The sequence below is a fragment of the Bradyrhizobium iriomotense genome, from assembly GCF_018129405.1.
Taxonomy (GTDB): Bacteria; Pseudomonadota; Alphaproteobacteria; order Rhizobiales; family Xanthobacteraceae; genus Bradyrhizobium; species Bradyrhizobium iriomotense_B.
In genome coordinates this window covers 54670-108918 of sequence record NZ_JAFCLP010000009.1, presented here as the reverse complement: position 1 = coordinate 108918, position 54249 = coordinate 54670, and the positions used below count along the sequence as shown (strand labels likewise).

The window sequence follows — 54249 nt, the reverse complement described above, 5'->3', positions numbered from 1 at the left end:
CTGCACCCGGCTGGACCAGCACGGCCAGGGCGACCCCGGCGATTGCAGCAAGAACGGACTTCCCAGAGTGAAACGCCGGCATCGATCCCCCCAATGTGTGACCGGGGCGGAGTGTGGGTGAACCGCGGTTCGTTGGCAACGAGGGCCAAGGCGAAAGCTCGGACGTGTGCGGTCTCGGCAACAGGCGGGGCGGCCTGCCCTCTCCTCCGCTGTCGTCACCCGACTTGACCGGGTGACCCAGTATTCCAGAGGCGCCGGACGTTCCCCGAGGGGCCGCGGCGTACTGGATCCCCCGCCTGCGCGAGGGATGACAGCGGTGGGCGGAGAAGGACTCCGGCTAACCCTCTGGCGGGACTAGCGAGATCGGCTCCCTTCGCAGGCCCCAGCGCCCTCAAAACAAAAACTGCGAAAACAACCCCATGCACAGTAGCCGGGCCTTGATCCATTTACGGATTTTTCGAAACCGTTTTGACACGTCGGGCAAAACAGGGGCATAATGCCAGCATCGAAAGTTGCGTGGGTGGTCGGCCGATCCCCGTGAGGTTGAGGGGCGCATGGCCACCATCTTGATCGTCGCACCGGTGTTCGCCCTGATCGCGGCGGGCTATGGCGCGGTGCTGTTTCGCTTCGTCTCGGAGACCGCGCACAGGGGCATCTCCGAATTCGCCTTCAGCATCGCGATCCCCGCGCTGCTGTTCCGCACCATCGTCGTCTCGGAATTCCCCGACGTCAGCCCCTGGCGCATGTGGGGCGCCTATTACGGCGCGCTCGCGCTCACTTGGACCGCGGCGCTGATGCTCTCGGCCCTGCTGCGCGCGCGGCGCGAGGACCGCGAGGACGGCGTCGTGTTCGCGATCGGCTCGGTCTACGGCAACATCGTGATGCTCGGCATTCCGCTGGTGCTCTCCGCGCTCGGCACCGAGGCCGCCGGGCCGATGACGCTGATCCTGTCGGTGAACACGCCGCTGCTCTGGCTCTGCGGCATCCTGCAGATGGAGCTCGTCAGCCGCAAGCGGACCGGCTCGCCGCTGTCGATCATCTGGCCGGTGCTCGCGGATCTCTCACGCAACCCGCTGATGCTGGGAATAGGCTTTGGCGTGCTCTGGCGCTTCACGGGCCTCGGCCTCAATCCCGTCGTCGACCGGACGATCGAGCTGCTGGCGCAGGCGGGCTCGCCAGCCGCATTGATCGCGCTCGGCATCAATTTGTTCCGCTTCGAGGTGAAGGGCGAGAAGCTGAGCATCCTCGTGCTGTGCGCGCTCAAGCTGCTGGCGATGCCGGCCGCCGCGTTCGTGCTGGCAAAACTGCTCGGCCTGCCGCCGGTCGCTGCCGGCGTCATCGTGCTGTTCGCGGCGATGCCGACCGGCGCCAACGCCTACATCTTCGCAGTCCAGTATCACCGGCAGGTGAACCCGGTGTCGGGCGCGGTGGCGCTGGGGACGCTGCTGGCGGCGGTGACGTTGCCGGTGGTGGTGGCGCTCGTGGCGGGGGTGAGGTAGACGCGCCGACAGAAACTCAATTGTTCGGCTTACGGTCCTCGGCACCACCAATCGAAGGCACAAAAGCAGCCCCCCCGATATCGACGCGATGGGCCAAATCCGGACATTCTTAGCACGACAACCCGCTTCATCGGCACCGCACGACTGGTTCGGCACGGCGATGCGATTTAGACTCTCCAGCTGCGGCCGGCAATTGCACCCCGTTCGCGGCGGTGAGCGCCAGGATTGCGTGTGTCCTCTTTGCTCAGGCAGCGAAGATGAAGCGTGTACCCGTGTAGGAGCGCAGGAGCTTGTTCGGCATCTCTGCCTTTGCCACTTCGTAGAACGGCTCACCACTGCAGTGCAGTGGAATGACGTAGTCGATGTCGATACCCTTCAGTGCTGTGATCGTGTCGCGCACATAGTCCTCCTTGTAGGGCGCGAGGTGGAACCCGCCGATCACCGCATGAACCTTGCTGATACCCGAAGCCGCTTGGGCTTGTTTGATTGCGTTGATTACCCCGCGATGGCTGCAAGACGTCAACACGATCAACCCGCGGCCTTTTAGATTGAATGCGGTGGCGATCTCGTGCCGGAACTGGTCCGGGACGACAGCCTTCGTCCGTTCGTCCTCCGGAAGCTTATCGGCATAGCATCCAATGCCGTGGTCCACGCCGATCTTCATCGCACTGGGCGACAGCAGCTTCTCAAAGCTCGTTTGGCCGATGTGCCCCGTGGTGAAGCCGTGATCGGCGAGCAGTGCCGGCCCTTCTGCATAGGTCACCGCAACATTGGCACCTTCCAGTGCCTTGCGATCCAAGACTCCGAAGTCGCCGCGCACCGGCGGAGCCGTCCATTCGCGGGAGCAGAATGCGTCCTCGCCGCCGATGTAAATCGGCAACTTGGCTTTGAGCTTGCCGCTGTTTTGTTTAAGGAAGCCGGCGAGACCGCCAAAATGATCGTAGTGACCGTGGCTCAAGACAAGAGCATCAAGCGCGGCCGGATCGATGCCTACGAGATTAGCGTTGTTGACCAGCGCGTCCGGTGTGAAGCCGAAATCGACCAGGACATGTCGTGTTTCGTCGCCGCGCCGCGACTCGACGTGCATCGACAGTCCGAACTCACTGATCAACGTCTTACCCGGCGGCTTGCCGGCGCCGATGCCCCAGCCGAAGTGTTCAATCTCGACATCGGAAACCTTCCGGCTCGGCGCGACGGCGAATTGGTAGCTGTCGACGACCACGCGCACTGCGACACGATCGATCTCCGGAACCTTACCGGCGACCGCTTCTGCGCGTACCGGCTTCCCGCTACCGATCAGCGCCGCCACGGCGGCGCTGAACAAGGCAGCACCGCCGCCGCATACCACATCGCGTCGATGTATTGCGTTGCATTGGCAAATTAACATGATCAAACCCTCCCTTTCCGTGGCCTTTGCTGCCGCAAGGCATCACGCGGAAACGCACTCCAGGGCGGAGGCGTTGGGATGCCGAACACCAGCGTCTGGCAGCCCGCACACCGGGGATTAGACGCATCCTATCCCGCGCGGGATAGCGTGGCTAATCACATTGGTCCGGTTTCGCGCTGGGGACGCTGCTGGCGGCGGCGACGTTGCCGGTGGTGGTGGTGATCGTAGCAGGGGTGAAGTAGGGCCGCGCCGACCGAAACTCAACCGTTCGGTTTGCGGTGCTCGGCGCTGCCAATCGAAGACGCGTATTTTGACTCAGCCTAGAGCATGATCCGGACCCGAAGGGCCGCGTCAGCGCAAAGTGCGCAGCGGTTTTCCCTCGCGACAAACGCGGAACGCGTTTGCGCGGAGATCATGCTCAAACAATAACTTAAAGCGCGATGACGATTCATCCTGATCTCATCGCGCTTCAGGCAGCCCAGTCCATGATCGCGTCGATGAAAGTCTGAGCCTGGCGGATTGCATCAAGCCTCGTCGCACAGACACCGACCGACACTGTTCGACCCTTTCCGACGGTCCACTTCCAACCGGAAGGATAGCTCATTTCAACAACCGAGAAGCTGACGCCGCGATGTTCCACGGAGGACCTCCGTCAACATGTTGCTGTGTCCGAAAAGGCTACTCCAAATGCTGAATATGGTCCAGCCGAACACAGCCGGCAGACATGTCGGATGGCACCCACAGGAGGCTTTGAGCGACCTGAACGAGATGAGGCATAGAGGCAAACGTCGTTCGTTGACCGTCATCGTGGCTGTGCTCAAGCTGCTGGCGATGCCGGCGGTGGCGTTGGTGCTGGCGAAGCTGCTGGGCCTGCCGCCGCTAGCCGCCGGCGTCATCGTGCTGCTCGCGGCGATGCCGACCGGCGCCAACGCGTATATCTTTGCGGTCCAGTATCAGCGGCTGGTGAACCCGATGTCGGGCGCGGTGGCGCTGAGGACGCTTCTGGCGGCGGTGACGTTGCCGGTGGTGGCGGGGTGAGGTAGCGGCGCCTGACGATTGCCGAAACCGCTATTCCACACCTTGGCCCGCGCGCCAGGCCATCTCCCAAAAGTCTGCCTCGAGGCGAGTGGCTTCCTTGAAGATCGCAGTCAGCTCAGCCTCGCGGGCCGGTGTGGCGTAGAGATCGGCGAGATGATCCAGGTGCGCCCGCGCTTTGGCAGCGACCTCCTGGTACGGCGCGCCGGCATACTCGGCGATCCAGACGCGATAGGCATTCGTCGCAGCGCCCGCATCGAGTCGCGAGGCGAGCCGCGTTGCGATCTCCGCGTACCCGATCACGCAGGGGGCAAGCGCCACCTTGAGTGCCAGCAGATCGCCGCGCATACCCGCGTCGAGCACGTAGCGTGTGTAGGCCAGCATCTCGGCCGCCGGAGGGGCCTGTTCAAGGTCGGCCGGGGATAGACCCCAATCGGCACAAAGCTTCACATGCAGGTTCATCTCGACATCGAGGATGGCCGAAAGGCCGGACGCTGCCTCACGCATGTCGGCAAGCCTGGGCGACTTGTAGACCGCAAGCGCGTAGGCGCGAGCAAACTCGATGAGGAACAAATAGTCCTGAACGAGGTAGTGACGAAACGCCGCTTCGGGGAGCGAGCCGTCCGCCAATCCGTTCGTGAAGGAATGTTCGGTGTAGGCCCGCCACTCAACGGATGCTGCTGTCTTGAGACGCTCGAAGAAACTCACGATCTTTTCCGCCCGGCTTGTTTTTCCATGAACGTCTTTGGCTCGCTACGGATATCGCATTGCGATCCGAGGAGCTACGGTGACAGCGCACAAAACTGGCTTTGAGCAGCGTTGCGGATAAGGCGCTCCCCGCGTCGGAAGTTTGGTGCGCTGTCACCGTAGCCCCGATGATTTTGCCTTTGCACGCAAAGGTGGCTAGTCTGCCTTGATACGTATTGCAGGGAGGGTGACATGGGACAGCGCGAAGAGATGCTCGCATTGATCAGGCGCGCTTACGCCGCGCGCGGCGACGGCGACGTCGAGGGCCTGGTGACAGCTTTTCATCCCGAGGGTGTCTTCACTTTGACGGGCGACAAAAGCGCCCTCGCACTGACAGGAAGCATGGAGGGACACCCGACCCTGCGTGCGGCTTTCGGTCAATTCATTGCCGACTTCGGCTTCGAGAGCCGCGAAATTCTGGCCGAGCTGGTCGATGGGGATCGCGTCGCAGTCCATTCCCGGGTTGTCGTGCGATACAATCCAAGCGGAAAAACTTTCAGCACCGAGATCCTGGACCTGTTCAGATTTCAGGATGGCAAGATCGCCGAACTGATCGAGTTTGCAGACACTGCGCAAATCAAGGCCGCGATCTCCTAGCGAACGATGAGATCGGAATAAATCGTCCTCGCGCGAGAGGAGGGTGAGAAGCTCAGCGTCGTGGTGATGTGCGCGCTCAAGCTGAGGGCGATGCTCGTTTTTCTTCAAGCAGTGGGGCGGCAAGAACAAGAAGGCGGCCGGTCGTCTCCTGCGTGGCCGCACTTACGATGAGTTGCCCGCCTTGAGTATATGATTGGCGATCCGGGTCGCGAGTCCCACCGCCTTAGGTTCGTCGTTTGAAATGCAAAGAAAAAGTGAAAAACGCTGAGGTGCCTTATCGACTGGAAGCGCCAGCGCGCTCGAACACCTTAGGGAAGAGGGTTTCAAGTCGACGTTTCACGTGCCGCTCAAGCCCTTTGACGTCGAACTCTCGCTGTGTCCGCTATGATCCGTTCACGACAAAACGCATGGCGCAGCGTGTTGCCGCGATGGGCCAAAGGGAGACACTTGTCGGCCACCTCTCTCCGTTTCCGTTCTGCGGAGCGCGCCTGTCGGTTGAAAAGATGGGTTCCTTCGCGATTTCGTTGGCACGAATTTAGATCTCCTTAATCTCTTAGCGGGTACTCATAGATTGTAGCAACCGGTTGTTACACCCAATAGCTACAATCAGTGGGAGCTTGAGGTATTGTCCGCGTTCAAGAAGTCACAAGCGTCAATACCAAGCTCTCCACGCCCTAGAGGTCGCGCGAAAGCGAGGCGGCCATCGCCCTCCCAGCGCCGACGGCCGGAGGCTCCATGATGGCCCCGGTTGGCCGCCTCGCTCCACCCCACATGACCGGCCCGTCCATGTGCGTGAAAGTTCTGACCGTACTCGGATTTACCCTCATGATCCTCGTAGCGGCTCTCGTGTTAAATGGCTTGTCGCTACCCTAATCTGCGCAGCGTAACAGCGTTCGCTAGGGGTCCTGGCTGTGTGAAAACGCAAAGACGCGCTATCGCGATAGAAGAAGTTGCTCATCAAACACTGCTCTAATCGTTTGACGCGTCGTCACAAGGATGCCCCGGTTGGCCCCTTCGTTCAGCACGGTGCCATAAAGCTCCCGTACAGCAGCTACGTCATCCGCAGGAATGCCTTCGCGGGCAAACCATCGACCATCAGCAGCACGACTTAACGCGACCATCCGCAATGCCATTTGTAGCGCCTTTTGTATTTTATAGGGCGCGAAAACATCTGGCCTATCAGTAAGATGCCGGGATTGCAGGGGAATTTACTACATTGGTACAGTTGGGTGGGCTCGAACCACCGACCTCCTGTTCCACAGACAGGCGCTCTAACCAACTGAGCTACAACTGCATCCTTGCGAGCCGCCTTGGGCGCCTGGACAGGCCGGTCACCGAGGGGGGCTGGACGGGGCGGAAACTAGGTGCAACGGGGGTTTTTGGCAAGGCCGCAAAACCCGATAATTCCCGATTGAAGCAACGTTATTTCCAGAACAAAACCCGGGCCTTTCGGCCCGGGTTTCTTGATTGAATCAAGCCCCGTCCGCTTCAGGCGGCGGGCTTGTAGAACTTGGCGGCGCTGGCCTTGATCGGCTCGGCGGTCTCATTGGCGACGCGCTGGCCGATCTCGACCAGCTCCTTGGCCTGGGACTGGAAGGTCTCGAGCTGCTTGCGGCTATGGCCGGTCCACAGCTCCATCGCTTCCGACGGCGTCTTGGCGCCGAGCAGCTCCTGGGCGAAGTCCAGATGGGCGCTGGTGTTGGCCTTCATGAACTCGACCAGCTTGGCGGTGTATTCGCTCGCGCCCTTGCTGGCGCAGGTGAACACGGCCTCGACGGTGCCGTTGTGGGTCTCGGCCGCGTCCTTGAACTTGGCGTAGCTCTCGCGGGCCTGCGATACGCCCTTTTCGGCGAACGCACGCATCTGCTCGGGGACCTCGAACGGAATGATCGAGGCAGAAAACGGATCAGTCGCACCTGTCATGGTTGTCCCTCACAATTTGAAAAAGTGCAGTGAGTCTTCCGGCGCGCCCGCCGGCCCCCGATTCCGGACCTGAATTCAGCGGGTACGAAGACTGGAAACGCGAAACAAACGAGATGGTTTGCCGTGCGCCCCAGTAATATTGCTGCCTATCATGTCAAGATTGTGCATCGCAATGCATCAGGCGGGTGCATCGCGAAATTTAATCCCGGACAGGATGAAGTTCCTAGGGGTGGGAACCCGAGGTTGAGGTAGTGGGATGCCGGGGAGGCTCCAGGCGGCTGCCGCTTCGCCCTCGCGGGCAGCCCGCGCATTTGGCTTTTGGTGGCGACCGAGCGCGCGCCTCGTCCTTCGAGACGACCGCTTCCAGCGGTCTCCTCAGGATGAGGCTAAGCAGCATTGGCGCACGTTGGAATTGGTGCCACGCACTTCGCCCTCATCCTGAGGGCCCGCCATAGGCGGGCGTCTCGAAGGATGGCCTACGGGCGAGCTGTCCGCCACGCTTCTTCATATGCGACAGCCCCGCGAATCCTGCGGATGCAGCCGGGGTGCGGCTTGCTTGGGTGGCACCATTAAGGTTATCGCGGCTTTCGGCCGCTCTCCGCCAATCGGGGCCGTGGACCTGCCCGCGCCCGCGGGCAATACTAACCCTTTCTTAAGGCTGCCATTCCGGCAGCCGCCCTCGAGAGGCCGACAGCGAGACGTGAAGCCGGTTGGATGAGTAGTTCGGATTTCCAGTTGCGAGGCGTGGGCGATCCGCGGCTGGCCGTGCATGCGACCTCGCAGCTCGCCACCTGGCTCTTCGCGGTCGACGGCACCCGCGTGCTGTGGGCCAATCCGGTCGGTGCAAGACTGTTCGGCGCGGCCCATGCCACAGCTCTAGCAGAGAAGATATTCGGCCCCGCCGACAGCCATCGCCGCCAGGTGGCCCGGCTCGCCCGCCAGCTGCCGGCAAACGGCGCCGTGCGGCTGGAGCGGCTGCGCGGCTTCGGGGCCCGGCTCGGCACCCTCATGACCTGCGCCTGCGCCCGGCTCGACTTTGCCGATGGCAAGAATGGCGTGCTCGTCACCGCGCTGGATCCGACCGGGCAACCGATGCCGCTGGTCGAGCGGCTGCATCGCCTGGTCGAGGCCGCGAAGGTGCCGATGGCGGCCTTCGCGCCCGACGGACTGTTCGTCGGCGCCAGCGAGGCCGCCCGTCCCCTGCTCGGCTTCCGCGACCTGACGGACGGCGGTCTCGAACAGGCGCGCAGCGATGCGCTGAGATGCGGCCGCGTCGAGACGCCGATCGGCATCGGGCAGATGGTGCTGCAACGGGTCGGCCTAGGTGCCGATGTCGGCCTGGTCGCGCTGATCGAGCCGGCCGCGGCGCAGGCGGCGGCGGATGCTGCGCCAGAAGTGACGCAGGAGATTGCGCGCGAAGCGGCCGCACCGCCCGCGTCCGAGGAGCCTGTCCCTGCGGCCGCGGTGCCGGACGATGTGCAGCCTGCGCCGTCGAACGAGGTTGCAGCCGGAACCCCGCTGTTCGATGCCTTTGCCGAACCAGCCGAGACGGTTGCGGCGAGCGAGCCGCCGCCAGCCGAGACGACCTTTGAGGCCATCGCCATCGCGCCGAAGACTCCGGTTGAAAACCCGCACGCAGCCATTGTGCCGCCGCAGGCCGTGCCCATCACTGGCGGCATGGTCGAGCCGCCGCCCGCTCCCGCAGAGCCGCCCGCACCGCGCCAGCATCCGCTGCGCTTCCTCTGGCAGATGGATGCGGAGGGCCGCTTCGTGCTCGGCTCCGACGACTTCATCCGCCTGATGGGCGCGCATACGGCGGCCGGCTTCGGCCGCCCCTGGCACGAGATCGCCGATCAGTTTTCGCTCGATCCGGAGGGACGCGTCGCGCAGGCGCTCGAAAGCCACGACACCTGGGCCGGGATCACCGTGAACTGGCCGGCCGACGGCGGCGAGCATCTGCCGGTCGAGCTCGCCGGCCTGCCGGTCTACGACCGCGATCGCAACTTTGCGGGCTTCAGAGGCTTTGGCGTCTGCCGCGATCTCGACGGCCTCAACCGGCTCGATGCGCTGCGCCGCTTCGAGCTGTTCGTCGAACCGCACGCGCCGCAAAGCCTGTCCGCCGATAGCGTCGAGCCGGAGCCAGAGTGGGCGGCAGCGGCGCCGCCGCCGATCGAGCCGCCGCTATCTGAGCCTGAGCCGACACCTGAACCTGAACTGCCCGAACCCGTCACCGAAGCGAATTCACACCCAACCGATTTGGAAACGCCAGTGGAAACGCCTCCCAACGTCGTGCCGTTCCGCAGCCCCGGCGATACCAGACCGCCGACGCTGACGCCGGTCGAGAACAGCGCGTTCAACGAGCTCGCGCGGCAATTGTCCGAGCGGCTCGAACGCGAGCGCGAGAGCATCGCAGCAGCCGGCGCCGAGCCGCCGACTGCTGCGAGTGCGCCCGAGCCACTGCTGTCCGAGCCTGAGCTTGAGCCTCTGCCGCCGCCCGCGCCGGCCGAATGGCTGACCGAGCCCGCGCCGCCGGCGCGCGGCACCAGCCTACGCGACCGCACGCTGCTCGACCTGTTGCCGACAGGCATCTTGATCTATCGCCTCGACCGCCTGCTCTACGCCAACCCCGCGTTCCTCGCGCGCATGGGCTATGCCAGCCTGAGCGCGCTGGAGCATGCCGGCGGGTTAGACGCGCTCTATGTCGAGCCAGGCGTGTCGTCCACCAGCAGCACGTCGCAAGGCGGCACGCCGGTGACGATCAGCGCGACCCTTCCCAATGGCGAAGCGCCGCTGCCGACGACTGAAGCGCATCTGCACAGCATCGACTGGGACGGCGACAGCGCGCATGCGCTGGTCTGCGCGCAGCCGCAAGCCGCACCCGCTGCCCCCGCGCCGCCCGTCGTCGCCGAGCCCATCGTCCCCGAATCCTTCCCCTACGCGCCCGATCTCGAGCCTGCGGCCGGCGATGCCGACGCCGAAGATCTCGCCGCGATCCTCGACACCACCGCCGAAGGCATCGTCATGTTCGATGCCGAAGGCAACATCCACGCCTGCAATCGCAGCGCCGAGGCGCTGTTCGGCTATGACGGCGAAACGCTGCTCGAGCAGAACCTGGTGACGCTGTTCGCGCCCGAGAGCCAGCAGGTCGTCGCCGACTATCTCGACAGCGTGAAGGGCCAGGACATTGCGAGCCTGCTCGACCACGGCCGCGAGGTGCTGGGACGCGAGAAGAAGGGCGGCGTCATTCCGCTCGCCATGATCATGGGCCGCACCCGGCCCGACGGCCCGAACTTCTTCGCCGTGTTCCGCGATCTGTCGCAGAGCAAGAAGGGCGAGAGCGAACTGACGCAGGCGCGCCGCCTCGTCGACGGCGCCGCCAATGCCAAGGCCGACATGCTGGCGCGCATCAGCCACGAGATCCGCACGCCGCTCAATGCCATCATCGGCTTTGCCGAGGTGATGATCTCGGAGCGCTTCGGCACGCTCGGCAACGAGCGCTACGGCGAATACATGAAGGACATCCGCGCCTCCGGCGAGCGCGTCATCGCCATCATCGACGATCTCCTGGAGCTGTCGCGGATCGAGACCGGCAAGCTCGACCTCACCTTCGCCAACCTCAATCTCAACGACCTGGTCGAAGCCTGCGTCGTGGTGATGCAGCCGCAGGCCAACCGCGAGCGCATCATCATCCGCACCTCGCTGGCGCATGCGCTGCCGCAGGTGAGCGTGGACGCGCGCGCGATGCGGCAGATCACCATGAATCTGATCTCGAACTCGATCCGGCTTGCGAGCGCCGGCGGCCAGGTCATCGTCTCCACCGCGATGACCGACCGCGGCGAAATCGGCTTGCGCATCCGCGACACCGGCCATGGTCTCAGCGAACGCGAGGTCGCCGCCGCCATGGAGCCGTTCCGCACGCCGCCGCCCGGGGATGCCGAGGACAATTCCGCGCTCAATTTGTCGCTGACCAAAGCGCTGGTCGAAGCCAACCGCGCCCAGTTCAACATCAAGAGCGCCGGCCACGGCACGCTGATCGAAGTGGTGTTCGCGCCGGTGGTGGCGAGGGCGTGAGCGGCGAGATCGCTGCGTAGCCCGGGTGAGCGAAGCGACACCCGGGAAGGTCCCGCATATCGCTCCGCTCATGCGGGCTACGAAGATGCGCCCGCGATTGCAGACCGCCCAAACAAAAAGGGCACGGCGCGCGCCGTGCCCTTTCGCATTCATCGTGCCCGATCTCAGTGATAGATCTCGAACAGGCCGGCGCCGCCCTGGCCGCCGCCGATGCACATCGTCACCACGCCCCACTTGGCCTTGCGGCGCGCGCCTTCCTGCAGCAGATGGCCGGTGAGACGGGCGCCGGTCATGCCGAAGGGATGGCCGATCGCGATCGAGCCGCCGTTGACGTTGTACTTGGCTGGATCGATGCCGAGCTGGTCGCGGCAATACAGGCACTGGCTGGCGAAGGCCTCGTTGAGCTCCCACAGATCGATGTCGTCGATCTTGAGGCCGGTGCGCTTGAGGAGCTTCGGAATCGCGAACACGGGGCCGATGCCCATCTCGTCGGGCTCACAGCCGGCGGTCGCCCAGGCGACGAAGCGGCCGAGCGGCTTGAGGCCGCGCTTCTCGGCGTCCTTGGCTTCCATCAGCACCACGGCGGCGGCGCCGTCCGAGAGCTGGCTGGCATTGCCGGCGGTGACGAACTTGCCGGGGCCCTTCACCGGCTCGAGTTTTGCCAATCCTTCCATCGTGGTGTCAGGGCGATTGCACTCGTCGCGATCGACGACGTAATCGACGATCGACTCGGCCTTGGTCTGCTTGTCGACGACCTTCATCTTGGTCTTCATCGGGACGATCTCGTCCTTGAACTTGTTCGCCTGTTGCGCGGCGGCCATACGGCGCTGCGATTCCAGCGAGAACTCGTCCTGGTATTCGCGGCTGAGCTTGTAGCGCTCGGCGACGATGTCGGCGGTGTCGATCATCGCCATGAAGATGTCGGGGGCGACCTTGAGCAGTTCAGGATCGACCCATTCCTTCGGCGAGCCGCCGCCGGGAATCGAGATGCTCTCGACGCCGCCGGCGACGATGCAGTCGGCCCCGTCGGAGCGGATCGAGTTGGCGGCCATCGCGATGGTCTGCAGTCCCGAGGAGCAGAAGCGGTTCACCGACACGCCGGCGGTGGTCTTCGGGAGCCCTGCGAGCAGCGCAGCCTGGCGGCCGATGTTCGGCGCGCCGTGGGCGCAATTGCCGAGATAGCAGTCCTCGACATAGTCCTTCTCGACGCCGGCGCGGCTCACAGCGTGCTGGATGGCGTGGGCTGCGAGCGACATCGGCGGCGTGATGTTGAACCCGCCGCGGCCGGACTTCGCCAGGCCCGTGCGCGCATAGGAAACGATGACGGCTTCACGCATTGTTTTCTCCCTTGTCGAACGATTTTGAACGGAACGTAGTTACGAGGCGTTCTGGGCGCCATTGGTACACAAAGTTTGAACGGGCGGGGAAAATAAAACGCCGCCTCCGGCGATGGAGGCGGCGTTGTTCCGCAGGTCGGAATATATGATATGATGACCGTCATTCCGGAGCGGCTCGCAGAGCCGAATCCGGAATCTCGAGATTCCGGGTTCGATGCTTCGCATCGCCCCGGAATGACAATCTTCAGAACGTCAGCGCCTTGGCCTGCTTGACCTGCGGCAGGGCCAGCACCTTGGCGAGCACGTCCGCCGGCACCGCGCCGTCGACCTCGACCAGCGCAATGGCATCGCTGCCGGGCGCGACGCGGCCGAGATGGAAGGTCGCGATATTGATCTTGGCATCGCCGAGCAGGCTTGCGAACTTGCCGATGAAGCCCGGCTTGTCCTCGTTGGTGATGTAGATCATCGACTTGCCGAACTCGGCGTCGACACGGATGCCCTTGACGTCGACGAGGCGCGGCTTGCCGTCGTGGTAGACGGTGCCGGAGACCGAGCGCTCCTGGCGTTCGGTCGCAACCGTGACGGTGATCAGGCTCTCATAGTCGCTCTGGGCGGCGCGCACGATCTCGTCCACCACCATGCCGCGCTCCTTGGCGACGACGGGCGCGGACACCACGTTGACCTCGCCCAGCATCGGCCGCAGCAGGCCCGACAGCACAGCGGAGGTGATCGCCTTGATCTTCATCTCGGCGACGTGGCCCTCATAGGTGATCTCGACCTTGAGGATGCCGCTCTCGGTGAGCTGGCCGGCGAACGAGCCGAGCTTCTCGGCAAGCGCGATGAACGGCTTCAGCTTCGGCGCTTCTTCCGCCGTGATCGAGGGGAAGTTGACCGCGTTCGAGATCGCGCCGGTGAGCAAATAGTCCGACATCTGCTCGGCGACCTGGAGCGCGACGTTCTCCTGCGCTTCCGTGGTGGAGGCGCCGAGATGCGGGGTGCAGATCACGTTGGGATGGCCGAACAGCACGTTCGCGGTCGCAGGCTCCTCGACGAAGACGTCGAAGGCGGCACCCGCGATGTGCTTGGAATTGAGCGCCTCGACCACGGCCTGCTCGTCGACGAGACCGCCGCGGGCGCAGTTGATCAGGCGCACGCCCTTCTTCATCTTGGCGATCGCGGCCGCGTCGATGATGTTCTTGGTCTTCTCGGTCAGCGGGGTGTGCAGCGTGATGAAGTCGGCGCGCTTGAGGAGATCATCCAGATCGACCTTCTCGACGCCGATGTCCTTGGCACGCTCCGGCGACAGGAACGGATCGAAGGCGACGACCTTCATGCGCAGGCCGAGCGCCCGGTCGGCGACGATCGAGCCGATATTGCCGCAGCCGACCACGCCCAGCACCTTGCCGGTGATCTCGACGCCCATGAAGCGGTTCTTCTCCCACTTGCCGGCCTGGGTGGAGGCGTCGGCCTGCGGGATCTCGCGCGCGAGCGCCAGCATCAGGGTGATGGCATGCTCGGCGGTCGTGATCGAATTGCCGAACGGCGTGTTCATCACGATGATGCCCTTGGCGGTGGCGGCCGGGATCTCGACATTGTCGACGCCGATGCCGGCGCGGCCGATCACCTTCAGCTTCGTCGCCTTCTCGAGGATCTTGGCGGTCGCCTTGGTCGCCGAGCGGATCGCAAGGCCGTCGTAATTGCCGATGATCTCGGCGAGCTTGTCCTTGTCCTTGCCGAGATTGGGCTGGAAGTCGACCTCGATGCCGCGGTCTTTGAAGATCTGCACGGCGGCGGGCGAGAGTGCGTCGGAAATCAGAACTTTGGGTTTGGTCATGGGGATGATCCGTGGTGCGTGCTGCATTTACGGAACGTCATCCGCGGGCTTAAGCGCGAAGCGCGTCTTCACGCCAGAGACCCGCGGATCCATCTCTCTTGATTGATGGATGGCCGGGTCAAGCCCGGCCATGACGAGGATTTGGTTTGCTTACGCCGCCTTCGCCAGCGTGGCCTTGGTCTCGGCAAAAGCCCAGTCGATCCACTGCGTCAAGAGCTCGACGTCCTTCGCTTCCACGGTGGCGCCGCACCAGATGCGCAAGCCCGCCGGAGCGTCGCGGTAATAGGCGAAGTCGTAGCCGGCGCCTTCCTTCTCGACCAGCGCGACCAGCTTCTTGGAGAACTCGGCCTGCGCGTCCTCGGAGAGCGAGGTGATCGCGGGATCGGTGAACTTCAGACACACCGAGGTGTTGGAGCGGATCGCGGCGTCCTTGGCGAGGAAGTCGATCCAGGGCGTCTTCGCCTTCCAGTCGGCCAGCACCTTGGTGTTGGCGTCGGCGCGCGCGATCAGGGCCTTGAGGCCGCCGATCGACTTGGCCCAGTTCAGCGCATCGAGATAGTCCTCGACGCAGAGCATCGACGGCGTATTGATGGTCTCGCCGACGAAGATGCCTTCGTTGAGCTTGCCGCCCTTGGTCATGCGGAAGATCTTCGGCAGCGGCCAGGCCGGCTTGTAGGTCTCGAGCCGCTCCACCGCGCGGGGCGACAGGATCAGCATGCCGTGCGCGGCTTCGCCGCCGAGCGCCTTCTGCCAGGAGAAGGTGACGACGTCGAGCTTGGCCCAGTCGAGCGGCTGCGCGAACGCGGCGGACGTCGCGTCGCAGATGGTCAGGCCTTCGCGGGTCGCGCTGATCCAGTCGGCGTTCGGCACGCGCACGCCTGAGGTGGTGCCGTTCCAGGTGAAGACGACGTCGCTCTTGGGATCGACCTTGGAGAGGTCGGGAATCTCACCGTAAGCAGCGTTGAGCTTGGTGACGTCCTTGAGCTTCAATTCCTTGACGATGTCGCTGACCCAGCCCTCGCCGAAGGATTCCCAGGCGAGCGTGGTGACGGGGCGCGCACCGAGCAGCGACCACAGCGCCATCTCGACCGCGCCGGTATCGGAGGCCGGCACGATGCCGATGCGATAATCGGCGGGCACTTCAAGCACTTCGCGCGTCAGATCGATCGCGAGCTTGAGCTTGGTCTTGCCGACCTTGGCACGATGCGAGCGGCCGAGCGCTGCGTCCTTGAGATTTTGGGCGTTCCAGCCGGGGCGCTTGGCACAGGGGCCGGAGGAAAAATGCGGCACGGTCGGCCGCGAAGCGGGCTTCGCTACAGTCATGATCTACCCTTCCAGATAGTAAGCCTCCCGTTGGGGGGAGGTGTCCCGCCGCGGCTGATACGGGAATCGGGCAGAGACGTCAAGGAAGTTCAGGCGTCTCACGCTGGAGTGAAGGCGCTTCGGGGGCGATTTCCGGGGACTCGACGGCAGTGAGCGCATTCAGCAAGTCCGTGGCCTCGCTGATCAATTGCGCGGCACGGCGGCGGCTGCCGACCTTCAAAATGCACTTGTCGTTGGCCTGCACAACGTAGTCGTTGCCGACCTTGATGATGGAATAGCTTGTCATTGAAATCCCCGAACCGACCGAGCCCGGTGTCTGACGTTGAGTAGCACCGTTCGTTCCCGCTTCCACGTGAACGACGGACGGGTAGTTTACCGGCTCTTAAGATGAACGAACGCGCGATCCGATTTCGCTGGTCACGCAACGCTTGCGGCCAGAGCCCCATTCCGACACAACCGGAACGGGACTCTGGATTTTTGTATTGACGCGTTTTCTTGACGCGAACCGGTATCCACTTCGCTCGAAAACGCTCCTACTGCCTCAAAAGCGGACAGTCATGCCGACATGACTCGCAACAAATCCGAGCCGCTTGTAGAAGCGCTGCGCATCCGTTCTCGTCTGGTGCGTCAGCAGTTCGACCAGATTGCAGCCGCGCGCCTTTGCTTCCGTCACGGCCCATTGCACCAACTGCTCGCCGATGCCGCGGCTGCGACAATCGGAAGCAACGCGCACATCCTCGAGCAAACCGCGGATGCCGCCTTGCGAGCTGATGCCTGAGAGAACAGCGAGTTGCAGGCAGCCGACCACCCTGCCCTCGCTCTCGGCAACCACGAGCGTCAGATTTGGATCGCGCTCGACCCGCTCGAATGCCGCGTAGTAGGACGCAGGCAGCGGCTCCTCCACGCGCTCGCGAGCGCGCCCGAGATGATCATCGGCGAGCATCGCCACGATCGCGGGGACGTCCTCGCGGCGCGCGGGACGGATCGAGACGGACTTATCGTTCATACGGGAGACTCCAGACTCAGCGCCAAGGCTCAGCGCGACGCCGGCAGGCCGAGAAAGGCCTCGGCCTCGCCGATCCAGCCGCGGATGGCCGCATAGCGACCAAGATCGAAACCGCCTTCATGCGCAACGCGCGTATAAGCGAGCAGCGAGACGTCGGCGAGCGAGACCGCATCGCCGGCGAAGAAGCGGCTGGTGGCGAGGTGCTGCTCCATGCGGTCGAGCGCCGCATAGCCGCGCTTGACCTTTTCAGGATCCAGCTCGGAGGCGTCCTTGCCGAGATAAACGATGAGGAAGCGGCACACCGCGATATAGGGCTCGTGGCTGTACTGCTCCCAGAACAGCCATTCGTCCATCTTCGCCGCAGCGAAGGCGTCGCGCGGAATGAGGACACTGTCGCGGGCGAGATAGCGGATGATGGCGTTGGACTGCGCCAGCGTGCGGCCGTCGTCGAAGGCAACGGTCGGCACCTGGCCGGCGCCGTTCATCTTGAGGAATTGCGGCGTGCGCGTCTCGCCCTTGCGGGTGTCGATCTCGATCCACTGATAGGGCACCGCGAGCTTGTCGCAGACCCACTTCACCTTGAGACAATTGCCGGAATTGCTGTCGCCGTAGATCTTCATCGCTGCCGCCCCGCTGTCGGAGCGACAGAGCATCAGGACGAAGCGAAGCTGTCAACAGAAAGCGGACCGCTCAGAACTTATAGCCGAGGCCGAGGCGCGCGTTGTTCAGCGTCACCTGCGTGTTCATGACGGGAGAGAATCTCACATATTCATATTCGACGCGCGCGAATAGACCGTCCCAGATGCAGTATTCGAGACCGAGACCGGCAGTCCACCCCACCGCGAAAGTGTTGGTTCTGTGCTGCGACTGGGTCTGCGATTGCGCCGGAACGGGGTTCGTCGTGCCGATCACCGTGATGACGTTGCCGAACGCGTCCGTAACCGTCGAGTCCTGCCGCAATGTCACGTTGCTCGTCACCGTGCGGGACACGTCCATGCGACCGACAGCCGCTCCGGCGAACATGTAGGGCATGAAGTCGCCGCCGTCCCAACCCACGCGCCCACGCAACGTGATCATGTCCTTGACCTGCGCCGCAGCGGTACCGGTCAGCGTCACGCCATAGTTGTTGGTGATGCCGGCGGGCCGCGTTTCGCCGGCCGGGTTGACGATCATGAGCGAGTTCGAGCCCGACGTCGACGTCGCGAGATTGTTGAAGTAGCTGTAGGTGCCCTCGAGGCTGAGGATGGCGTCATACCATTGCCAGTTGCGGCCGATGAAGCCGCCGAAATTGACACCTTGCGTGTTGGTCTTGTTCATCAGCGACCACGTCGATGTCGGCTGCTGAAGAACGCTGTCGCGGAAGATGTAGTTGGTCAAGCCGACGACGCTTTGGCTGAAATCGGTGGCGTCGCTGGTGTAGCCGGCATTGCCGCCGAGATAGAAGCCGTCCCAGTTGCGGGACGTCTTCGACAGGCCGTCGGTGAAGCCGCCGCGCAGGATCGGCAGATCCGGCATATCGGCCGCGTGTGCGGCAGACACCGTCCCCAACATCACCGCCGCCAACAAAAGCCTACGCATCGCAACGCTCCAGATCGGACTCGAACTTTCGCCGATGATCATGGCTCGTTAACCTTAACCAATGGTTGCGTCCGGCGATTTCGCCGCCGTCGGGCCATGAAAAATCCGCAAAGCAAAACGGCGCGGGATGATCCCGCGCCGTTAAGATGTCTTAAGCGATGAGGCTGATGATCAGCCCTTGGTGACGAGCGGCGGCGGCACATAGGCCGGCGGGCTGTTGAGATCCCAGCGCACGCCGAGCTTGACGTCGTGCGAGGTGATGTCCTTGACCTTGATCGTCGAAGTGCCGGAGATGCTGCCGTCGAATGCGCGGAAGTTGCCGGGGGCAGCGTCGCCGAGATCCATATAGCTGTAGGCGAGTTCGACGGTGAAGCCGGGGTTGACCTTGTAGGCCAGACCGGCGTGGGCGGCCCAGGCGAAGTTCCACTTCCCGTTGTCGCCGAAATAGGTGACGCTGTTGGACAGCGCGCCGGCGGTGTAGCGGACGCCGTTATCCTGGAAACCGCTGAGCTTGTTGTAGGAGCCGCCGACACCGGCGCCGATGAACGGGGTGATGCACCACCAGGTGCCGAGGTCGACATAGGCGTTGGCCATCACGACCCACTCGGACTTGCTGCCGGTGTAGTTGTTGGCTTCGACGTCGGCCGGACCGAGAAGGACGCTTTGCGAACCGTGCAGATTGGCCTTGCCGCGATACTGGCCGATCACGTCGGCGCGGAACCAGTTGTTGAAGCGATAGCCGACGCCGAGGTCGAACAGCGGCGAGGAGTCGAAGCCGAGACCGGTCGTCGTGGTCGGGAAAGTCTGAGCGGTCGCGCTGTCGATGCGCTTGGCGCTCTGGTTGGTCATGCCGATGTCGCCACGGAGATACCAGCCGCCGAAGTCAGCGGGCGGAGCCGGCGGCGCGTACATGGGAGGGGGCGCCGCGATCGGCATATCGGCGGCGAATGCCACCGACGAGATCAGGGTTGCCGCACCCGCGGCAAGGAGAGACTTAACGCTACGCATTGGCTTCGTCCTTATGGCCGGTGAGGCAAAAATGCAGACGCCCCACGTTCTGGAAACTCACGACCCGGACGATGGCAGCAAATGTTTAAGCGCCACTTAACCCTAATTTTTAAGGTTGATTTTTTCTCTACCCACACGCGGATGCGGCGGGAGCGTTGCAAAAATGCAAGCGTTGTGCGGAGCCCAATTGCTAACGATGTATGAAGCCGCAACGCAGCAAAACAGAAACTGTTAACGCGCGTGGCGCGGCAGCTTGGGCAGGAACACCGCGAGCAGCCCGATCGCCGGCAGATAGGCGCAGACCGGGTAGACGAACTCGATCGAGGTGTGGTCGGCGAGCTTGCCGAGCACTCCCGCAAGAGGAGAAGGAAGAGCTCGCGCCGCCTGGTCCAGAATCGTAGGGTGGGCAAAGGCGCACTTGCGCCGTGCCCACCATCTTTCCGATACGGCGCCAGAAGCGTGGGCACGCTGCCGCTTTGCCCACCCTACGATACTGCCCGTGGGGTGAGATCACCCCACCCCGCTCGTGCTTGAAAGACCTTACGCCGCAGCCTGCCCCAGCGCAGAAACAATAGTGTCTACGACGTCCTCGACGAGAATACGGTCCTCGCCTTCGCCCATGACGCGGATCACGGGCTCGGTGCCGGAGGAGCGGATCAGGAGGCGACCGTGGCCGTTGAGGCGCTTCTCGCCGTCGGAGATCGCCGACTTGACGTCGGAATCATCGAGCGGCTTGCCGCCCTTGTGGCGGACGTTCTTGAGGATCTGCGGCAGCGGATCGAAGCGGTGGCAGACTTCCGACACCGGGCGGCGCAGCTTCTGCACCACGGCCAGCACCTGCAGGGCAGCGACGAAACCGTCGCCGGTGGTGGCGTAGTCGGACAGGATGATGTGGCCGGACTGCTCGCCGCCGAGATTGTAGCCGCCGTTCAGCATCTGCTCGAGCACGTAGCGGTCGCCGACCGGCGTGCGCACGAGATCGATCCCCTGCCCCTTGAGGAAGCGCTCGAGACCGAGATTGGACATCACGGTGGCGACGATGCCGGGACGCGAGAGACGTCCGTCTTCCTTCCAGCTCTGCGCGATCACCGCGAGCAGCTGGTCGCCGTCGACGACATGACCACGCTCGTCGACCAGGATGACGCGATCGGCGTCGCCGTCCAGCGCAATGCCGATGTCGGCGCGCATCTCGCGCACCTTCTTCGACAGCGCCTCCGGCGAGGTCGAGCCGCAATCCTTGTTGATGTTGAAGCCGTCGGGCTCGACGCCGATCGGCACGACGTCAGCGCCCAGCTCCCACAGCGCTTCGGGCACCACCTTGTAGGCGGCGCCGTTGGCGCAATCGATGACGACGCGCAGGCCCTCGAGCGAGAGGTCGCGCGGCAGCGTGCGCTTGGCGAATTCAATGTAGCGGTCATGCACGCCGTCGATACGGCGGGCACGGCCGAGGCTCGCGCTCTGTGCGAGACGCTTGTCGAGGGATTCGTCGAGCAACTGCTCGATCTGCCGCTCGACGTCGTCGGAGAGCTTGAAGCCCTGCGGCCCGAACAGCTTGATGCCGTTGTCCTCGAACAGATTGTGCGAGGCCGAGATCATCACGCCGAGATCGGCGCGCATCGACTTGGTCAGCATCGCGACCGCCGGCGTCGGCATCGGGCCGACCAGCAGCACGTCCATGCCGACCGAGGTGAAGCCTGCGACCATCGCGTATTCGATCATGTAGCCGGACAGGCGGGTGTCCTTGCCGATCACGACCCGGTGGCGGTGGTCACCGCGCTGAAATGCGAGGCCTGCGGCCTGGCCGACCTTGAGCGCGAGCTCCGGCGTGATCAGTCCGTTGGCGCGGCCCCGGATCCCGTCCGTCCCGAAATATTTGCGACTCATAATCGTCCCCCAAGCAACAACCAGGGACTCCCCTCTACAACCACGGGGTGCCCAAACAGGCCCCGCATCCCTGATTTGCTGAGGCCTTATAAAGCCATCGCGGCTAACTTGGCTTCAAAAAATATGATGAATCATTACGGAACCAAGCTCGCCGCCGTCCCGGTAACGCATTGTTAACATTATAGTTCCGACGTGACCAGCGGAAAGCGGGCGGAACCTGCCCTAGCCCGAGCGCTTCACATGGCCGTCGTCGCGGCTCGGCGCCGGCTGAGTGACGTTGACGGGATCGGAGCCCGGAAAGGTCTCTTCCAGTCCCTCTTCCAGCGCGTCGTCGAGGTCCTGCTTCTCCTTGATCTCCTTCGGCGAAGGTCTTGCGTGCGGCCTCGTCATGGCGCCCTCCTCTCAAACGATTTGGCTGTGCATCCAACCATGCTAGATGACCCCTCGATCTTCCGATGCAAGACTCTTGCGTACAAGACGGGCCGGGAAACGTTCATGAAGCACATCACCTGTATCGACGATCTTCGCGCGCTGCATAAGCGCCGCGTGCCGAAGGCGTTCTTCGACTATTGCGACCGCGGCTCCTATGCCGAGGAAACGCTACGCGCCAACCGCGAGGACATGCAGGCGATCAAGTTCCGCCAGCGCATCCTGGTCGACGTCTCCAAGCGCGACACCTCGACCATGATCCTCGGCGAGCCGTCGGCCATGCCGCTGATCCTCGCCCCCGTCGGCCTGCTCGGCATGCAGCATGGCGACGGCGAAATCTACGCCTGCCGCGCCGCGCAGGCCGCCGGTATCCCGTTCACGCAATCGACCATGTCGATCTGCTCGATCGAGGACATCGCCGCCAATGTCGAGAAGCCGTTCTGGTTCCAGCTCTACGTGATGAAGGACCGCGGCTTCATCAAGGACCTGATCCAGCGCGCCATCGCCGCCAAGTGCAGCGCACTCGTCCTTACGGTCGACCTCCAGGTGATCGGCCAGCGCCATGCCGACATCAAGAACGGCATGACGGTGCCCCCCGAATGGTCGCTGTCGAAGCTGCTGGATTTCGCCAGCAAGCCGGCCTGGGTCTCCGGCGTGCTGCAGGGCAAGCGCCGAACCTTCGGCAACATCGCCGGCCACGTGAAGAACACCGAGGATCTCAACCGCCTCGCCGAGTGGACGGCCTCGCAGTTCGACACGTCCTTGAACTGGAAGGACGTCGAGTGGGTCCGCAGCATCTGGCCGGGCAAGCTCGTCATCAAGGGCATTCTGGACGTCGAGGACGCCGAGGAAGCCGCCAAGACCGGCGCGCAGGCCCTCGTGGTCTCCAACCATGGCGGCCGGCAGCTCGACGGCGCGCCGTCCTCGATCGAGGTGCTGCCGGAGATCGCGGACGCGGTCGGCGACAAGATGGAGATCATGTTCGACGGCGGCATCCGCTCCGGCCAGGACGTGATGCGCGCGCTCGCGCTCGGCGCAAAGTCCTGCATGATCGGCCGCGCCTATGCCTACGGCCTCGGTGCCGGCGGCCAGGCCGGCGTCGCCAAGGCGATCGAGATCATCCAGAAGGAGCTGCTCACCACCATGGGCCTGTGCGGCGTCAACCGGATCGACGAGATCAACGATCACGTGATTGCGGTGTGAAGGAGTTTGCCGGGATACAGCTGCAATAACAGCCGTCGTCCCGGACAAGCGCGCCTCAAGCGCGCGCAGATCCGGGACCCATAGCCACAGGCGGACGTGGCTACGGGGACTCGGAGTGACCTGCTTCGCACCAAACTTCGTCTTGTGGTTATGGTTCCCGGATCTGCGCTGGCGCTTGTCCGGGACGACAGCGGAATTTGTGGCGGCGGCTGCGCGCCATAGCCGCGCCTTCACATCCTCACATCGGCGGCGTCAGGCCGTCGCGGCCGACGCTGACGCGGTTGGTCTCGAACGAGCCGTCCGGCAGCTGCTTCATGAAGGCGACGACTTTTGCGCCGGCCTTCAGCTCGGATTTGTCGCCGGGCACGAAGGTCACCACCGGCGTGTTGTCGGCGACGAAAACCTTCTTCTCACCGTCCTTGTACTTGACCAGCAACGTATGGCCGTCATTGCCGACCACGCTCTCCGACACCGTGGCGTTGGTCATGCTCGAATTGGGCTTGAGGTCATAGGGCCGCGAGCCCTCGCCGGTGCCGCGCATGCTCTCGGGAAACACGTGGACCTCGACCGCGTTCTGGCCGCCATCCGGTCCCGGCACGGTGGTGGCGCCGACGAAGGAGCCGACCTTGATGTCGGCGAGTGAAATTTTTGTAATTCCTGACACGCTGACGTCAGGGGCGATGTGCAGCTTGACGTCCTCGCCGCTGCGCGACTTGACCTGCATGGTGTCGCCGCTGACGCTTTCGATGGTGCCGCGCACCCGCGTCGGCACCGGCGCCTTCTGCGCGACAGCCGCGAGCGTCGAGACGGCTACCATCGCGACGGCGACGAGCGGGCGTATCAAGGTTGTACGTTGAATAGTCATGACGGTCTCCGATTGTCCCACGGGGGTAGAACTCCGGAGGTGGTGTGCTATTCGCCGTTACCCCTCTCAAGTCTTTGTGAGATCGGCCTCGACCAGCGCGCGCAGCTCGGCCGTGACCTGCGGCCGCCGGCCGAACCACAGCTCGAAACCGCGCACCGCCTGGTGCAGCAGCATGCCGAGCCCGTCGGCGGTCTTCAGGCCGCGCGCCTGCGCTGCGGCCAGCAGCGGCGTCACCAGGGGAACATAGACGAGATCGGCGACGACGGCCTCTTGCGGCAGGCGCGCGACGTCGACATCGAGTGACGGCTGGCCGTGCATGCCGAGCGAGGTCGTGTTCACGAGAAGTTTTGCGCGCGGCAGCACGTCGCCGATCGCGTCCCACGCAACAGGATGCACGTTTGGACCGAACTGTCTTGCGAGAGTCTCGGCCCGCGCGATGGTGCGATTGGCGAGATGGATACGCTTGATGCCGCGCTCGCGCAGGCCGAACACGACCGCGCGGGAGGAGCCGCCCGCCCCTAGCACCAGCGCCTCTTCCGTCTTGTCCCAGCCGGGCGCGCTGGCATCGAGATTGCCGAGAAAACCCTCGACGTCGGTGTTGGTCGAACGCAACTCGCCGTCTTCGAACCACAGCGTGTTGGCGGCGCCCACTGCCTTCGCCCGCGCGTCGGGCGAGGACAACGCGAGGACGGCCTCCTTGTGCGGAATGGTGACGTTGGCGCCCACGAACCCGCGCAGCGAGAGCCGCAGCACGAAGTCTCTGAGATCATCGGGCGGAACCGCCTCGATGACGTAGCCACCTTCAATGCCGAGCGTACGCAGCCAGTAATGATGGATCAGCGGCGAGCGCGAATGCGCGGCCGGCCATCCGATCAGACAGGCGGCGGGAGCCTTGGTCACGGTCGTCCTTCCCTTAGGTCGTTTCCGTGACGATCCATTTCGCGTCCCGCGGGCGCTGTCAAGCGCGCGGGGGCCGCATCGCGACGCAGCAGCAGGCGCCGATCAAATCGCCCGGCGCGTGCGCGCCGTCAGCCCGCCGCAGGCTCGTCGGCCGCTCGGCTCTTGATGTCGGCGACGGCGCGCTCGAGGCTCGTGCGATAGCGCGCGCGCGGCGGCGTCACGCCATGGGTGAGCAGCGCGCGGCGGACCGCGGGCGAAGCCCCGGTGATGAACAGGCGGATGCCCTGGCGATGGGCCTTGGCGGCGACGCGCCCGAGCACGTTCGCCGCCGTCGAGTCCAGGAACGGCACCGCGGCGAAATCGACCACGAAGGCCTTGCGCTTGTCGGCGATGCCGTCGAGCACGCCGCCGATCACCGAGGCGGCGCCGAAGAAGAACGCGCCGGTAATGCGATAGACCAGCACGTCGCGATCGACGGCGAGGGCGGGATCATAGGGCACGCGATCGCCGTTGCCGTCGTCGGGGCGGTCGGCGGCGACCAGCGGGGTGCGTTCCTCGATGCCCGTGATCTCCGCCATGCGATGGATGAACAGCACCGCACCGAGCGCGAAGCCGACCAAAATGCCTTCGGTGAGGTCGCGGAAGATCGTGAGCAGGAAGGTTGCGAGCAGCACCACGGCGTCGCCCCAGGAGGAGCGCACGAGCGTGGCGAACTCCTGCTTCTCCGCCATGGTCCAGGCGACCACCACGAGCACGGCGGCGAGCGCGGCAAGCGGGATGTAGCTGGCGAGCGGGGCTGCGATCAGCATGAACAGCAGCAGGAAGACCGAATGCAGCATGCCCGCCAGCGGCCCGCGCGCGCCGGCGCGGATGTTGGTGGCGGTGCGCGCGATCAGGCCGGTGACGCAGATGCCGCCGAACAGCGCCGAGCCGATATTGGCCGCGCCTTGCGCCACCAGCTCGCAATTGGAGCGGTGACGGCGTCCGGTCATGCCGTCGGCCACCACCGCCGACAGCAGAGATTCGATGGCGGCGAGCAGCGCGAAGGCAATCGCATCCGGCAGCACCGCCTTCGCCTTCTCAAGCGAGAATGAGGGAAGCGCCGGCGACGGCAATTCGCGCGGAATGCCGCCGAAGCGCGATCCGACGGTCTCGACCGGCAGCGAGAACACCGCACATATGACGGCCGCGAACACGACCGCGATCAGGATGCCGGGCCAGGACGGCCGCCAGACCCGCAAGGCCGCGATGATCGCAATGCTGACGAGCGCGACGACAACCGCCGACGGATTGACGGTGTGCAGGCCGCTCGCGAGCGCGGCGAGCTTCGGGACGAACTCGCTGGGCTCTTTCCCCGCGAGCGTGATGCCCGAGAGATCGCGGAGCTGGCTCGCGAAGATGATCACCGCGATGCCGGCGGTGAAGCCGACTGTCACCGGATAGGGAATGAACTTGATATAGGTGCCGACCCGCAAGAGCCCTGCGGCGATCAGGAACAGGCCCGCCATCATGGTGGCGAGGATCGCGCCGTCGACGCCGTGCCGCTCCGCGGTCGCTGCGACCAAGACGATGAAGGCACCGGCAGGCCCGCCGATCTGGAACCGGCTGCCGCCGAGCAGGGAGGCGATGAAGCCGCCGACGACGGCGGTGTAGAGGCCGCGGTCCGGCGTCACACCCGAGGCGATCGCGATCGCCATCGACAGCGGCAGCGCGACGATCGCCACCGTGAGGCCGGCGAAGACGTCGGCGCGAAAATCCGAGAGGTCATAGCCCTCGCGCCAGACGGTGACGAGCTTCGGCAGATACAATTCGGCAAAGGTCGGCCGACGCAATTGATGCAGCCGGCTTGCGTGATCGCTTGTGATGCTCATGCCCCGAAGTGCTCCGCTGCCCACAACGCTCCAATGCATCGTGCGGCCGTGTGTGTCGGCGCGACGGTGCGTTGGTTCAAACTGCTCCCGGCATGATCATCCTGAGATCACGCCCCCACCCGACGCGGCGGCCCCGGCTGCTTCAGCCGAACCCCGCGCCCGCCGCTGTCGCTGCGCGCCTGCTCGCCGATCAGCTCGACGCCGGCCCGGTCGAACGCCTCGACCACCCTCATCAAGGTCTCGACCACGCCGCGCACATTGCCGGTCGAGGCCTCCATCCGCTGGATGGTCGGCAACGACACGCCGGCGAGCTCGGCCAGGGTTTTCTGGTCGATGCCGAGCAGCGCGCGGGCTGCCCGCATCTGGAACGAGGTGATCACCTTGGCCTCACGTGTCAGGTGTTATAAGTGATAGATCGAGCATATACAATGATGTAAAATACATCATTTAGGGGCGAATGCAAGAGACTGACTGTCTGTCTCCTCCGGCATTGCGAGGAGCCCTTGCGACGAAGCAATCCAGACCGCCTCCTCGGAGACAGTCTGGATTGCTTCGCTGCACTTGCAATGACGGTGGGAAGGAGAGCGCGAGAGTCCAACGTTCACCGCACGCGTGGAAACAACCCCTCACCCCTCCCTCTCCCCGCGAAGAGCGGAGAGAGGGAGTGAGAGAGGCGAGCGTTCCTCACTGCGCGAGAGACAGACTCACGCTGCGTGCTGATGCGCGGCGATGATCTGGTCGGCGGCGCGGCCCGTGACTTCGGCCATGTGGTCGAACTGACGGGTGAAGCTGCCGGCGCCGGCGGTGGCCGAGCGCAACTCGACGATGAGTTCGCCGATCTCGGCTTCCGGCATCATGGCGCGGACGCAGTCCCAGCCGCTCCAGCCGTCGCGGGTGTCGAAGCCGAGGATCTGGCCGCGCCGCGCCGACAGGATCGCGTTGATCTTGGCGGTGGCATCGGTCGGACAGACGATCTCGACCACGTGGATCGGCTCCAGCAGCACCGGCTGGCATTGCGGCAGGCCTTCATTGAGCCCGACCCGCGCCGCCGTGCGGAAGGCGAGATCGGAGCTATCGACGCTGTGATAGGAGCCGTCGGTCAGCGTCACCTGCACGTCGGTGACGGGGAAGCCGAGCGGGCCGCGCGTCAGCCCGTCGACGACGCCTTCCTCGACCGCCGGGATGTAGTTGCGCGGCACCGCGCCGCCGACCACCTTCTCGGCGAACTTGAAGCCGTCGCCGCGCGGCAGCGGCTTGATGTCGAGCACGACGTCGCCGAACTGGCCGTGACCGCCGGACTGCTTCTTGTGCCGGCCGCGCTGGGTGATCGGCTTGCGGATGGTCTCCTGATAGCCGATCGCGGGCGGATGGGAGGTGACCTTGACGCCGAAGCGGTCGCGCAAGCGCTCGCTGGCGACGCGCAGGTGCATCTCGCCCTGGCCCCACAGCACGGTGTCGTGGGTCTTGGGATTCTGCACGATCAGGAGCGAAGGATCCTCCTCATGCAGCCGCATCAGCGCCTGCCCGAGCTTGACGTCGTCCTTGCGGTCGGTGGCCGCGACCGAGATCGCGAGCACGGCCGAGGTCGGCTCCGCGGCGCCCAGCGCCGCCGGCTGCGTCTTGCCGCTCGAGACCATGTCGCCGGTCTTGACCGGATCGAGCTTGGCGAGCGCCACGGTGTCGCCGCCTTCCGCCGAGGCACGCTTGGTGTCGTAAGCGCCGTTGACGGCGAGGATGCCGGAGATGCGCCCCGCGCCGCCGGAGGAGGATTGCAGCGTGGCGCCGTCGTCGAGATGGCCGGCGACGAGCCGCGTCAGCGACAGCTTGCCGCCGTGCTGCGAATGCAGCGTCTTGAAGACGTAGCCGAGCGCGTCCTTGCTCTCGGGCGCACCGAGACGTTTTGCGGTCTCGGCGACGCCGGGGGCCTCGTGACGCAGCGCCTTCATCAGGCGCAGCACGCCGTTTTCGCGCGCGGCCGCACCGATCAGCACCGGGCAGATCAGCCCTTCGCGCAGTTCGCGGGCGAGATCGTCGAACACGGCATCGCGGGGCGGCTGGATGTCCTCCAGCAGCTGCTCCATCAGCGCGTCGTCGTGGTCGGCGAGCTTCTCCAGCATCGAGAAGCGGGCCTCCTTCTCGCGGTCGAGATCGCCGCCTTCGAGGGCGATCACCTCGGAGGCCTTGTGCTCGCGATAGATGAAGGCGCGCTCCAGCGCGAGATCGACGAAGCCCTCGATCAGCTCGCCCTTCCAGATCGGGATCTGGCGCAGCACCAGCGGCACGCGCGAGGCGGGCTGCAGCATCGCGAGGGTCTCGCGGATGCGCTGATTGGCGCGGTCGATCTTGTTGAGAAACAGGAAACGCGGGATCTTCAGTTCCTCCAGCTCGCGCAGGATGATCTGAAGTTGCGGCAGCTTCTTCTCGTCGGCCTCGCAGACCACGATTGCGGCATCGACCGCAGGCAGCGCGGCGCGCATGTCGTGGGCGAACTCGACGGAACCGGGACAATCCAGGAAGGTGTAGCTGTCGCCCATGAAACTCGTGGTGGCGGCAGTGAGGCCGACGGTCATCTTGTGATGACGGGCCTCCGGGGTGGCGTCGCCGACGGAAGTTCCGGCGTCGACGCTGCCGGCGCGCGGGATTGCGCCCGTTCGCGCCAATATTGCTTCAAGAAGGGTGGTTTTACCGCTTTGGAAAGGGCCCACCAGCGCGATGCACCGTGGACCTCGGGGACTTCTGACGTCTTGTCCCATTTCGCCGCCTCCTTTGTGTGGAGCTCGGCCCATGATTGGGTCGGCAAACGCAGATGGTCTGCCCGTCCCTCAGATTTGGCAAGCATCAAACGTCGCTGCGGTGCGTCGTCCGTAAAATCGCGCCGCTTCGCGCGGCGCGATCACACGCAAAAGTGTTAACGGCCCGGACGGAGTTCCAGGCTTTCGAGACCGGCGGCGACGTTGAGGCCGACCTGGCCCTGCACGCTGAGCGGCTGGAGCGCGATCGAGTTGTTGGAGCCACCGACCAGCGCGTTGCCGCCGATACCGACGCCGACCGAGGCGCTGCCCTGCGCGCCCGCGTAATTGCCGGAGAGATCGCCGGGGCCGAGCCGGTCGACCGGCGCGAACACGCCCCAAGCGAGCGTGGTCTCCTGGGTGATGCCGATGTCGAGGCCCACTTTCCGGATCGTCGCGACATAGCGGTCTTCAGGCAAGCCGTCGGCGCGCAGCACGCAGCCGAGATTGGTCACCGATCCCACGATGAAGCCGACGCTGGCGCCGCCGCGGCATTCGAGCACGCCGACCCGCACCATCCGCTGCTGCTGCGCGCTGCTGCCAGCGACGGAGGCAACGAGGCTGGCCGCGGCGAGCCCGGCGAAGATGAACGAACGGCGCATGAATGTCTCCGGCGATGAGTGTGATGCGAGCAGAGAAGGCGCCCCGCACGCTGCGCGATGGTCTATGCCACAAGAGACGTGGTGGTGCCAGATCGGACGCGACGATAAGCGTGCAAACAAAAAAAGGCCCGCACGAAGCGGGCCTTTCCAATTTGCACTGTCGCGACAGGCTCAGCGAAGATTGCCGCAGAAGCGCTGGATGCGCTTGCAGGCGTCTTCGAGGTCCGAGGTCTTGGTCGCGTAGGAGATACGGAAGGCCGGGCCGAGGCCGAAGGCCGAACCCTGCACCACGGCGACGCCTTCGGTCTCCAAGAGCTCGGTGACGAACTGCTCGTCGTTGCTGATCACGTTGCCCGACGGCGCCTTCTTGCCGATCGTGCCGGCGCAGGACGGATAGACGTAGAACGCACCCTCGGGACGCGGGCACTCGATGCCGTTCGCCTGGTTGAGCATGGAGACGACGAGGTCGCGGCGCTCCTTGAACACCTTGTTGTTGGCGGGGATGAAGTCCTGCGGACCGTTCAGTGCCTCCACCGAAGCCCACTGCGCGATCGAGCACGGGTTCGAGGTCGACTGCGACTGGATGGTCGACATCGCCTTGACGAGCTGGGCGGGGCCGCCGGCATAACCGATGCGCCAGCCGGTCATGCAATAGGCCTTCGACACGCCGTTCACCGTGAGTGTGCGGTCGTAGAGGCTGGGCTCGACCTGCGCGACCGTGGTGAACTGGAAGTCGTCATAGACGAGGTGCTCGTACATGTCGTCGGTCATCACCCAGACATGCGGATGCTTGACCAGCACGTCGGTGAGCGCCTTGAGCTCGGCCTTGGTGTAGGCCGCGCCGGTCGGGTTCGACGGCGAGCACAGGATGACCCATTTGGTCTTCGGCGTGATCGCGCGCTCGAGCGCCTCGGCCCCGAGCTTGAATCCGGTCGCGGCGGTGCAGACCACCGGCACCGGCTCGCCGCCGGCGAGCGCCACCATTTCAGGATAGCTGACCCAATAGGGCGCGGGGATGATCACCTCGTCGCCCGGATTGATGGTCGCCATCAGCGCGTTGTAGAGCACCTGCTTGCCGCCGGTGCCGACGATGACCTGGTTCGGCTTGTAGACGACGCCGTTCTCGCGCTGAAACTTCGCGATGATGGCTTCCTTCAGCTCGGGGATGCCGTCGACCGCGGTGTACTTGGTCTTGCCGGCCTCGATGGCGCGGATCGCCGCGAGCTTGATGTTGGCGGGCGTGTCGAAGTCGGGCTCACCGGCGCCGAGGCCGATGACGTTGCGGCCCGCCGCTTTCAGCGCGCGTGCTTTATCCGTGACCGCGATGGTCGCGGACGGCTTCACACGGTCGAGCGCAGCGGCAAGGAAGGACATCGTCATCTCCTGACAAGCGTCGTGAACCCTTTGGCCTCACGACTCTGATTGTGGGAATGCAGCCACCCTAAAACGTGTGCCGCTGCACCGCAAGAAACTTTGGCCCGATCCCGAAAAAGTTTATGATTTGGAGCGGTTCAAGCGGCGTTTTCCCGCAATTTCCCGCAACTTTGCCGCTCAAACCCCTCATATCCGGCAAGGCTTGTCCTCGGAGCAATTTCAGGCCGCGCGGGCGCCGAGAACCGACCACGATGCTGACGTTTCCGAGGATGCCCGGAGCCTTCAACCGAGCGCGTCGACACCCGGCTCGATCACGGCGGCTCGACGTCTCACACGATGCACGGCGCAACGCGTCCACGCGTTGACGCAAGCGTGATCTGATTTGCAGCGTCGCGCGGAAATGATCTTCCGCGGCATTGCAGTGCGGTAGGGTTTTCGAGTTTTTCTATTGGCCGGCTCTTGCGGCGGATTCGCATCGGCATCATTGTTTAGCCGCGGCGCGTGGGCAGGATGCGCCGCGCTTCCCCGTCCCAGGTTCAGAACTTTCAGAATGTACAAGCTCTATTCGATGCAACGCTCGGGCAACAGCTACAAGGTCCGCCTTGCGCTGGCGCTGTTGAACGTACCTTACGAAGCGGTCGAGGTGGACATTCTGCGCGGCGAAAGCCGCACGCCGGACTTCCTGTCCAAGAACCCGTCGGGCCAGGTGCCGCTGCTCGAGGTCGACGGGGACCGCTATCTCGCCGAGTCCAATGCCATCCTCTGGTACGTCGCCGTCGGCACGCCGCTCGCGCCGGAGAACCGCATCGACCGCGCCGAGGCGCTGCAATGGATGTTCTTCGAGCAGCACGCGCTCGAGCCGAATATCGGCGCCGCCTATTTCTGGCTGTCGCTGGTCAAAGGTGGCCGCGACCTGCAGACCCATTCGCTGGAGGACTGGATGGAGCGCGGCTATGGCGCGCTCCAGGTGATGGAGAACCACCTCAAGACCAATTCCTATTTCGCCGCCCGCCAGCTCACGGTCGCCGACATCGCGCTCTACGGCTACACCCACCTCGCCGATCGCTGCGACTTCGACCTCCAGGCCTTCCCGGCGATCCGGGACTGGCTCAAGCGCGTGGAGGCCGCCCCCGGCTTCGTGTCGATGGACTGGCGCCCGGCCGACATCGACGACCCCGCCAGTATCGCAGCGGGCGCCTGACGGCGCCCGTCCCCTGCCCTGGGGAATAGCGGGCATAAAGGTAACATTTGCCGCAATCTGGCCATTTTCAGCGCGACAGCCGCCGCAATGTTGCCGGTTGAAATTGGGAAATTGTGGAAAGTCGCGGGTGATTCGCTCGCACGTTGAAGGATTTAGACCATGATTCGGGCGTCCGGCACGGCAGGCTTTCAGGGCCAACCCGCTACCGTTTCGTCTACCCGGCTGACCAATGCGGTCGCGGCCTCGCTTGCCGTCGCCGCGCTCTCGCTATGCCTGATCGTCACCCTGACAGTGCTGTCGACCAAGGCGACCATGGCGATGGGCCTGCCGGTCTGATCCCGTTTCATCCTGGACCTGCCTTCAAGGTGCCGCGCGCCCCGCGCTGACCGGCATCGCGACAGGACGTCCATGAAATCACCTGTGGTAGTCGTTGCAATTACCCTGACCGCGGCCATCCTGGTCGCGGCGTCGCTGTTGATTTTCACCGGCATGCGCAAGAACTCGGGCAGCTCGACGCTGAATGCGCCGGCGTTGCAGCAGCGCCTCAGGCATTCGCATTTGGTCTAAAATCATCCGAAAGCTTGGCGCGCCGGCGCAAGCCGGCCTTAAGCACTCCGCACGATTCCTCACCGCGCCGGCGCAACAATCGGTCAATGTTGCGGCGTTCCCTCGTTCAGGGAGGAACGAGACAGGCCATGCGGTCCGGATGGCGTGCGATCTGCGGTCCGATGCTGACGGTAGCGATCACGCTGCTGGCGATCCTGCTCGATCGGTCCGTTCACATTCCCTCGCCTGCGCCACTGTTCGTCTGCATCGTCGCGCTTGCCGGCGCGCTGGCGGGTTTCGCCTCCGCCATGACCAGTGCGGCCTTCGCTGTCGCCGGCGCGGCGCTGTTCTTCGCCGGCCATCGCGCCGTGCCCCTCCATGCCAGCGCAGATCTGGTCGGCCTGCTCGCAGTGACAGCCTTCGGCACCGCAGGCATCACCGGCCTGATGCGCGAGCGGCTGCTCGCCGCCTTCGCCACCGAGCGCCAGAGTCACGCCACCGCCGCGCGGCTGTCGGCCGCGCTCGATCAGGTCGATATCGGCATCGTGCTGCTCGATACCGAGACGCGGGCCGAATTCATCAACCGCGCCTTCCGCGATTATTTTGCGGTACCGGACGACATCGCCGACGGCAAGCCGCCCTTCATCGCGCTGATGTATCACAGCCGCGACACCGGCGCGTTCGAGCTGCCCGAGGACGAGCTCGGCACCTTCATCGCGCAGCGCATGGAGATGGTGCGGATCGGCGATGCAACGCCGATCAACATCAAATTGCGCAATGGCGAGGTGCTGCGCTTCGTCTGCGCCGCGCTGCCCGACGGCGGGCGCATGCTGAGCTACACGCCGGTCACCGACCTCGTGCGCCACACCGACGCGCCGGCGCGTGCCGACTACTACCGCTCGCTGCGCGATCCCCAGAACCGCAAGCTGATCCGATATCTGCGCGTCGCGGAATAGAGCATGTTGAAAGCTCTGCTGGTTGCCTGAGGTTCACCTCTCCCCAGCGGGAAGAGGTGAACCGAATTCTGAGCCGGCACCGATTCAACCAATCTTCATCTCGACGCGATTGATCGGCGTGCCCTTCATCACGTATGAAGGACGCCTCATCGATCGCGGAATTCTCACATGTCGCTCACCATTCGCTCCGTCACGAGGCAGGACTACGATCAGTGGCTGCCGCTGTGGGACGGCTACAACGCCTTCTACGGCCGCTCCGGCCCGACCGCGCTTGCGGGCGAGATCACGCGGATGACGTGGCAGCGCTTCTTCGATGCCTATGAGCCGGTGCATGCGTTGGTCGCCGAAAGCGACGGCAAGCTGCTTGGGCTGACGCACTATCTGTTTCATCGCAGCACCACCGCGATCGAGCCGTCCTGCTATCTGCAGGACCTGTTCACGCTTGAGGCGGCGCGCGGCAAGGGTGTCGCCTCGGCGCTGATCTACGGCGTCTACGAGCGGGCGAAGCTGGCGGGTTCGCCGCGGGTCTACTGGCAGACGCACGAGACCAACGTCACCGCGCAGAGCCTGTACGACAAGGTCGCCGAGCGGTCCGGCTTCATCGTCTATCGCAAGCTGTTCTGATCCACGCGCACAGCCTGTGGATAACTTGGCCTGTCACCGGCGCGTAACATAGCGGGACTACGCTGCACCTGCGTCTGATCAGGCCCCCCGTCACCGATCAAGCGCCCCAAAGCGGTCCCCGTCAGTCGCCGCGTCTGACAGGGGCCGCACTTTTTTGTGCGCGCTGCCGGCATGGCAGCAGCGCGGCGAGCAGCTTGCTGCTGCGGCGCACGGTGGTCAGAATGCCCGCCGCTCATCTCCGACAGGATCTTTCATGGAAATTCGCAATCTCGGCGCCTCCGGCCTTCGCGTGTCCGCGGTCGGGCTCGGCTGCAACAATTTCGGCCAGCGCACCGACCTCGAGACCTCGCGCAAGGTCATCCATCGCGCGCTCGACCTCGGCATCACGCTGTTCGACACCGCCGACATCTATTCGAACATGGGCGGCTCGGAGACCGTGCTCGGCGCCGTGCTGGGCGACCGCCGCAAGGACATCGTGCTGGCGACGAAATATGCCAAGCCGATGGCCGAGGATGGCACCAAGCAGGGCGCCTCGCGCCGCTACATCATGGAGGCCGTGGAAGCGAGCCTGAAGCGGCTGAAGACCGATTACATCGATCTCTACCAGCAGCACGACTACGACCCGCTGACGCCGATCGAAGAGAGCCTGCGTGCACTCGACGATCTCGTCCGCCAGGGCAAGGTGCGCTACATCGGCAATTCGAACTTTCCGGCCTGGCGCATTGCCGAAGCGGAATACGTCGCACGCGCGATGAATGTCAGCCGCTTCGTCTCCTGCCAGGACGAATATTCCCTGCTCGTGCGCGACATCGAGAAGGACCTGCTGCCGGCCGCAACGGAATACAGGCTCGGCCTGTTACCGTTCTTCCCGCTGGCAAGCGGCCTCCTGACCGGCAAATACAGGAAGGGCGAGGCCGCGCCGGCCGACACCCGCTTCGGCAAGGTGCCGCGGCTGCGCGACCGCTACGTCACGCCGCGCAACGAGGACATCGTCGAGAAGCTCCAGACCTTTGCGAAAGGGCGCGGCCATTCGATGCTGGAGCTCGCCTTCTCCTGGCTCGCCGCGCGCTCGCAGGTGTCGAGCGTGATCGCGGGCGCGACCCGCGTCGAGCAGATCGAGGAGAACGTCAACGCGATCGCCTGGAAGCTCAGCGCGGACGAGATGGCGGAGATCGACAGGATCACGCTGGGCTGATTTTTGCTGCGCGCTACTTCGCGCCGCGTCCCACCGTCTGCATCACCTCAAAGCCCTCGAACTGGGGATGGCCGAGATAAAGCGGCTTGTTGTCGCCCGCCCGGTGATGCGCGGCACGAAACGCCTCCGACTTGGTCCAGGCCTCGAACGCGGCATGGTTCGCCCACACCGTGTGCGAGGCGTAGAGCGTGTGGTCCTCGGCTTCCGGCCCGCGCAGCAGATGGAATTCGACAAAGCCCGGCACCTTGTCCAGATGCGTGTCGCGGCTGAGCCAGACCTGCTCGAAGGCAGACTCGGAGCCCTTGGCGACGCGGAAGCGGTTCATGGCGATGTACATGGGTGGTGTCTCCTGGTGCTCCGCCGATTATCTCGTCATTCCGGGATGCGCCGCAAGGCGCAGGCCCGGAATGACCGCGTTTGTGGGTTAAGTAACAAGCCCCTTCATCGGGCGCGCTGCGGCGCTGTCCGGGAACACCGTCTCTGCCAGCACGCGATCGGACAGGCCGTACTGGTCCTGCAGCACGCCCTTGATCACCGAGCGCAAATCCGTGGTGGGCTTGAGGTCGCGGGCCTCGTAGAGATTGGCAAGCTTCAGGCCCGGCCAATCCGAGATGACGCGGCCGCCTTTCACGGCGCCGCCGGCGAGCAATGCAATCGTGCCGGTGCCGTGATCGGTGCCGTCGGTGCCGTTGATGCGCGCGGTGCGACCGAATTCGGTGGCGACGACGACGACGGTGTCGCGCCAGCGATCCCCCAGGCCGCTCTCGAATTCCGCGAGTGCGCCGTCGAGCCCACCGAGCAGGAAGGCCAAACGTCCGACCGGGCCGCCTTCATTGGCATGCGTATCCCAGCCGTCGAAGGCGAGCGCGGCGATGCGCGGGCCGTCGTCGGCCGCCATCAGCTTGGCCGCGCCACGCGCGACCTGGCGCATCTGCGCAACCTGATTGCCGCCCTTCGGCTTCATGTCGTCGCCACTTGCGACCTTGTCGAGCTGGAGACCTTGCGACAGCGCCGAGGCCAGCGCGGGATCGCGGTGGCGGTAGAGATCGACCAGCCGCATCGCGGTGTCGTCATCGGCCTGCGGCAGCGCGACCGGCGCCCAGCCGACCGTCGGCGCATTGCCGCGCAGCACCAGCGGCGTGGTGGGCCCGATCGCAAGACCGCTCGAGACGCGCTCGCCGCGCGGAAGCGCCTCCAGCGCGCGGTTGAGCCAGCCGGACTGCACGCGGCCCGGACCGGCATAGCCGCTTTCGAGCACGTCCTGACCGTCGAAATGCGAACGGTCGCGATAGGGCGTCGCCACCGCATGGATCACCGCGGCGTGCCTGTCGCGATACATGCGTGCGAACTCCGGCATCGCCGGATGCAGTGCGAAGAAGCTGTCGAACATGATCGCGGGATGCGCGCCATCGGCCGTGAGCGCGATCGAGCCGTGCAGGCCGGCATAATCGGGGTCGCCGAGCGGCGCGACGGTCGAGAGCCCGTCGAGCGCGCCGCGCAGGATCACGACGATCAACCGCGGATCGCGCCCATCAGCCGCGCGGGCGAATTTCGGCAAGTAAGCCCAGGCCGCGAAGGAGGCGCCTCCGAGCAAGAGGCCGCGGCGCGAGGTGAGGAGGCGGTTCTCGACGCAGTCGATCATCTTCATCTCCTCTGCATTTCCGGCGACATCAACAGCAGCGCCAGCGCCTGCTGGCGCGATTCCGCGCGCTCGATGGTCCGGCGCGTCTCGATCGAGGCCGCGTCGGCCGCTGCGAACTCCAGCAGGTCGAGCGGATCGATGTTGTTGCCGAGCCGCGCGCCCATTTGCGCGGCAATGTCGAGCCTGAGCTTCATGCCTTCGGGCGCAGCCCAGGCGGCGCTGGTGTCGGGGAAACCGTTGGGTCCTGCCGGTGACCACAGCGGCTGGCCGAGCAGGTTGAGGCTGTTCAGATATGCGCCGGGATCCTCCGGCACGCGCGCCAGCAGCCGGCCGCTCGCGACCAGGAAATCGTAAGGGCTGCGCATCTTGGTCAGCGGCGCCTTCCAGGCCTCGTCGGAATCGACCAGCGTCGTCGCAAGCGCCCTGAGGTCGCCGTCGGTCCTGACGAAGACATCGCGCAGCCGCGCCACGAGCGCCGGCGGCGGCTCGTCGGCGACGAAGTGGCGGACGAATTTCGTCGCAATGAAATTCGCCGTCGAGGGATGCCGCGCGATGTCGGCGAGCGCCGCTTCGCCCTGCGCAAGGCCGGTCGGATCATAGGTCTTGCCGAGCAGCATTTGCGGCCCGGGTTGGTGCGCATTGGTGTTGAAGACGAAGGAGCCTGGTGTGCCGAGCTGCCCCTGCCTTCCGGCGAAGGTCCAGCCGGTGATGATGCGCGCAAGCGAGGTGACGTCCTCCTGCGTGTAGCCGCCGCCGACGCCGAGCGTATGCAGCTCCATGATCTCGCGCGCGAGATTTTCGTTGAGCCCGCGCTTGCGGTTTTGCCCGGCGCGCGAGTCCGGCCCGAGCGATTGCTGGTTATCGAGGAAGAACAGCATGGCCGGATGCTGCTCGACCGCCTTGAGCATGTCGGCAAAGCGTCCGAGCACGTGCGGCCTGATCGCCTCGCGCTCGAACGCACCGGCCCAGATCCGCGCCAGCTCGCCCTTGCTCGCGGAGATGCAGAAATGATTGGACCAGAACACGACGAGGCGCTCGGTGAAGCCGCACTCGACCAGCGTCGCGCGCTGCAGGCGCGCCAGTGCCTCGGCGCGAAAGGTTTTCTGGATCACATTGAGCGGCTGCGGCGCGGGCTTTGCGGCCGGCGGCGCGGCCGCGTTGGGCTGCATGGTCTCGGGCTTGGCCGGCGCATCAGCCGGCTTCGCGTCCGCCATCTGGCCGGCGATCTCGGTCGCGGCCGTGTTCAGCGAGAGATTGCGGCGCAAAGCGGGCTTCTGATCCCCTGGCGCCTGCAGCGGTGGCGCTTCGGGCGGCGTGCCGGCCTTGGCAGCCGCCTCGCGCGCCTGCTTGACCTGGTCCTGATAGGCGAACACCGCCTGGCCGAGCTGCGGCGTCGATTGCAGGCCCGGCGCCTCCAGCAGCACGCCATTGGGGCGGGCCAGTTCCGCCTTCACGAAACCTCGGGGCCTTCACGAAACCTCGGGGATCGGAGGCCGCGTTGATGAGATCGCCGGACGCCCCGCCGCGGGCACCGAAACCGAAGCGGTTGAGCGCAACGAGGGCGGCTTGCGAATCGCGGGCCATCGATTTGTCCTTCGCGGATTGCCAACCGCTTTCCTGATGCGTGCGCGGCGCATAATATAGCGCAGCGACAGATGAACCCGACATGAAAATGACGGCGAAGCTTCGGCGTAAATCATGACAAATCCGAAAGAAATGCCGTCAGCGCCGGCACTTGCGCGCCGCCTCATTTGCTCCCGCTGCGGCTCAGAATTCGGCTGCGATCTGTCGGGCAATTGCTGGTGCGCGGAGGAAACCGCGCGCCTGCCGGTGCCGGTCAAGGGCGAGGATTGCCTGTGCCGGGAGTGTTTGCGCAAGGCGGCGGCGGAGGCAAGCGCTGCTGGTTAGATGCAACACGCAGCCATATTCTCCGGTGTCGTCCTGGCGAAAGCCAGGACCCATTACCCCAGGGCTCGGTTTGGCGAAGACTGGTCGTTCGGTACTCATACCACCCGCGATCGATAGACCTCGCGGTATGGGTCCTGGCTTTCGCCAGGACGACGTTGGGGTGAGAGTGTGCCCGACAGCTACACCGCAAATCCCGGCGATGTCCGCGCCATGCCGTCGAACGCATCCAGCAGCTTCTCCCGCCAGGCATAGACCGGATCGTCCGTCTCCAGCAGCTTGAACGGGCTCACCACGCGCGCCCATTGGAATCCGCCGAACACGATGTAGTCGGCATAGTTCGGCGCCTGCCCGCCGAGGAACGGCTGCGTCTTGAACGTCTGCCGCATGATCTCCAGCGATTTGCGGAACGCGACCACGCCGGTGTCGCGGCTCGCCTGGACCTCTTCCAGGCGCTTGCCGAACCGCGCCTCGCGCGACTTTCGGAAATAGGCGGCGTCGACCTCGCCGAGGTTGTTCGGGATGTCGGCGATAACAAGCGGAGAGAGACCGCCGACGATGGCGATGTCGCCCCACGCATTGATCATGCGCGCCATGGCCCGCCCGCCCTCGCCGCCGAACAGCGAGGGGCGGTCCGGAAAATTGTCCTCGAGGTAGTTCGCGATGATCCAGGAATCCACCACCGGCTTGTCGTGATGCAGCAGCACCGGGACCCGCTCCGAGCCGTGCGGCGCGATCGCGCTCTTCTCGGTGAAGCGCCAGGGCAGCGTCTCCGCCGACAGGCCCTTGTGCGCGAGCGCCATCCGCGTGCGCCAGCAATACGGGCTGAAGGGGCGTGCGGCGTCAGTGCCGACGAGCTCGTAGAGTTTGAAAGACATGGGCGGTGCTCCGTCATTGCGAGCGCAGCGAAGCAATCCAGATTCCCGCCGCGGAAGCATTCTGGATTGCTTCGCTGGCGCTCGCAATGACGTTGAGGAGGCGGCAGTGCGCATCACCGCCCGTTGGTGCGCAGCAACCTCTCGCCATCTTCCGTCACCGCGATGACGAGCCCCACACCCGGCAGCGTCTCGCGCGCGACGTAGCCGCGGTCCGCGGCGTCCTCCCAAATCGTGAGGCGCGGGCACGAGGTCTTCCAGGTCGAAATCACCTCGGCATAGGCGCGCGGCTCGCGCGCGACCCATTCGACGAAGTCCAGCACCAGCGGATCGGCAGTCTCGCTCATGGCAAACCTCCCTTGTCGAAAGCGGCGAGCACCGGGGTCCGAACCAGGAGCCAGCCGCCATAGGCGATGTAGTAGCAGGCGATGGTGGTGATCAGCTTGTTGGACCAGGCGATGAACTGCTGGTCGGTCATGGCTTCGAGGATGCGCCGCGCCAGCGTGGTGCCGAGCATGGACGCTGCGATCGCGACGCCGGCGAGCACGGGATCGAGGCTCGCGGCCTGGTCGATGATGCCGCCGAAATAGATCAGCTTGGTGAAATGGCTGACGAGCTGGCACATCGCCTTGGTCGCGACCTTCTCGCGCCGGCCGAAATCGCCGCCGAGGAAGAAGGTGTCGAGCAGCGGCCCCGAGACGCCGGTCATCAGCATCAGGCCCATGCAGATCGTGCCATAGACGGTGCCCTGCCAGAGCCTGTCAGGGTCCGGCTTGATGTTGGCGGGCAACAGCCGCGCCATGAATGGGGTGACGCCGAGCAGCAGCAGGGCCGTCGGCTTGTCCGGCACGTAGCGGGTGAGCGACCAGGCCGCGAGTGCAATGGCAGCGCCGACCATATAGTTCGCGACCGGCCGCCAGCGGATATGCGCCCGCCACAAAAACGCGCGCCAGCCGTTCGAGGCCATCTGCGTGATCGCGTGCAGCACCATCGCGGTCGGCAGCGGCATCAGGGCGAGCAGCACGCCGATCAGGATCAGTCCGCCCGCCATGCCGAACAGCCCCGACAGGAACGCGGTGGCGACCATCAGCAATCCAAGGGCAGCGATCATGATGGGCGTCACGCTAGAATTCTCCTGTGATGGGCACGTAAGGGACGAAGGCTTGCAATTCCCCCTCGCCCCGCTTGCGGGGAGAGGGTTGGGGTGAGGGGGAGTCTCCGCGGGGACGGTGGCAGTTGGACTCGCGGAGAGTCCCCCTCACCCGGAATTTGCTTTCGCAAATTCCGGCCTCTCCCCGCAGGCGGGGAGAGGCGAAGAACGCGGCCGCCCCGAAACACAACTTGGAATTACTCTCATTCTTGTGCCTCGCTTGCCCGCTTCGCGCAAACTGAGTTATCTTGCCCTGGCATCAGCTTTCCTGAGGGTCGAGCATTTGCGGCGGCTGCTGTTTCTCAACGGCATCAAGGCATTCGAGGCGGCGGCGCGGACCGGCAGCTTTGCTGCGGCCGGGCTCGAGCTCAGCGTGTCCGCGGCCGCCGTCAGCCGCATGGTGCATCTGCTGGAAGAGCGGCTCGGCGTCGCGCTGTTCGAGCGCAAGGCCAACCGCCTGGTGCTGACCCAGGCCGGCCGCGCCTATCAGGGCGGGCTGACCCCGATCTTCGATGCGCTCGCAAGCCTGACCGCGCAGGTGACGGCGCCCTCCAGCGTGCGCGTGCTCACCATCGGCGTCGGCCACACCTTTGCGATGCGCTGGCTGATCCCGCGGCTGTCGGAGTTTCGCAGCGAGGAGCCCGACATCGAGGTGCGCTTCACCACCGGCGGCGCGCTGGTGCCGTTCGGCGAGGACTGGAATTGCGGCATCAAGCTCGGCACCGGCGACTGGCCCGGCCTCGTCGCCGAGCCGCTGTTTGCCGGCGACCTCACGCCGGTCTGCGTGCCCCGCCTCGCCGCCTCATTGAAGCGGCCGGCCGATCTCAGGGGACCCAGCCTGATCCGCGTCGCGCACTCACCCGAGGATTGGCCGATCTGGTTGAAGGCCGCCGGCCTTGCGCGCATCAACGCGCGCGGACCGGAGTTCCAGTTCTACGGCCAGGCGCTGCAGGCTGCCGCCGACGGCCTTGGCATCGCCATGGGCATCCGGCCCTATATCGACGACGATCTCGCCGCCGGGCGGCTGGTCGCCCCGTTCGACCTCTCCGTCCCCAAGGGCATGCGCTGGTACCTGCTCTATCGCAGCTTCCAGACCGAGCAGCGCGATTTCGCCGCGTTCCGCCGCTGGATCATGCGCGCGGCATCGGAACCCGCGGCCCGCCCCGTGCGGCGGACCGGTCGCGGTTCCGCGCGGAACTGACGCCGCTCAGGCAAAAAAGCCGGCCCCGTGTGAACGGCTTCACATCCCAAAAACCGCAAACGTGGTCCCCTGATCCTCCAAAAAGACACTTACGGATCACTTTGGGGACTACCAATGACGACTCTCTACGACGGCTTTGACATCGAATCCTTCGAAGCTGGCAAGGGGCTGTGGCACGCCCGCATTCGGCGTGCCGATTTCAGCCCGGTTGCCATCGACGGCGTGCTGTTTCCGGCCATGGAAGTCGGCTTCGCCTGGCCCGATCCCGACGCCGCGATCGCCGACGCCAAGCACCACATCGATCGCTTCCGCCGGCGCGCCGACCACGACGACGAATAGGCCTTTCAACACTGCGCGGCGTGAAACGAGGAACCGGTGATGTCGTCTATCGAGATCGAAGAGACCCAGCCGCTGGCCCGATCCTATGCCCGATCGGTGCTGTCGAAATGCCCGGACTGCGACGGCGATCTCACCGTGCTCCGCGTGATCGGCGGCCGCGCCGGATGCGAGTACTGGACCATGCGCTGCACCGATTGCGGCGGCATCCATCTCGACGTCCTGAAGCCGCGCCAAGGGGACGAGGACCACGACGGACCGCTGCCGGCGGCGTGAGCGCAGGAACGGCGACAGGCCTGCTGCCAACCTGCTGTCAGCAGCCTGAGCATGCCTGGGCATTCTCCCTTTTCTGAGGGGCGGACTCGTCCCATATTCGCCCCATGGCGAAGAAACCTGCATCCTCCGAAAAATCCGGCAAATCCCCCAAATCCAAAGCGCATCGGCCTGACGTGCAGCCGATCGGGCCGGCGCTGGCCGAATTGCTCAATCCCGCGATCAATCGCGGCGATGCCGGGCTTGGCTCGGGCACCGGCCTGCAGCCGCCGCCGGACAATTCGCGCGACCGCCGCGCCGGCGGCGAGGCCGCCGCGCATCGCGCGCGGGCCTCGACGCCGAAGGACTTCCCGAGCGACCGCCCGGCGGGACTGGACGAGGCACCGCAGGCCAATTACGGCACCGCCGCCACGATCCCGACGCTCGATCCGGAACTGGCGCGTCAGCTCGGTCTGCCCACCGAAGAGGACGATAAGGAAGCGCTGGCGCGTCCGCCGCGCAACAAGATGGAGGCGCTCGGCGTCAAGGCGACCGCGGAGGCGCTGGAGTCGCTGATCCGCGAGGGCCGGCCGGAGTTCCGCAAGGACGACGGCTCCATGAAAGTGTGGACGCCGCACCGGCCGCCGCGCCCGGAAAAGTCCGAAGGCGGCGTGCGCTTCGAGATCAAGTCGTCCTACGAGCCGCGCGGCGATCAGCCGACCGCGATCGCCGAGCTGGTCGAGGGCATCGAGCGCAACGACCGTTCGCAGGTGCTGCTCGGCGTCACCGGCTCGGGCAAGACCTACACCATGGCCAAGGTGATCGAGGCGACGCAGCGCCCGGCGCTGATCCTGGCGCCGAACAAGACGCTCGCCGCGCAGCTCTATGGCGAGTTCAAGAATTTCTTCCCCGACAACGCGGTCGAATATTTCGTCTCCTATTACGACTATTACCAGCCGGAAGCCTACGTCCCGCGCACCGACACCTATATCGAGAAGGACTCATCGATCAACGAGCAGATCGACCGCATGCGCCACTCGGCGACACGCGCGCTGCTGGAGCGCGACGACGTCATCATCGTCGCGTCGGTGTCCTGCATCTACGGTATCGGCTCGGTCGAGACCTACACCGCGATGACCTTCGCGCTGAAAAAGGGCGAGCGCATCGACCAGCGCCAGCTCATCGCCGACCTCGTCGCGCTGCAGTACAAGCGCACCCAGGCCGATTTCACCCGCGGCACGTTTCGCGTGCGCGGCGATGTGATCGATATCTTCCCGGCGCACTATGAGGACCGCGCCTGGCGCGTGAACCTGTTCGGCGACACCATCGAGGCCATCGAGGAGTTCGATCCGCTCACCGGCCACAAGCAGGACGAGCTCGAATTCATCAAGATGTACGCCAACTCGCACTATGTGACGCCGCGCCCGACGCTGGTGCAGGCGATCAAGTCGATCAAGTTCGAGCTGAAGCAGCGGCTCGACCAGCTCCACGACCAGGGCCGTCTCCTGGAAGCGCAGCGGCTGGAGCAGCGCACCACCTTCGACCTCGAGATGATGGAGGCGACCGGAAGCTGCGCCGGCATCGAGAACTATTCGCGCTATCTCACCGGACGCCGCCCCGGCGAGCCGCCGCCGACGCTGTTCGAATACGTACCCGACAACGCGCTGATCTTCGCCGACGAGAGCCACGTCACCATCCCGCAGATCGGCGCCATGTTCCGCGGCGACTTCCGCCGCAAGGCGACGCTGGCCGAATACGGTTTCCGCCTGCCCTCCTGCATGGACAACCGCCCGCTCCGCTTCGAGGAATGGGACATGATGCGGCCGCAGACCGTCGCGGTGTCGGCGACGCCGAGCGGCTGGGAGCTGAACGAGAGCGGCGGCGTGTTCGTCGAGCAGGTCATTCGTCCCACCGGACTTATTGACCCTCCCGTTGATATTCGCCCTGCCCGCACGCAGGTGGACGATCTCGTCGGCGAAGTCCGCGCCACCGCGCAAGCCGGCTATCGCTCGCTGATCACGGTACTCACAAAACGCATGGCGGAGGACCTCACCGAATATCTGCACGAGCAGGGCATTCGCGTCCGCTACATGCACTCGGATATCGACACCATCGAGCGCATCGAGATCATCCGCGACCTCCGCCTCGGCGCGTTCGACGCGCTGGTCGGCATCAACCTCTTGCGCGAAGGCCTCGACATTCCCGAATGCGCGCTGGTCGCGATTTTGGATGCCGACAAGGAAGGTTTTTTGCGCAGTGAAACGTCCTTGATTCAGACCATCGGCCGCGCCGCGCGCAATGTCGACGGCAAGGTGATCCTCTATGCCGACCAGATGACGGGCTCGATGGAGCGCGCCATCGCGGAGACCAACCGCCGCCGCGAGAAGCAGGTCGAGTACAACAATGCCAACGGCATCACACCGGAGAGCGTGAAGAAGCAGATCGGCGACATCCTCAACTCCGTCTACGAGCGCGACCACGTGCTGGTCGAGGTCGGCGGCCACGACATGACCGACGACGTCATCTCGATCGGCCACAATTTTGAAGCCGTGCTGGCCGATCTCGAAACAAGGATGCGCGAGGCCGCCGCCGATCTGAACTTCGAGGAAGCCGCCCGCCTCCGCGACGAAGTCAAGCGCCTGCGCGCGACCGAGCTTGCGGTGGTCGACGACCCCACCGCCAAGCAGCGCGCGGTGCAGAGCAAGGCCGGCGCCTATGCCGGGACGAAGAAGTACGGCGACGCCGCGAACCTCCCCGTCAGCGCCATGAAGAAAAAGACCGTGAGCTCCGCGCTGAAGGCGAGCGGCGCCGGCAGCGGCTCGAAGGTGCACAAGCCGCATCTCGACGAGATGCACGGCCCGGAATCCCTGCCCTACCGCGAGAGCCGCGCCCTGCCGTCAAAACCGTTCGGCAGCACCAGCCGCATCATCCAGCCGACGGATTCAAGGCAGTCGGGTCCGGAGTTCGGACCGGCGCCGAAGTCGACGGGCGGGCAGCCGGGGCGAAGGGGTGGGTGGAAGAAGAGGTAGGCGGCGCATCAGCGCTGTTCGTGGTTATGGATTCCGGGCTCGCCGCTCTGCGGCGCCCCGGAATGACGGCGGAGAGATTTCCCGCCCTCACCCCACACTCGCCGTCACCACCGCCATCACCGACAGCAGCAGCACGATGGTCATGAGCTGGAGCGAGGCGGCCGGCTGGGTGCGCCATGCCGTGATCTTGTCGGACAGCGACAGATGGGCCTCGAAGAATTTTGGCTCGTAGACGGTCTTGAAGACGGCGGGGAAGCTCGGGCCGAGGGTCACTGCGAGCATTGCGTGCAGCATCGAGGCAACCGCGACGAAGACGGCGACGCCGGGGTCGCCGACGAGATCGTGGTTGCCGACGAGCTTGAGCAGGAAGGTGGCGGCGGCGAAGGTCGGGAAGCTCTGCAGCGTCGCGGTCAGCGCGAGGCCTTCGAGCGCGTTGTGCAGGCGGGACTTTCTCGCGGCGGCGAAGGCGGCCATGGCACGTCTCCCTGATGACATGGGGATGACGATAGCCGCGAGGCCGGAGGGGTGATGTGAGATGGGTCACGCCCTGCCGGGCCCCTCTGCGGCCGCGGACAAATGAATGGCGTCAGAGCTGGCGGAAGAAGACGAGGTAGATCGCCAAGCCGACCGTCGAGAACGACAGCAGAACGCCAAGCCAATTGTATTTGACGCCCCGCGAGTGGAACGCGTTTCTCATGAAGCGAACGAGGAAACACAGGAACAGAATTGCGAGGACAAGGCCCCACAAGAACTTCCCGACGTCCATCGTCCCCTCGCTCGACTCAACCCCAGCGTTTGCAGCTGGAACTTACCATCGGGGCATGCCGGACAAAAGACGGTGAGGCGCGTGGTTTTCCGTGCCTCTAAAGCTTCCCCTGCCCGTTCACCTGGCCCTGCTATTGCCGCTGCCTCTCCTGCTCCTTCGCGTGGTGCCTGCCGTAGAGACAGCCGGCGGCAGCGCCAAGCACGCCGTGATGGCCGGCATAGTGGCCGGCGACGCCGCCGACGACGGCGCCCTTGATGCAGCCCTTGGCGTTGGCGGCGGGGCTCGCGCCGAGCATGAGGAGCACGGCAGCCACAGTGAGAAGCGTGGATTTCATGGATCGATGTCTCCGGAGGCGACGTCCTGACATCAACGGGTGTGAACGGACCCAGGTTCCCTTGCGCGAACCCTTGCGAGGCGCGTCAGCCGATATGCGCGCAGCGTCATCGCCCGGGACGCGAAGGCCGCTCGTTCTCTTGCAGGCGAACAGGCGCGCAACCCGTAATTGTCCCCCATGAACCGGGCATAGCGCCCGCGCGTCATAATCTGCAATCACACCTGTGTTCTTGCGGATTGAAGCACGCGCGGGCTGCGCGATAGCGTTCGCGGGTCATGGGCAATGAGGGCAGCGCGGCATGACGGTTGAATCGTTGAACAGGCAGCGCGTCGTGCATCTGCTCGACGCCTTCGCGCGCGGCGACATCGAGGCCGCGCTGGCGTGCTGCACCGACGACGTCGACTTCCTCACCCACGCGCCGATCGACGTGCTGCCGCACATGGTGCCGCGCCACGGCAAGGCGGAGCTGCGCGAGCTGTGGCAGACGATCTGGTCGCGCTATTCGGAAGTTCGCTACAAGGCGCCGCACATCCTCGCCGACGGCGACGAGGTCGCGACCTACGTGCAGACCTATTTCAAGAAACGCAGCAACGGCCGCATCGTGCAGTTCGACATGGCGGTGTTCTACACCTTCCGCGTTGGGCTGGTGGCGGAGATCCGCGAGATCATCGATTCCTACGATCTGGTGCAGCAGGTGCTGGAGCGGGAGATCGGGCCGCTGATCACGGGGGCGGGGGTGGATGGGGTGTAGCCGTCGTCCTGGCGAAGGCCAGGACCCATACCGCGGGATTTCTCGATCGTGGGTGATCGTCGTACCGAACGACGAATCTTCGCCAAACCTCTCCCTGGGGTAATGGGTCCTGGCCTTCGCCAGGACGACGGCGAGGATGTGGCCCCTCGCTTGCGCATCTCTGCCAACCCATTTGAACCTCCCTCCCTGCCGCCAAGACCCATCCCGGGGCGTTGTGCACGCCGGCTGGGTGATGGGCCGATGAAAGTCATGTTGCTTGCTGTTTTGGGGCTGTTCCTGGGGACGCTGGGCGGGGCTGCGCTCGGCATCGGGGCCGGGCTCGCTTTCGTCGAAATCGCGCAAACCACGAATTTTGAAGGCCAAAACGGCATGCTGGTGTTCTTCACCTTCATGCCTTTGGGCGCTGCGATCGGCGGGATCGGCGGCGCGGTGCTGTTCGGCCTGCTGGCGCTGCGGGACGATGCGATCGCCATCGAGCGGGAACCCGTAGCCCCCACGGACCGGTAGATTACGGGGTTTTGTTGTAAATCTCACAAAGCGCGCTCAATTGTGCATTGCGAAAACGTGAATTGCGTTTTGGCCGAAATCGGCTATCTCGTTCGCATACAAATGAGTTGAGCGCCCCGGGGCACCTTTACGGTGCATGGGTTTGTTTTCCGTTTTTTCTGCAAGCCAGCGTCAGGACTGCCCAAATGACAGAGCACAGCCTCTGGCGTTTCTCGCGCGCATTGCACCGTGCGATCAACGACCGGCACTTCGAGGATATCGAGGCCCTGATCGACGAGGACGTCGAGTGGGCGCTCTATGGCCCGATCGACATGTTTCCGTTTCTCGGCGCGCGGCAGGGCAAGGACGCCGTGCTCGACGTCATCCGCCAGCTCGCCGACAATTTCCAGGTCCGCCGCTTCGACCGGGAGAGCATCATGCTGGGCGTGGATTCCGCCGCCTCGATGCTGCGCTATTCGCTGACGGCGCTCGATTCCAACAAGCCGATTTCCTTGCGGCTCGCGCAGTTCGCCCAGTTCAGAGCGGGCAAGCTCATCAGCATGCGGGTGCTGATCGACACCTTCGACCTGGTCGAGCAGGCACTCGGCCGCGCCATTCATCTGCCGAAGATGACCAGCGTCGGCTGAGGGGGACGCCAACGGGCCCCGCTTCCCGGGACCGATGACAAGGCGACCGCGACGTCCTGGCCTCCAGCCCCGCCGGATGTCGTCGCAGGAAAGCCGTCATCGGGCGCGCGCCTTTCGCGCGGCCCGTTGGTTCGCGTCCCCAGGCGCATCGAGGCGAGTCGCCACAATTTCGCAACGATAGGTCAGCATCCTCAGCTCGGAATGGCGCATTGCGGATGGCCGCACTATATTGGCGGACGGCATGCGCTGGGGTTCGCGGGCAGGACGATGGAATTCTCGACGGGTTTTGGCTGGGCCAGGCTGCCGGTGCTGGCGGCCGCATTCATCCTGGGATCGGTGCTGACGGTCTCCGCGCAGATCATTCCGCCCTTCTCCCCACCCGCGGCCGCGCCCGACGACGAGGCCGAGGCGGCCGAGGCCCCTGACGTCAACGACCCCGACGTGCTCAAAGGCATCGACGTCGACAAGCTCGACTGGAGCCAGCTCGCCATCGACGCCGGCACGCTCAACGACATCATCGCCGCCAAGAAGCGGGCGCAGGCCGCGGCCAGCAGCGGACTGAACTGGTCGTCGAACGCCAATGCCAACGGCTCCTCGGCGGTCACGGTGAAGCAGTCGGTGTTCGAATTCTGGGATACGCGGATCGGCGCCGACATGACGGTGGCGAGCGAGCCCAGAACGATGTCCGAACTCCTGGCACAAAAGGCCGCCAATGGCGGCAGCCTGCCGCAATCCTCCGGCAGCGCCTGGGCGACCGCGACCGCGCCGGGCGCGGGGGTGATCTGGGACAAGACTGCGGTCGAGGCCCGCGTCGACCCCGGGGCCGAGCAGAGCAAGATCGGGGCATCGCTGACCAAGTCGGTGCCGCTGTCGGGCGACACACAGCTGACGCTGCAGAACGGCTACAGCGTCAACCAGCAGGGCACCACCGCCGTCCCCGGCATCGGCGGCCACATCACGCGCAACTACGAAACCGACCGGTCCGCCAAGGTGACCATCACCGACACCGGCACCAGCATCACCGCGGGCCAGACGCTGTCGACCACCGACGACAAATGGCTGCGCAAGCTCGGTGCCGAGCAAAAACTGTTCGACAACGTCACCGTCTCCGGCTCGGTCGGCGAGACCTCGCAAGGCGCGATCAACAAGAGCGTGACGGCGGGCTTCAAGAAGAGCTGGTGAGTTCTTCGCCTCTCCCCGCTTGCGGGGAGAGGCCGGAATTTGCGTGAGCAAATTCCGGGTGAGGGGGAGCTTCCGCAAGTCCAACTCTCACCGTCCTCGCGGAGCCTCCCCCTCACCCCACCCTCTCCCCGCAAGCGGGGCGAGGGAGACGAGCACCGGCCGAGCCGCGCATTCACCTCGTCGCGGCCGCCTTTACACTCCCCTAACCATACGCCACGGCAAAACCCCCGAATGGTCCCCCCTTGCCGCATCTCGGCCCATTTGCTGTCAAAATCGGACGCCCTGATGCGGGCTGCCTTACAGACATCGTCGTGCGGGGGACACTCGCGCTGCGCTCAACGCGAACAGGGGAACAACGATGAACGCCATCCGTCCGGAAAAGATCGAAGCCACCGAGACCGAGACGGTCGACAACAATCTCGCCGCGGTCTCCGAGGTCGAGGCCGGCATTCGCGATTTCGTCCGCAACGACATCGCCTATCTGCGCCGTCCGGCGGCGGCCGCCGATGCGCCGCCGCTCGATCCGAGCGCGGAGGCCACCGTCACCAACGTCAACTCGCTGATCCAGCGCGTCGCCGGCACCTCGCTCGCCGAGATCGAGAACCTGATTTCCGAGCTCGAGAGCCTGCGTGACCTGCTGCATGCCGAAGGCCAGCGCGTCCAGCGCGAGATCTCCGGCTACGCCCAGCTCAGCCAGGCCGCGATGAAGTCGACCCGCATGATCGCCGACAACGTCGCGCAGTGGAAGCGCGCCGCCGACGGCCTGCGCAACAGCTGATCGCTGGTAACAGCGCATCATTGGCCGCCGCGTTCCCGGAAGGGGGCGCGGCGGTTTTGATTTGTGGGGTGTTATGAGGGCACACGCTCTCCCCACGGAAGGTGTCATCACCAGCGAAGGCGGGTGATCCAGTACTCCGAGACAGTGCGTTGATACGGAGGGGCTGCAGCGTACTGGATGCCCCGCCTGCCGCCTACGCTAAAGCTTCGGCGCCCATGGACCTCTACCCCGGCGAAGCCTTCGTAGCCGGGTCGCGGGGCATGACAGCGAAGGATTGGGCACCGGCTGCGCGTCTCGCAGAGGGTATACTTTTGAACCCTCCGCCCCTCCGCGGCGACCAATGCCAAGCGCCATTGGCCGTTACGGCCGGGCTCAGGGGACATGTCAGATGGAAAGCATTCGGCCCGACACCACGGACCCCATACCGCTGCGGCCCGCGCCGAACCAGATCGGCACGATCATGCTGCGCTTTGTGGGATTGCTGGCGGTTGCGATCGCAGTGCTGGCGTTCGTCTATAGCCGCTGAGACGGGGCTGACGGCCCCGGAACGTTAACGGACCGTTACCGGTCAGCGTCCACGGTCGAGGCTTCCAGGGTGTAGCCGCCGTCGGCATAGCCCTTCACCACCATGCCGGCGACCAGCATCACGGCCAGCGTCGCGGTCGCAAAGATAAATCCAACAAACTTGAGTGCGCCGCGGTCAGCCATGGTCCTCGTCCCCTGTCTCTGTCTATTCGTTCAAATAGACAGCGACAGGTTCATAATTGGTTAGCAACTTGATGGTTCCGGCGATTGCTTCGCGGTAACCATGTTGCGCAGGCTTATGGCAGCCGGTCCGAAACGCGTCCATAGCGCGCGGGCAACACTTGGCGCCAATTCGGCTGAGCCGGTGTTCCCTCTTCCCTTGCTCTGAGAAATGCAGCAGGCGAGATGCGCATTGCTGCGCCCTCGCCCCTTGTGGGAGAGGGCAGCGACGCAGGTGGACGCAAGCTCGCTTGGGTGAGGGGTTCTCGCCGCGGGCAAGTCTCATCGTGATCGCGGAGAGAGACCCCTCATCCGGCGCTTCGCGCCACCTTCTCCCACAGGGGGAGAAGGAAGAACGCAGCTCGACCTATTCTAAACTATGCGCTCTTCCGCAGCGGCACGAAGGCGCTGGCGGTGATGGAGTAGACTTCTTCGCCGCGCTGGTTGGTGCCGGTGGTGCGGGCCGTCAAAATGCCCCAGCCGGGACGCGAGGCGGAGGTGCGCTTGTCGATGACTTCGTTGACATAGGAGACGGTGTCGCCGGCGAGCACCGGCCTGATCCAGCGCAGGTCGCGAAAGCCCGGCGACGGGCCCCACACCGCGACCTCCTCGCCGCGCGAAGTGGCCTCCCGCGCCAGACGCTGGCCGTCGGCGACAAGCAGGCTCATGCAGGCCGAGCCGACATGCCACCCCGAGGCGGCGAGCCCGCCGAACAGCGAGTTCTTGCCTTCCTCCTCGTCGAGATGAAAGCGCTGCGGGTCGAACTTCGCGGCAAACGTCTTGATGGACTCCGCCGTGAACGTGTAGGCGCCGATCTCGCGGCGCTGTCCGATCGCGATGTCTTCGAAGAACCGCATCAGACCGCTCCCTCGCGCCGCTTGATCAGGATCGGCGAGGTCATCTCGGCGAGTGCCTGCCCCGCCGCATTGCGCGCGGTGCATTTGAACTTGACGATGCCGAGCCCGGGGCGGCTCTTCGAAGTGCGCGCCTCCAGCACGTCGACGTCGAGCGTGAGATCGTCGCCGGGCCTGAGCGGCGAGAGCCAGCGCACCTCGTCGACGCCCGGCGAGCCGAGCGAGGCGGCTCGGGTGATGAAACCGTCGGCCATCATCCGCATCATCAGCGAGCAGAGGTGCCAGCCGGAGCCGGACAGGCCGCGCAGCATGCTTTTGCCGGCTGCCTCCTCGTCCAGATGCATCGGCTGCGGATCGAACTCGGCGGCGAAGGCCAGAATCTCGTCGCGGGTGACATGGCGCGGGCCGAACGTTCCGAACCGGCCGGGCGGGAAATCTTCGAAGGTCAGGGGCATCTCGGGAAAGCTTTGCGGGAATGACAGATTGTGGCCGCACTTTGCGGCAATCTCAACCCGCCGGCCCGCATGGCTCGTGCTACATACGGGGTGGCGGCGGTGGTCTTGAGTCGGAGCAACCGGGGGCCAGGATCCATCGACGCGGCCCAATTTGACGTCCCGATTTGCTTGGGGAGAGCAATGTTTTCATTCAGCGACCTGTTTCAATGGGACCGCTTCATCACGCCGACGATCATCAAGACCTTCTATTGGCTGGTGATCGCGCTGATCTGCCTGTTCGGCCTCTCCGGCATCTTCTCAGGGTTGGCTGCGATGGCGATCAGCCCGTTCGGCGGCTTCCTGGTGCTGCTGTCGTCGATCGCCAGCGTCGTGGTCGGGATCGTGTTCTCGCGCATCGTCGCGGAGCTGATCCTGATCGTCTTCCGCATCAACGAGCATCTCGGCGCGATCAGGGACCAGGGCGGCGGGATGCGGTGAGGCGGGCGCAGGTGCCGTAGGGTGGGCAAAGCGAAGCGTGCCCACCACTTCCGTCGCGATCTTGGATAGATGGTGGGCACGGCGCGTTGCGCCTTTGCCCACCCTACGAGAGCTGCGTCCGGGGCACGAGCTCCGGCTTACGTATTGAACCGGAAATGCATCACGTCGCCATCGGCGACGACGTATTCCTTGCCTTCGAGGCGGAGCTTGCCGGCATCGCGGGCGCCGGCTTCGCCGCCGAGCGCGACGTAATCGTCAAACGCGATGGTCTCGGCGCGGATGAAGCCTTTCTCGAAGTCGGTGTGGATCACGCCGGCAGCTCCTGGCGCCTTGGTGCCGCGATGGATGGTCCAGGCGCGCGCTTCCTTCGGTCCCACGGTGAAATAGGTGATGAGCTGGAGCAGCGAGTAGCCGGCGCGGATCAGCCGGTCGAGGCCGGCTTCCTCTAAGCCCAGCGTCTCCAGGAAGTCGGCCCGCTCTTCACGCGAGATCGTAGCGATCTCGGACTCGATCTTGGCGGAGATGACGACGGCGACTGCGCCTTCCTTCGCCGCCTGCTCCTCGACCGCCTTGGAGAAGGCGTTGCCGGTCGCGGCCGAGC

Annotated in this window: 57 protein-coding genes, 1 tRNA gene and 2 pseudogenes (2 of these 60 cut by a window edge); 24 read left to right on the top strand and 36 right to left on the bottom strand. The window is 65.0% G+C overall.

Features of this window, described 5'->3' with window-relative positions; all coding sequences use genetic code 11:
* Positions 1-82, bottom strand: partial view of a hypothetical protein gene (locus tag JQ592_RS20170; protein ID WP_211404542.1) — the start only. 278 nt of this gene lie to the left of the window's left edge; the window shows 82 of its 360 coding nt (coding positions 1-82); it begins with the start codon at positions 80-82; its stop codon lies beyond the left edge, outside the window.
* 472 nt (positions 83-554) lie between these two features.
* Between JQ592_RS20170 and JQ592_RS20165 the strand changes: the two genes are divergently transcribed.
* Positions 555-1499: an AEC family transporter gene (locus JQ592_RS20165; protein ID WP_211404541.1), complete on the top strand. Its 945-nt coding sequence runs from the start codon at positions 555-557 to the stop codon at positions 1497-1499.
* Positions 1500-1743: 244 nt separating this feature from the next.
* Here JQ592_RS20165 and JQ592_RS20160 read toward each other — a convergent pair whose 3' ends face one another.
* Positions 1744-2823 carry an MBL fold metallo-hydrolase gene (locus JQ592_RS20160; RefSeq protein WP_246820541.1) on the bottom strand — a complete coding sequence of 360 codons (1080 nt, stop codon included), beginning with the start codon at positions 2821-2823 and terminating at the stop codon, positions 1744-1746.
* Positions 2824-3693: 870 nt separating this feature from the next.
* Here JQ592_RS20160 and JQ592_RS20155 point away from each other — a divergent pair.
* Positions 3694-3924 carry an AEC family transporter gene (locus tag JQ592_RS20155; protein ID WP_349630479.1) on the top strand — a complete coding sequence of 77 codons (231 nt, stop codon included), beginning with the start codon at positions 3694-3696 and terminating at the stop codon, positions 3922-3924.
* Between the two features lie 30 nt (positions 3925-3954).
* On the opposite strand, the gene tenA is transcribed toward JQ592_RS20155, so the two are convergent.
* The gene (tenA, locus tag JQ592_RS20150; RefSeq protein ID WP_211404539.1) at positions 3955-4629 is read right to left on the bottom strand and encodes a thiaminase II; all 675 of its coding nucleotides are present in this window, start codon (positions 4627-4629) and stop codon (positions 3955-3957) included.
* Positions 4630-4860: 231 nt separating this feature from the next.
* Here tenA and JQ592_RS20145 point away from each other — a divergent pair, with 231 nt between their 5' ends.
* On the top strand, positions 4861-5265 hold the full coding sequence (locus JQ592_RS20145; RefSeq protein ID WP_211404538.1) for a nuclear transport factor 2 family protein: 405 nt from the start codon (positions 4861-4863) through the stop codon (positions 5263-5265).
* Between the two features lie 94 nt (positions 5266-5359).
* Positions 5360-5458, top strand: a pseudogene (locus JQ592_RS38295) (ABC transporter ATP-binding protein); the annotation flags it as partial.
* A 739-nt stretch (positions 5459-6197) separates the two neighbouring features.
* Here JQ592_RS38295 and JQ592_RS20140 read toward each other — a convergent pair.
* The 3 genes from JQ592_RS20140 to JQ592_RS20130 all read right to left on the bottom strand — a co-directional run bounded on the left by JQ592_RS20140 (position 6198) and on the right by JQ592_RS20130 (position 7188).
* Positions 6198-6398: a hypothetical protein gene (locus tag JQ592_RS20140; protein WP_211404537.1), complete on the bottom strand. Its 201-nt coding sequence runs from the start codon at positions 6396-6398 to the stop codon at positions 6198-6200.
* Between the two features lie 84 nt (positions 6399-6482).
* Positions 6483-6559 (bottom strand) — tRNA-His (locus JQ592_RS20135).
* 194 nt (positions 6560-6753) lie between these two features.
* Positions 6754-7188 carry a phasin gene (locus JQ592_RS20130; protein ID WP_211404536.1) on the bottom strand — a complete coding sequence of 145 codons (435 nt, stop codon included), beginning with the start codon at positions 7186-7188 and terminating at the stop codon, positions 6754-6756.
* Positions 7189-7902: 714 nt separating this feature from the next.
* Here JQ592_RS20130 and JQ592_RS20125 point away from each other — a divergent pair.
* The gene (locus tag JQ592_RS20125; RefSeq protein WP_211404535.1) at positions 7903-11259 is read left to right on the top strand and encodes a PAS domain-containing sensor histidine kinase; all 3357 of its coding nucleotides are present in this window, start codon (positions 7903-7905) and stop codon (positions 11257-11259) included.
* A gap of 164 nt (positions 11260-11423) precedes the next feature.
* Here the strand turns inward: JQ592_RS20125 and JQ592_RS20120 are convergent, their stop codons facing one another.
* The 10 genes from JQ592_RS20120 to JQ592_RS20075 all read right to left on the bottom strand — a co-directional run bounded on the left by JQ592_RS20120 (position 11424) and on the right by JQ592_RS20075 (position 21619).
* A complete protein-coding gene (locus JQ592_RS20120; protein ID WP_211404534.1) occupies positions 11424-12596 on the bottom strand; it encodes a thiolase family protein in 1173 nt (390 codons plus the stop codon).
* A 244-nt stretch (positions 12597-12840) separates the two neighbouring features.
* Positions 12841-14430 carry a phosphoglycerate dehydrogenase gene (gene serA / locus JQ592_RS20115; RefSeq protein ID WP_211404533.1) on the bottom strand — a complete coding sequence of 530 codons (1590 nt, stop codon included), beginning with the start codon at positions 14428-14430 and terminating at the stop codon, positions 12841-12843.
* 150 nt (positions 14431-14580) lie between these two features.
* Positions 14581-15753, bottom strand: a complete 1173-nt coding sequence (locus JQ592_RS20110; RefSeq protein WP_211404532.1) for a phosphoserine transaminase — start codon at positions 15751-15753, stop codon at positions 14581-14583.
* A 79-nt stretch (positions 15754-15832) separates the two neighbouring features.
* Entirely contained in the window at positions 15833-16039 is a 207-nt protein-coding gene (locus tag JQ592_RS20105; protein ID WP_211404531.1) for a hypothetical protein, read from the bottom strand.
* Between the two features lie 255 nt (positions 16040-16294).
* Positions 16295-16759: a GNAT family N-acetyltransferase gene (locus JQ592_RS20100; protein WP_211404530.1), complete on the bottom strand. Its 465-nt coding sequence runs from the start codon at positions 16757-16759 to the stop codon at positions 16295-16297.
* A gap of 29 nt (positions 16760-16788) precedes the next feature.
* Entirely contained in the window at positions 16789-17379 is a 591-nt protein-coding gene (locus JQ592_RS20095; RefSeq protein WP_211404529.1) for a glutathione S-transferase family protein, read from the bottom strand.
* A 70-nt stretch (positions 17380-17449) separates the two neighbouring features.
* On the bottom strand, positions 17450-18337 hold the full coding sequence (locus JQ592_RS20090) for an outer membrane protein (RefSeq protein WP_211404528.1): 888 nt from the start codon (positions 18335-18337) through the stop codon (positions 17450-17452).
* Positions 18338-18508: 171 nt separating this feature from the next.
* Complete coding sequence (locus tag JQ592_RS20085) at positions 18509-19345, bottom strand: outer membrane protein (protein WP_211404527.1); 837 nt, start codon at positions 19343-19345, stop codon at positions 18509-18511.
* 540 nt (positions 19346-19885) lie between these two features.
* Positions 19886-21229 (bottom strand): phosphoglucosamine mutase, encoded by a 1344-nt coding sequence (gene glmM, locus JQ592_RS20080; RefSeq protein ID WP_211404526.1) that lies wholly within the window; start codon positions 21227-21229, stop codon positions 19886-19888.
* A 222-nt stretch (positions 21230-21451) separates the two neighbouring features.
* Complete coding sequence (locus JQ592_RS20075) at positions 21452-21619, bottom strand: hypothetical protein (RefSeq protein WP_211404525.1); 168 nt, start codon at positions 21617-21619, stop codon at positions 21452-21454.
* Between the two features lie 105 nt (positions 21620-21724).
* On the opposite strand from JQ592_RS20075, the gene JQ592_RS20070 reads away from it, so the two are divergent.
* Positions 21725-22861 (top strand): alpha-hydroxy acid oxidase, encoded by a 1137-nt coding sequence (locus JQ592_RS20070; RefSeq protein WP_211404524.1) that lies wholly within the window; start codon positions 21725-21727, stop codon positions 22859-22861.
* A gap of 238 nt (positions 22862-23099) precedes the next feature.
* Here the strand turns inward: JQ592_RS20070 and JQ592_RS20065 are convergent, their stop codons facing one another.
* From JQ592_RS20065 to JQ592_RS20035, 7 genes are all read right to left on the bottom strand, one after another.
* Positions 23100-23726, bottom strand: coding sequence for a hypothetical protein (locus JQ592_RS20065; RefSeq protein ID WP_211404523.1), 627 nt, complete (start codon positions 23724-23726; stop codon positions 23100-23102).
* 66 nt (positions 23727-23792) lie between these two features.
* Positions 23793-24626, bottom strand: a complete 834-nt coding sequence (locus JQ592_RS20060) for a shikimate dehydrogenase (protein ID WP_211404522.1) — start codon at positions 24624-24626, stop codon at positions 23793-23795.
* 128 nt (positions 24627-24754) lie between these two features.
* Positions 24755-26497 carry a SulP family inorganic anion transporter gene (locus tag JQ592_RS20055; RefSeq protein WP_211404521.1) on the bottom strand — a complete coding sequence of 581 codons (1743 nt, stop codon included), beginning with the start codon at positions 26495-26497 and terminating at the stop codon, positions 24755-24757.
* Positions 26498-26604: 107 nt separating this feature from the next.
* Positions 26605-26877, bottom strand: coding sequence for a helix-turn-helix domain-containing protein (locus JQ592_RS20050; RefSeq protein WP_183243048.1), 273 nt, complete (start codon positions 26875-26877; stop codon positions 26605-26607).
* A gap of 324 nt (positions 26878-27201) precedes the next feature.
* Entirely contained in the window at positions 27202-29250 is a 2049-nt protein-coding gene (locus tag JQ592_RS20045; RefSeq protein WP_211404520.1) for an elongation factor G, read from the bottom strand.
* A 155-nt stretch (positions 29251-29405) separates the two neighbouring features.
* Entirely contained in the window at positions 29406-29888 is a 483-nt protein-coding gene (locus tag JQ592_RS20040) for a DUF992 domain-containing protein (protein ID WP_211404519.1), read from the bottom strand.
* 171 nt (positions 29889-30059) lie between these two features.
* Positions 30060-31262 carry a pyridoxal phosphate-dependent aminotransferase gene (locus JQ592_RS20035; RefSeq protein WP_211404518.1) on the bottom strand — a complete coding sequence of 401 codons (1203 nt, stop codon included), beginning with the start codon at positions 31260-31262 and terminating at the stop codon, positions 30060-30062.
* Positions 31263-31812: 550 nt separating this feature from the next.
* On the opposite strand from JQ592_RS20035, the gene JQ592_RS20030 reads away from it, so the two are divergent.
* From JQ592_RS20030 to JQ592_RS20005, 6 genes are all read left to right on the top strand, one after another.
* A complete protein-coding gene (locus JQ592_RS20030; protein ID WP_211404517.1) occupies positions 31813-32463 on the top strand; it encodes a glutathione S-transferase family protein in 651 nt (216 codons plus the stop codon).
* Positions 32464-32622: 159 nt separating this feature from the next.
* Positions 32623-32799 (top strand): hypothetical protein, encoded by a 177-nt coding sequence (locus tag JQ592_RS20025; RefSeq protein ID WP_211404516.1) that lies wholly within the window; start codon positions 32623-32625, stop codon positions 32797-32799.
* Positions 32800-32871: 72 nt separating this feature from the next.
* On the top strand, positions 32872-33030 hold the full coding sequence (locus JQ592_RS20020) for a hypothetical protein (RefSeq protein ID WP_211404515.1): 159 nt from the start codon (positions 32872-32874) through the stop codon (positions 33028-33030).
* 128 nt (positions 33031-33158) lie between these two features.
* Positions 33159-33965 (top strand): PAS-domain containing protein, encoded by an 807-nt coding sequence (locus tag JQ592_RS20015; protein ID WP_211404514.1) that lies wholly within the window; start codon positions 33159-33161, stop codon positions 33963-33965.
* A gap of 168 nt (positions 33966-34133) precedes the next feature.
* Complete coding sequence (locus JQ592_RS20010) at positions 34134-34589, top strand: GNAT family N-acetyltransferase (RefSeq protein ID WP_211404513.1); 456 nt, start codon at positions 34134-34136, stop codon at positions 34587-34589.
* Between the two features lie 253 nt (positions 34590-34842).
* Positions 34843-35784, top strand: a complete 942-nt coding sequence (locus JQ592_RS20005) for an aldo/keto reductase (RefSeq protein ID WP_211404512.1) — start codon at positions 34843-34845, stop codon at positions 35782-35784.
* A gap of 13 nt (positions 35785-35797) precedes the next feature.
* Here JQ592_RS20005 and JQ592_RS20000 read toward each other — a convergent pair whose 3' ends face one another.
* From JQ592_RS20000 to JQ592_RS19990, 3 genes and pseudogenes are all read right to left on the bottom strand, one after another.
* Positions 35798-36121, bottom strand: coding sequence for an antibiotic biosynthesis monooxygenase family protein (locus JQ592_RS20000; protein ID WP_183243029.1), 324 nt, complete (start codon positions 36119-36121; stop codon positions 35798-35800).
* A gap of 87 nt (positions 36122-36208) precedes the next feature.
* Positions 36209-37426 carry a DUF1501 domain-containing protein gene (locus tag JQ592_RS19995; protein WP_211404511.1) on the bottom strand — a complete coding sequence of 406 codons (1218 nt, stop codon included), beginning with the start codon at positions 37424-37426 and terminating at the stop codon, positions 36209-36211.
* A gap of 2 nt (positions 37427-37428) precedes the next feature.
* Positions 37429-39010 (bottom strand): annotated as a pseudogene (locus JQ592_RS19990) (DUF1800 domain-containing protein).
* A gap of 114 nt (positions 39011-39124) precedes the next feature.
* On the opposite strand from JQ592_RS19990, the gene JQ592_RS38290 reads away from it, so the two are divergent.
* Positions 39125-39334: a cysteine-rich CWC family protein gene (locus tag JQ592_RS38290; protein ID WP_246820540.1), complete on the top strand. Its 210-nt coding sequence runs from the start codon at positions 39125-39127 to the stop codon at positions 39332-39334.
* Between the two features lie 179 nt (positions 39335-39513).
* Here the strand turns inward: JQ592_RS38290 and JQ592_RS19985 are convergent, their stop codons facing one another.
* The 3 genes from JQ592_RS19985 to JQ592_RS19975 form a co-directional block, all read right to left on the bottom strand.
* Complete coding sequence (locus JQ592_RS19985) at positions 39514-40209, bottom strand: glutathione S-transferase family protein (RefSeq protein ID WP_211404510.1); 696 nt, start codon at positions 40207-40209, stop codon at positions 39514-39516.
* Positions 40210-40322: 113 nt separating this feature from the next.
* A complete protein-coding gene (locus JQ592_RS19980) occupies positions 40323-40553 on the bottom strand; it encodes a hypothetical protein (RefSeq protein ID WP_211404509.1) in 231 nt (76 codons plus the stop codon).
* A complete protein-coding gene (locus JQ592_RS19975) occupies positions 40550-41329 on the bottom strand; it encodes a TSUP family transporter (protein ID WP_211404508.1) in 780 nt (259 codons plus the stop codon). Before JQ592_RS19975 ends, JQ592_RS19980 begins: the two co-directional genes overlap by 4 nt.
* Before the next feature lie 310 nt (positions 41330-41639).
* Here JQ592_RS19975 and JQ592_RS19970 point away from each other — a divergent pair, with 310 nt between their 5' ends.
* From JQ592_RS19970 to uvrB, 4 genes are all read left to right on the top strand, one after another.
* Positions 41640-42557: a LysR substrate-binding domain-containing protein gene (locus JQ592_RS19970; RefSeq protein ID WP_211404668.1), complete on the top strand. Its 918-nt coding sequence runs from the start codon at positions 41640-41642 to the stop codon at positions 42555-42557.
* 114 nt (positions 42558-42671) lie between these two features.
* Positions 42672-42896: a hypothetical protein gene (locus tag JQ592_RS19965; RefSeq protein ID WP_211404507.1), complete on the top strand. Its 225-nt coding sequence runs from the start codon at positions 42672-42674 to the stop codon at positions 42894-42896.
* Between the two features lie 39 nt (positions 42897-42935).
* On the top strand, positions 42936-43169 hold the full coding sequence (locus JQ592_RS19960) for a hypothetical protein (RefSeq protein WP_211404506.1): 234 nt from the start codon (positions 42936-42938) through the stop codon (positions 43167-43169).
* A gap of 104 nt (positions 43170-43273) precedes the next feature.
* The gene (gene uvrB, locus JQ592_RS19955) at positions 43274-46174 is read left to right on the top strand and encodes an excinuclease ABC subunit UvrB (protein ID WP_211404505.1); all 2901 of its coding nucleotides are present in this window, start codon (positions 43274-43276) and stop codon (positions 46172-46174) included.
* An 87-nt stretch (positions 46175-46261) separates the two neighbouring features.
* Here the strand turns inward: uvrB and JQ592_RS19950 are convergent, their stop codons facing one another.
* The 3 genes from JQ592_RS19950 to JQ592_RS19940 form a co-directional block, all read right to left on the bottom strand.
* Positions 46262-46648, bottom strand: a complete 387-nt coding sequence (locus JQ592_RS19950) for a hypothetical protein (RefSeq protein WP_211404504.1) — start codon at positions 46646-46648, stop codon at positions 46262-46264.
* 112 nt (positions 46649-46760) lie between these two features.
* Positions 46761-46940 (bottom strand): hypothetical protein, encoded by a 180-nt coding sequence (locus JQ592_RS19945; RefSeq protein WP_211404503.1) that lies wholly within the window; start codon positions 46938-46940, stop codon positions 46761-46763.
* A 130-nt stretch (positions 46941-47070) separates the two neighbouring features.
* Positions 47071-47274 carry a hypothetical protein gene (locus JQ592_RS19940; RefSeq protein WP_211404502.1) on the bottom strand — a complete coding sequence of 68 codons (204 nt, stop codon included), beginning with the start codon at positions 47272-47274 and terminating at the stop codon, positions 47071-47073.
* 298 nt (positions 47275-47572) lie between these two features.
* Between JQ592_RS19940 and JQ592_RS19935 the strand changes: the two genes are divergently transcribed.
* The 6 genes from JQ592_RS19935 to JQ592_RS19910 all read left to right on the top strand — a co-directional run bounded on the left by JQ592_RS19935 (position 47573) and on the right by JQ592_RS19910 (position 51644).
* Positions 47573-48025 carry a nuclear transport factor 2 family protein gene (locus JQ592_RS19935; protein ID WP_211404501.1) on the top strand — a complete coding sequence of 151 codons (453 nt, stop codon included), beginning with the start codon at positions 47573-47575 and terminating at the stop codon, positions 48023-48025.
* Between the two features lie 240 nt (positions 48026-48265).
* On the top strand, positions 48266-48532 hold the full coding sequence (locus JQ592_RS19930; protein ID WP_211404500.1) for a hypothetical protein: 267 nt from the start codon (positions 48266-48268) through the stop codon (positions 48530-48532).
* 185 nt (positions 48533-48717) lie between these two features.
* Positions 48718-49158 (top strand): nuclear transport factor 2 family protein, encoded by a 441-nt coding sequence (locus tag JQ592_RS19925; RefSeq protein ID WP_211404499.1) that lies wholly within the window; start codon positions 48718-48720, stop codon positions 49156-49158.
* 267 nt (positions 49159-49425) lie between these two features.
* Positions 49426-50340: a hypothetical protein gene (locus JQ592_RS19920; RefSeq protein WP_211404498.1), complete on the top strand. Its 915-nt coding sequence runs from the start codon at positions 49426-49428 to the stop codon at positions 50338-50340.
* 358 nt (positions 50341-50698) lie between these two features.
* A complete protein-coding gene (locus JQ592_RS19915; protein WP_211404497.1) occupies positions 50699-51118 on the top strand; it encodes a hypothetical protein in 420 nt (139 codons plus the stop codon).
* A gap of 388 nt (positions 51119-51506) precedes the next feature.
* Complete coding sequence (locus tag JQ592_RS19910; protein WP_183242990.1) at positions 51507-51644, top strand: hypothetical protein; 138 nt, start codon at positions 51507-51509, stop codon at positions 51642-51644.
* 35 nt (positions 51645-51679) lie between these two features.
* Here JQ592_RS19910 and JQ592_RS19905 read toward each other — a convergent pair whose 3' ends face one another.
* From JQ592_RS19905 to JQ592_RS19895, 3 genes are all read right to left on the bottom strand, one after another.
* Positions 51680-51826: a hypothetical protein gene (locus JQ592_RS19905; RefSeq protein ID WP_018648330.1), complete on the bottom strand. Its 147-nt coding sequence runs from the start codon at positions 51824-51826 to the stop codon at positions 51680-51682.
* Between the two features lie 413 nt (positions 51827-52239).
* On the bottom strand, positions 52240-52719 hold the full coding sequence (locus tag JQ592_RS19900; protein WP_211404496.1) for a MaoC family dehydratase: 480 nt from the start codon (positions 52717-52719) through the stop codon (positions 52240-52242).
* Positions 52719-53171 carry a MaoC family dehydratase gene (locus JQ592_RS19895; protein ID WP_211404495.1) on the bottom strand — a complete coding sequence of 151 codons (453 nt, stop codon included), beginning with the start codon at positions 53169-53171 and terminating at the stop codon, positions 52719-52721. Before JQ592_RS19895 ends, JQ592_RS19900 begins: the two co-directional genes overlap by 1 nt.
* Positions 53172-53351: 180 nt before the next feature.
* Here JQ592_RS19895 and JQ592_RS19890 point away from each other — a divergent pair, with 180 nt between their 5' ends.
* Positions 53352-53648: a DUF4282 domain-containing protein gene (locus JQ592_RS19890; RefSeq protein WP_018648333.1), complete on the top strand. Its 297-nt coding sequence runs from the start codon at positions 53352-53354 to the stop codon at positions 53646-53648.
* A 137-nt stretch (positions 53649-53785) separates the two neighbouring features.
* Here JQ592_RS19890 and ychF read toward each other — a convergent pair whose 3' ends face one another.
* Positions 53786-54249: the end of a redox-regulated ATPase YchF gene (ychF, locus tag JQ592_RS19885; protein WP_211404494.1), read on the bottom strand. The gene runs 634 nt beyond the window's last position; 464 of the gene's 1098 nt are visible here — the last part of the coding sequence; the start codon falls outside the window, past its right edge — the gene reads right to left on this strand; it ends in the stop codon at positions 53786-53788.

Bases quoted from the DNA above. Each gene is read 5' to 3' on its own strand.
- JQ592_RS20030 (WP_211404517.1), top strand. From the start codon at position 31,813: ATGTACAAGCTCTATTCGATGCAACGCTCGGGCAACAGCTACAAGGTC.
- JQ592_RS20010 (WP_211404513.1), top strand. From the start codon at position 34,134: ATGTCGCTCACCATTCGCTCCGTCACGAGGCAGGACTACGATCAGTGG.
- JQ592_RS19930 (WP_211404500.1), top strand. From the start codon at position 48,266: ATGAAAGTCATGTTGCTTGCTGTTTTGGGGCTGTTCCTGGGGACGCTG.
- JQ592_RS20065 (WP_211404523.1), bottom strand. From the start codon at position 23,726: ATGACTATTCAACGTACAACCTTGATACGCCCGCTCGTCGCCGTCGCG.
- JQ592_RS20145 (WP_211404538.1), top strand. From the start codon at position 4,861: ATGGGACAGCGCGAAGAGATGCTCGCATTGATCAGGCGCGCTTACGCC.
- JQ592_RS19910 (WP_183242990.1), top strand. From the start codon at position 51,507: ATGGAAAGCATTCGGCCCGACACCACGGACCCCATACCGCTGCGGCCC.
- JQ592_RS19895 (WP_211404495.1), bottom strand. From the start codon at position 53,171: ATGCCCCTGACCTTCGAAGATTTCCCGCCCGGCCGGTTCGGAACGTTC.
- JQ592_RS20040 (WP_211404519.1), bottom strand. From the start codon at position 29,888: ATGCGCCGTTCGTTCATCTTCGCCGGGCTCGCCGCGGCCAGCCTCGTT.
- JQ592_RS20085 (WP_211404527.1), bottom strand. From the start codon at position 19,345: ATGCGTAGCGTTAAGTCTCTCCTTGCCGCGGGTGCGGCAACCCTGATC.
- JQ592_RS19940 (WP_211404502.1), bottom strand. From the start codon at position 47,274: ATGAAATCCACGCTTCTCACTGTGGCTGCCGTGCTCCTCATGCTCGGC.
- JQ592_RS20090 (WP_211404528.1), bottom strand. From the start codon at position 18,337: ATGCGTAGGCTTTTGTTGGCGGCGGTGATGTTGGGGACGGTGTCTGCC.
- JQ592_RS20140 (WP_211404537.1), bottom strand. From the start codon at position 6,398: ATGGCATTGCGGATGGTCGCGTTAAGTCGTGCTGCTGATGGTCGATGG.
- JQ592_RS20125 (WP_211404535.1), top strand. From the start codon at position 7,903: ATGAGTAGTTCGGATTTCCAGTTGCGAGGCGTGGGCGATCCGCGGCTG.
- JQ592_RS20095 (WP_211404529.1), bottom strand. From the start codon at position 17,379: ATGAAGATCTACGGCGACAGCAATTCCGGCAATTGTCTCAAGGTGAAG.
- JQ592_RS38290 (WP_246820540.1), top strand. From the start codon at position 39,125: ATGACAAATCCGAAAGAAATGCCGTCAGCGCCGGCACTTGCGCGCCGC.
- JQ592_RS20075 (WP_211404525.1), bottom strand. From the start codon at position 21,619: ATGACGAGGCCGCACGCAAGACCTTCGCCGAAGGAGATCAAGGAGAAG.
- JQ592_RS19985 (WP_211404510.1), bottom strand. From the start codon at position 40,209: ATGTCTTTCAAACTCTACGAGCTCGTCGGCACTGACGCCGCACGCCCC.
- JQ592_RS19905 (WP_018648330.1), bottom strand. From the start codon at position 51,826: ATGGCTGACCGCGGCGCACTCAAGTTTGTTGGATTTATCTTTGCGACC.
- JQ592_RS19945 (WP_211404503.1), bottom strand. From the start codon at position 46,940: ATGGACGTCGGGAAGTTCTTGTGGGGCCTTGTCCTCGCAATTCTGTTC.
- JQ592_RS19925 (WP_211404499.1), top strand. From the start codon at position 48,718: ATGACAGAGCACAGCCTCTGGCGTTTCTCGCGCGCATTGCACCGTGCG.
- JQ592_RS20000 (WP_183243029.1), bottom strand. From the start codon at position 36,121: ATGTACATCGCCATGAACCGCTTCCGCGTCGCCAAGGGCTCCGAGTCT.
- JQ592_RS20020 (WP_211404515.1), top strand. From the start codon at position 32,872: ATGAAATCACCTGTGGTAGTCGTTGCAATTACCCTGACCGCGGCCATC.
- JQ592_RS19965 (WP_211404507.1), top strand. From the start codon at position 42,672: ATGACGACTCTCTACGACGGCTTTGACATCGAATCCTTCGAAGCTGGC.
- JQ592_RS19935 (WP_211404501.1), top strand. From the start codon at position 47,573: ATGACGGTTGAATCGTTGAACAGGCAGCGCGTCGTGCATCTGCTCGAC.
- JQ592_RS20015 (WP_211404514.1), top strand. From the start codon at position 33,159: ATGCGGTCCGGATGGCGTGCGATCTGCGGTCCGATGCTGACGGTAGCG.
- JQ592_RS20120 (WP_211404534.1), bottom strand. From the start codon at position 12,596: ATGCGTGAAGCCGTCATCGTTTCCTATGCGCGCACGGGCCTGGCGAAG.
- JQ592_RS19980 (WP_211404509.1), bottom strand. From the start codon at position 40,553: ATGAGCGAGACTGCCGATCCGCTGGTGCTGGACTTCGTCGAATGGGTC.
- JQ592_RS20110 (WP_211404532.1), bottom strand. From the start codon at position 15,753: ATGACTGTAGCGAAGCCCGCTTCGCGGCCGACCGTGCCGCATTTTTCC.
- serA (WP_211404533.1), bottom strand. From the start codon at position 14,430: ATGACCAAACCCAAAGTTCTGATTTCCGACGCACTCTCGCCCGCCGCC.
- JQ592_RS20025 (WP_211404516.1), top strand. From the start codon at position 32,623: ATGATTCGGGCGTCCGGCACGGCAGGCTTTCAGGGCCAACCCGCTACC.
- glmM (WP_211404526.1), bottom strand. From the start codon at position 21,229: ATGAGTCGCAAATATTTCGGGACGGACGGGATCCGGGGCCGCGCCAAC.
- JQ592_RS19900 (WP_211404496.1), bottom strand. From the start codon at position 52,719: ATGCGGTTCTTCGAAGACATCGCGATCGGACAGCGCCGCGAGATCGGC.
- JQ592_RS20055 (WP_211404521.1), bottom strand. From the start codon at position 26,497: ATGAGCATCACAAGCGATCACGCAAGCCGGCTGCATCAATTGCGTCGG.
- JQ592_RS20005 (WP_211404512.1), top strand. From the start codon at position 34,843: ATGGAAATTCGCAATCTCGGCGCCTCCGGCCTTCGCGTGTCCGCGGTC.
- JQ592_RS19960 (WP_211404506.1), top strand. From the start codon at position 42,936: ATGTCGTCTATCGAGATCGAAGAGACCCAGCCGCTGGCCCGATCCTAT.
- JQ592_RS20035 (WP_211404518.1), bottom strand. From the start codon at position 31,262: ATGTCCTTCCTTGCCGCTGCGCTCGACCGTGTGAAGCCGTCCGCGACC.
- JQ592_RS20045 (WP_211404520.1), bottom strand. From the start codon at position 29,250: ATGGGACAAGACGTCAGAAGTCCCCGAGGTCCACGGTGCATCGCGCTG.
- JQ592_RS20130 (WP_211404536.1), bottom strand. From the start codon at position 7,188: ATGACAGGTGCGACTGATCCGTTTTCTGCCTCGATCATTCCGTTCGAG.
- JQ592_RS19995 (WP_211404511.1), bottom strand. From the start codon at position 37,426: ATGATCGACTGCGTCGAGAACCGCCTCCTCACCTCGCGCCGCGGCCTC.
- JQ592_RS19890 (WP_018648333.1), top strand. From the start codon at position 53,352: ATGTTTTCATTCAGCGACCTGTTTCAATGGGACCGCTTCATCACGCCG.
- JQ592_RS20105 (WP_211404531.1), bottom strand. From the start codon at position 16,039: ATGACAAGCTATTCCATCATCAAGGTCGGCAACGACTACGTTGTGCAG.
- JQ592_RS20070 (WP_211404524.1), top strand. From the start codon at position 21,725: ATGAAGCACATCACCTGTATCGACGATCTTCGCGCGCTGCATAAGCGC.
- JQ592_RS19950 (WP_211404504.1), bottom strand. From the start codon at position 46,648: ATGGCCGCCTTCGCCGCCGCGAGAAAGTCCCGCCTGCACAACGCGCTC.
- JQ592_RS19915 (WP_211404497.1), top strand. From the start codon at position 50,699: ATGAACGCCATCCGTCCGGAAAAGATCGAAGCCACCGAGACCGAGACG.
- uvrB (WP_211404505.1), top strand. From the start codon at position 43,274: ATGGCGAAGAAACCTGCATCCTCCGAAAAATCCGGCAAATCCCCCAAA.
- JQ592_RS20165 (WP_211404541.1), top strand. From the start codon at position 555: ATGGCCACCATCTTGATCGTCGCACCGGTGTTCGCCCTGATCGCGGCG.
- JQ592_RS20100 (WP_211404530.1), bottom strand. From the start codon at position 16,759: ATGAACGATAAGTCCGTCTCGATCCGTCCCGCGCGCCGCGAGGACGTC.
- JQ592_RS19920 (WP_211404498.1), top strand. From the start codon at position 49,426: ATGGAATTCTCGACGGGTTTTGGCTGGGCCAGGCTGCCGGTGCTGGCG.